The sequence below is a fragment of the Wolbachia endosymbiont of Muscidifurax uniraptor genome, from assembly GCF_054149795.1.
This window is the reverse complement of the sequence record NZ_CP083727.1, coordinates 461371-519041: the sequence shown is the minus strand read 5'-3', so window position 1 is coordinate 519041 and position 57671 is coordinate 461371. Positions and strand designations below refer to the sequence as shown.

The 57671-nt window shown below is 35.2% G+C and carries 60 protein-coding genes and 1 pseudogene (2 of these 61 only partly in view); 31 read left to right on the top strand and 30 right to left on the bottom strand.

Annotated elements, in window-relative coordinates; genetic code table 11:
- Positions 1–647, top strand: partial view of a WO male-killing family protein Wmk gene (gene wmk, locus LA754_RS02725; protein WP_457923708.1) — the 3' portion only. 310 nt of this gene lie to the left of the window's left edge; the window shows 647 of its 957 coding nt (coding positions 311–957); the start codon falls outside the window, past its left edge; its stop codon occupies positions 645–647.
- A 46-nt stretch (positions 648–693) separates the two neighbouring features.
- Here the strand turns inward: wmk and LA754_RS02720 are convergent, their stop codons facing one another.
- The 18 genes from LA754_RS02720 to LA754_RS02635 all read right to left on the bottom strand — a co-directional run bounded on the left by LA754_RS02720 (position 694) and on the right by LA754_RS02635 (position 16105).
- Complete coding sequence (locus tag LA754_RS02720) at positions 694–1311, bottom strand: hypothetical protein (RefSeq protein WP_457923707.1); 618 nt, start codon at positions 1309–1311, stop codon at positions 694–696.
- Positions 1312–1322: 11 nt separating this feature from the next.
- Entirely contained in the window at positions 1323–2237 is a 915-nt protein-coding gene (locus LA754_RS02715) for a patatin-like phospholipase family protein (protein ID WP_457923706.1), read from the bottom strand.
- A gap of 8 nt (positions 2238–2245) precedes the next feature.
- Entirely contained in the window at positions 2246–2461 is a 216-nt protein-coding gene (locus LA754_RS02710) for a hypothetical protein (RefSeq protein ID WP_006015629.1), read from the bottom strand.
- Between the two features lie 67 nt (positions 2462–2528).
- A complete protein-coding gene (locus tag LA754_RS02705; RefSeq protein WP_214303457.1) occupies positions 2529–3074 on the bottom strand; it encodes an ankyrin repeat domain-containing protein in 546 nt (181 codons plus the stop codon).
- Between the two features lie 58 nt (positions 3075–3132).
- Complete coding sequence (locus LA754_RS02700) at positions 3133–4098, bottom strand: phage late control D family protein (RefSeq protein WP_457923705.1); 966 nt, start codon at positions 4096–4098, stop codon at positions 3133–3135.
- Complete coding sequence (locus LA754_RS02695; protein ID WP_407075197.1) at positions 4095–4304, bottom strand: tail protein X; 210 nt, start codon at positions 4302–4304, stop codon at positions 4095–4097. The genes LA754_RS02700 and LA754_RS02695 overlap by 4 nt, the downstream gene beginning before the upstream one ends.
- Positions 4301–4648: a phage tail protein gene (locus LA754_RS02690; protein ID WP_265030267.1), complete on the bottom strand. Its 348-nt coding sequence runs from the start codon at positions 4646–4648 to the stop codon at positions 4301–4303. Before LA754_RS02690 ends, LA754_RS02695 begins: the two co-directional genes overlap by 4 nt.
- Entirely contained in the window at positions 4648–6939 is a 2292-nt protein-coding gene (locus tag LA754_RS02685; protein WP_457923704.1) for a phage tail tape measure protein, read from the bottom strand. Before LA754_RS02685 ends, LA754_RS02690 begins: the two co-directional genes overlap by 1 nt.
- Before the next feature lie 109 nt (positions 6940–7048).
- On the bottom strand, positions 7049–7306 hold the full coding sequence (locus LA754_RS02680) for a phage tail assembly protein (RefSeq protein ID WP_264731856.1): 258 nt from the start codon (positions 7304–7306) through the stop codon (positions 7049–7051).
- A gap of 131 nt (positions 7307–7437) precedes the next feature.
- The gene (locus tag LA754_RS02675) at positions 7438–8325 is read right to left on the bottom strand and encodes an Rpn family recombination-promoting nuclease/putative transposase (protein ID WP_457923703.1); all 888 of its coding nucleotides are present in this window, start codon (positions 8323–8325) and stop codon (positions 7438–7440) included.
- A gap of 95 nt (positions 8326–8420) precedes the next feature.
- Positions 8421–8927, bottom strand: a complete 507-nt coding sequence (locus LA754_RS02670) for a phage major tail tube protein (protein ID WP_457923702.1) — start codon at positions 8925–8927, stop codon at positions 8421–8423.
- A gap of 11 nt (positions 8928–8938) precedes the next feature.
- Entirely contained in the window at positions 8939–10105 is a 1167-nt protein-coding gene (locus LA754_RS02665) for a phage tail sheath subtilisin-like domain-containing protein (RefSeq protein ID WP_457923734.1), read from the bottom strand.
- Positions 10098–10649, bottom strand: a complete 552-nt coding sequence (locus LA754_RS02660; RefSeq protein ID WP_077190411.1) for a hypothetical protein — start codon at positions 10647–10649, stop codon at positions 10098–10100. Before LA754_RS02660 ends, LA754_RS02665 begins: the two co-directional genes overlap by 8 nt.
- Before the next feature lie 10 nt (positions 10650–10659).
- Positions 10660–12099, bottom strand: coding sequence for a hypothetical protein (locus tag LA754_RS02655; protein ID WP_077190413.1), 1440 nt, complete (start codon positions 12097–12099; stop codon positions 10660–10662).
- Positions 12096–12296, bottom strand: a complete 201-nt coding sequence (locus LA754_RS02650) for a hypothetical protein (RefSeq protein WP_077190416.1) — start codon at positions 12294–12296, stop codon at positions 12096–12098. The genes LA754_RS02655 and LA754_RS02650 overlap by 4 nt, the downstream gene beginning before the upstream one ends.
- Before the next feature lie 4 nt (positions 12297–12300).
- A complete protein-coding gene (locus LA754_RS02645) occupies positions 12301–13485 on the bottom strand; it encodes a hypothetical protein (RefSeq protein WP_077190418.1) in 1185 nt (394 codons plus the stop codon).
- Positions 13486–13497: 12 nt separating this feature from the next.
- Positions 13498–15429, bottom strand: a complete 1932-nt coding sequence (locus LA754_RS02640) for a DUF4815 domain-containing protein (protein WP_077190420.1) — start codon at positions 15427–15429, stop codon at positions 13498–13500.
- A gap of 1 nt (position 15430) precedes the next feature.
- Positions 15431–16105 (bottom strand): hypothetical protein, encoded by a 675-nt coding sequence (locus LA754_RS02635; RefSeq protein WP_077190422.1) that lies wholly within the window; start codon positions 16103–16105, stop codon positions 15431–15433.
- A 147-nt stretch (positions 16106–16252) separates the two neighbouring features.
- Here LA754_RS02635 and LA754_RS02630 point away from each other — a divergent pair, with 147 nt between their 5' ends.
- The gene (locus tag LA754_RS02630) at positions 16253–17488 is read left to right on the top strand and encodes a hypothetical protein (RefSeq protein WP_077190424.1); all 1236 of its coding nucleotides are present in this window, start codon (positions 16253–16255) and stop codon (positions 17486–17488) included.
- A complete protein-coding gene (locus tag LA754_RS02625; RefSeq protein WP_077190426.1) occupies positions 17448–18518 on the top strand; it encodes a hypothetical protein in 1071 nt (356 codons plus the stop codon). The genes LA754_RS02630 and LA754_RS02625 overlap by 41 nt, the downstream gene beginning before the upstream one ends.
- 44 nt (positions 18519–18562) lie before the next feature.
- Here LA754_RS02625 and LA754_RS02620 read toward each other — a convergent pair whose 3' ends face one another.
- From LA754_RS02620 to LA754_RS02600, 5 genes are all read right to left on the bottom strand, one after another.
- Positions 18563–18811, bottom strand: a complete 249-nt coding sequence (locus tag LA754_RS02620) for a hypothetical protein (protein ID WP_077190428.1) — start codon at positions 18809–18811, stop codon at positions 18563–18565.
- A gap of 51 nt (positions 18812–18862) precedes the next feature.
- Entirely contained in the window at positions 18863–19363 is a 501-nt protein-coding gene (locus tag LA754_RS02615; protein ID WP_077190430.1) for a hypothetical protein, read from the bottom strand.
- 37 nt (positions 19364–19400) lie between these two features.
- Entirely contained in the window at positions 19401–20195 is a 795-nt protein-coding gene (locus tag LA754_RS02610; RefSeq protein ID WP_077190432.1) for an AAA family ATPase, read from the bottom strand.
- A gap of 11 nt (positions 20196–20206) precedes the next feature.
- A complete protein-coding gene (locus LA754_RS02605) occupies positions 20207–21028 on the bottom strand; it encodes an ATP-binding protein (RefSeq protein WP_077190434.1) in 822 nt (273 codons plus the stop codon).
- Positions 21029–21122: 94 nt separating this feature from the next.
- Positions 21123–21617, bottom strand: coding sequence for a sigma-70 family RNA polymerase sigma factor (locus LA754_RS02600; protein ID WP_019236463.1), 495 nt, complete (start codon positions 21615–21617; stop codon positions 21123–21125).
- 582 nt (positions 21618–22199) lie between these two features.
- Here LA754_RS02600 and LA754_RS02595 point away from each other — a divergent pair.
- The 24 genes from LA754_RS02595 (at position 22200) to LA754_RS02480 (ending at position 42046) form a co-directional block, all read left to right on the top strand.
- Positions 22200–22661, top strand: coding sequence for a Holliday junction resolvase (locus LA754_RS02595; RefSeq protein WP_077190435.1), 462 nt, complete (start codon positions 22200–22202; stop codon positions 22659–22661).
- 113 nt (positions 22662–22774) lie between these two features.
- A complete protein-coding gene (locus LA754_RS02590) occupies positions 22775–23995 on the top strand; it encodes a DNA modification methylase (protein ID WP_077190437.1) in 1221 nt (406 codons plus the stop codon).
- Positions 23996–24225: 230 nt separating this feature from the next.
- Positions 24226–25197, top strand: a complete 972-nt coding sequence (locus tag LA754_RS02585) for an IS110 family RNA-guided transposase (protein WP_077190439.1) — start codon at positions 24226–24228, stop codon at positions 25195–25197.
- 175 nt (positions 25198–25372) lie between these two features.
- The gene (locus LA754_RS02580) at positions 25373–25852 is read left to right on the top strand and encodes a hypothetical protein (RefSeq protein WP_457923701.1); all 480 of its coding nucleotides are present in this window, start codon (positions 25373–25375) and stop codon (positions 25850–25852) included.
- A 2-nt stretch (positions 25853–25854) separates the two neighbouring features.
- Positions 25855–27339, top strand: a complete 1485-nt coding sequence (locus LA754_RS02575; protein ID WP_457923700.1) for an ankyrin repeat domain-containing protein — start codon at positions 25855–25857, stop codon at positions 27337–27339.
- Positions 27336–29162: a phage terminase large subunit family protein gene (locus LA754_RS02570; RefSeq protein ID WP_457923733.1), complete on the top strand. Its 1827-nt coding sequence runs from the start codon at positions 27336–27338 to the stop codon at positions 29160–29162. The genes LA754_RS02575 and LA754_RS02570 overlap by 4 nt, the downstream gene beginning before the upstream one ends.
- Positions 29155–29379: a gpW family protein gene (locus tag LA754_RS02565; RefSeq protein ID WP_265042084.1), complete on the top strand. Its 225-nt coding sequence runs from the start codon at positions 29155–29157 to the stop codon at positions 29377–29379. The genes LA754_RS02570 and LA754_RS02565 overlap by 8 nt, the downstream gene beginning before the upstream one ends.
- Positions 29380–30786, top strand: a complete 1407-nt coding sequence (locus LA754_RS02560; RefSeq protein ID WP_457923699.1) for a phage portal protein — start codon at positions 29380–29382, stop codon at positions 30784–30786.
- Positions 30786–31820 (top strand): S49 family peptidase, encoded by a 1035-nt coding sequence (locus tag LA754_RS02555; protein ID WP_457923732.1) that lies wholly within the window; start codon positions 30786–30788, stop codon positions 31818–31820. Before LA754_RS02560 ends, LA754_RS02555 begins: the two co-directional genes overlap by 1 nt.
- A 77-nt stretch (positions 31821–31897) precedes the next feature.
- A complete protein-coding gene (locus LA754_RS02550) occupies positions 31898–32272 on the top strand; it encodes a head decoration protein (protein WP_457923698.1) in 375 nt (124 codons plus the stop codon).
- A 16-nt stretch (positions 32273–32288) separates the two neighbouring features.
- Positions 32289–33293, top strand: a complete 1005-nt coding sequence (locus tag LA754_RS02545) for a major capsid protein (RefSeq protein WP_457923697.1) — start codon at positions 32289–32291, stop codon at positions 33291–33293.
- 97 nt (positions 33294–33390) lie between these two features.
- Positions 33391–33708: a head-tail joining protein gene (locus LA754_RS02540; protein ID WP_457923696.1), complete on the top strand. Its 318-nt coding sequence runs from the start codon at positions 33391–33393 to the stop codon at positions 33706–33708.
- Complete coding sequence (locus tag LA754_RS02535) at positions 33701–34219, top strand: phage tail protein (RefSeq protein WP_457923695.1); 519 nt, start codon at positions 33701–33703, stop codon at positions 34217–34219. The genes LA754_RS02540 and LA754_RS02535 overlap by 8 nt, the downstream gene beginning before the upstream one ends.
- A complete protein-coding gene (locus LA754_RS02530; RefSeq protein WP_457923694.1) occupies positions 34216–34692 on the top strand; it encodes a hypothetical protein in 477 nt (158 codons plus the stop codon). The genes LA754_RS02535 and LA754_RS02530 overlap by 4 nt, the downstream gene beginning before the upstream one ends.
- Positions 34679–35143, top strand: a complete 465-nt coding sequence (locus LA754_RS02525) for a phage baseplate assembly protein V (RefSeq protein WP_457923693.1) — start codon at positions 34679–34681, stop codon at positions 35141–35143. The genes LA754_RS02530 and LA754_RS02525 overlap by 14 nt, the downstream gene beginning before the upstream one ends.
- Positions 35140–35397, top strand: coding sequence for a PAAR domain-containing protein (locus LA754_RS02520; protein WP_457923692.1), 258 nt, complete (start codon positions 35140–35142; stop codon positions 35395–35397). Before LA754_RS02525 ends, LA754_RS02520 begins: the two co-directional genes overlap by 4 nt.
- 2 nt (positions 35398–35399) lie before the next feature.
- On the top strand, positions 35400–35735 hold the full coding sequence (locus tag LA754_RS02515) for a GPW/gp25 family protein (protein WP_457923691.1): 336 nt from the start codon (positions 35400–35402) through the stop codon (positions 35733–35735).
- Positions 35736–35737: 2 nt separating this feature from the next.
- On the top strand, positions 35738–36538 hold the full coding sequence (locus LA754_RS02510; RefSeq protein WP_457923690.1) for a baseplate assembly protein: 801 nt from the start codon (positions 35738–35740) through the stop codon (positions 36536–36538).
- A gap of 159 nt (positions 36539–36697) precedes the next feature.
- A complete protein-coding gene (locus tag LA754_RS02505; protein ID WP_457923689.1) occupies positions 36698–37456 on the top strand; it encodes a hypothetical protein in 759 nt (252 codons plus the stop codon).
- Positions 37457–37560: 104 nt separating this feature from the next.
- Positions 37561–38727, top strand: a complete 1167-nt coding sequence (locus LA754_RS02500) for a phage tail protein (protein WP_457923688.1) — start codon at positions 37561–37563, stop codon at positions 38725–38727.
- A gap of 167 nt (positions 38728–38894) precedes the next feature.
- Entirely contained in the window at positions 38895–39614 is a 720-nt protein-coding gene (locus tag LA754_RS02495; protein WP_457923687.1) for an ankyrin repeat domain-containing protein, read from the top strand.
- Positions 39615–39652: 38 nt separating this feature from the next.
- Positions 39653–40126 (top strand): ankyrin repeat domain-containing protein, encoded by a 474-nt coding sequence (locus LA754_RS02490; protein ID WP_457923686.1) that lies wholly within the window; start codon positions 39653–39655, stop codon positions 40124–40126.
- Positions 40127–40130: 4 nt separating this feature from the next.
- The gene (locus LA754_RS02485) at positions 40131–40565 is read left to right on the top strand and encodes a DUF2924 domain-containing protein (RefSeq protein WP_457923685.1); all 435 of its coding nucleotides are present in this window, start codon (positions 40131–40133) and stop codon (positions 40563–40565) included.
- Positions 40559–42046, top strand: coding sequence for a recombinase family protein (locus tag LA754_RS02480; protein WP_457923684.1), 1488 nt, complete (start codon positions 40559–40561; stop codon positions 42044–42046). Before LA754_RS02485 ends, LA754_RS02480 begins: the two co-directional genes overlap by 7 nt.
- Positions 42047–42364: 318 nt before the next feature.
- Here LA754_RS02480 and LA754_RS02475 read toward each other — a convergent pair whose 3' ends face one another.
- Positions 42365–44311, bottom strand: coding sequence for an ankyrin repeat domain-containing protein (locus tag LA754_RS02475; RefSeq protein WP_457923683.1), 1947 nt, complete (start codon positions 44309–44311; stop codon positions 42365–42367).
- Between the two features lie 498 nt (positions 44312–44809).
- On the opposite strand from LA754_RS02475, the gene tnpA reads away from it, so the two are divergent.
- Together tnpA and LA754_RS02465 are read left to right on the top strand one after the other, a co-directional pair.
- Positions 44810–45247: an IS200/IS605 family transposase gene (gene tnpA / locus LA754_RS02470; protein ID WP_006279602.1), complete on the top strand. Its 438-nt coding sequence runs from the start codon at positions 44810–44812 to the stop codon at positions 45245–45247.
- A gap of 536 nt (positions 45248–45783) precedes the next feature.
- The gene (locus tag LA754_RS02465) at positions 45784–46752 is read left to right on the top strand and encodes an IS110 family RNA-guided transposase (protein ID WP_077190114.1); all 969 of its coding nucleotides are present in this window, start codon (positions 45784–45786) and stop codon (positions 46750–46752) included.
- 858 nt (positions 46753–47610) lie between these two features.
- On the opposite strand, the pseudogene LA754_RS02460 reads toward LA754_RS02465, so the two are convergent.
- The 6 genes and pseudogenes from LA754_RS02460 to LA754_RS02435 form a co-directional block, all read right to left on the bottom strand.
- Positions 47611–47856: pseudogene (locus LA754_RS02460) on the bottom strand (PD-(D/E)XK nuclease family transposase); the annotation flags it as partial.
- Positions 47857–47918: 62 nt separating this feature from the next.
- Entirely contained in the window at positions 47919–49748 is a 1830-nt protein-coding gene (gene typA, locus LA754_RS02455; protein ID WP_065094924.1) for a translational GTPase TypA, read from the bottom strand.
- 105 nt (positions 49749–49853) lie between these two features.
- Positions 49854–50450 carry an orotate phosphoribosyltransferase gene (gene pyrE / locus LA754_RS02450; RefSeq protein WP_006279657.1) on the bottom strand — a complete coding sequence of 199 codons (597 nt, stop codon included), beginning with the start codon at positions 50448–50450 and terminating at the stop codon, positions 49854–49856.
- A 3-nt stretch (positions 50451–50453) separates the two neighbouring features.
- Positions 50454–51638 carry a dicarboxylate/amino acid:cation symporter gene (locus tag LA754_RS02445; protein WP_006279656.1) on the bottom strand — a complete coding sequence of 395 codons (1185 nt, stop codon included), beginning with the start codon at positions 51636–51638 and terminating at the stop codon, positions 50454–50456.
- A gap of 198 nt (positions 51639–51836) precedes the next feature.
- Positions 51837–53162: a dihydroorotase gene (locus LA754_RS02440; protein WP_006279655.1), complete on the bottom strand. Its 1326-nt coding sequence runs from the start codon at positions 53160–53162 to the stop codon at positions 51837–51839.
- Between the two features lie 122 nt (positions 53163–53284).
- The gene (locus LA754_RS02435; RefSeq protein ID WP_006279654.1) at positions 53285–54526 is read right to left on the bottom strand and encodes a hypothetical protein; all 1242 of its coding nucleotides are present in this window, start codon (positions 54524–54526) and stop codon (positions 53285–53287) included.
- Between the two features lie 168 nt (positions 54527–54694).
- Here LA754_RS02435 and LA754_RS02430 point away from each other — a divergent pair, with 168 nt between their 5' ends.
- Positions 54695–56656 carry a heme lyase CcmF/NrfE family subunit gene (locus LA754_RS02430; RefSeq protein WP_006279652.1) on the top strand — a complete coding sequence of 654 codons (1962 nt, stop codon included), beginning with the start codon at positions 54695–54697 and terminating at the stop codon, positions 56654–56656.
- Positions 56657–56829: 173 nt separating this feature from the next.
- Positions 56830–57671: the beginning of a hypothetical protein gene (locus LA754_RS02425; RefSeq protein ID WP_006279650.1), read on the top strand. Its footprint extends 1141 nt past the window's final position; 842 of the gene's 1983 nt are visible here — the first part of the coding sequence; it begins with the start codon at positions 56830–56832; its stop codon lies off the right edge, out of view.

Here is a 57671-nt window from a genome sequence, read left to right as displayed (position 1 = left end):
CCAAATCTATCCGAGCTGAGGAAGAAAGTGCTATAAAAGTAGCAAGAATAAGAATGGCAAGGAATATGCTAAAGGCAGGATTTGCTAATGATGTAATCTACCGAGCAACAGGCTTATCAGTTGATGAATATGAAAATAAAGAAGAAAAAAGTTCTAAGCGTTCCAACAAAAGGGATGGAATGAAAAAGTGGAGGATAATACGTGGATATACTCAAGAGGAATTAGCAAAAGAGCTTGGTATAGGAGGCCCACAGATACATTACTATGAACAAGGAAGCACCATGTTTGGTGAGAGGTTATGGGAAATAGCAAGAAAATTATCAGTGAATGCTGAAGATCTGGTAACGGAAGAAAACTGTTGTGAAGACGAAGATACAGATAGTGAAGGAGAAAAAGAGCTATTAAGCTGGGCGAGAGAGTTAAAAAAAATTAACACTCAAGAATCACAAGATGAACTGGATATATGGGTAGAATTTTTATTGCAAAGAAAGCGAATTTACAAAGAAAAGATTGATAAAATAGAGGAAATCAAAGTAGCAAATAATCTACTTATACTAGGTGTTTCTGCTGATGCTATTTCTTCAATAACTAGCTTGACTGTTGAGGAAATTGCGCAACTTACGCTCCCAACGGAATTAAAACTATGATAATTTATATAATATATTATGATATAGATGAAGATAGTTAATCTATTTAAGATTTCTCTGAAGTTTTGCTTGCGGCTTTTTCTTTTACCGGTTCAACCGATACATCTTGAATTTCTTCTTTCGGACCTTCTAATTCAGCTACAGTTGACTCTTCTTTAGATTCTGCTGCTAATTTGCGTTGTTTGATAAATTTCTTCAGCGTCTTTACAGCTATAAAATTGATACTGAAAACACATGCAGAAGTTATGGCTAATGCTGGAAAAGGGGCCAAATTAAACATCGGCAAAATTGCCACAATCGTGCCAGAAGTCAGTAAAAATGCTAACTTCTTGCTCCCGATTGTCTTGTTTTTCTTAACCTTTATCGGGTTTAATTTTTTTATTTTCCCTTTTAGCTTTTTGAAGCCTTTTTTGAACGTATTGCCCTTTTTTAGCTCTTTTTCTACGGGTTTTATTTTAAAGCTTTTTATTTTTTCTTTTATTCCTTTCTTGACATTTTCTGCTTTAGAGGTTTTCTCCATCATCTTTAGAGGTTGCTCATGTAGCGGTTTTGGCTTATCGTTTGAAATTTTAACTTCTTGATTTTTAGTATGTTTTTTGCACGAAACTATATTTTTTAAACCTTTCTTTGCTTTGTGGTATAATCTTTTTAGTTTGCTTGGCATTTTTATGTAAATTAAGATACGATACCGCAAAATTTATCAATTACTTTTTGATTTTCCTCTATCATTGCATTTGCCTCTTGCTGAAGAGATTTAATATTTTTGAGTGTAATATTGTCCATCTCAGTCGATGCTACTTTCAATTGCGATTGTATTCTTATATATTTATCGTCTATTACTTGTTCTAGTTGATAATCAACGCAATCCAATCCAGAGGCAAACATCACATTCAGTAGTGGCTTGATCCACCCTATTTTGCCAAATTTCCTTGAGTTAGCATACTTTATACTTCTATCTGTTCCACCAGTGCCTATTGATAGCAGTATAATCTCATCATTTGGAAATAACCTCTTACCACTTGCATATGCACAAGCCGCTGGATTATTTGCAAACACTCCACCATCTATCAATACTCTCTCTGTTTGGCTAATTTTCAGACGTTTTGGTGTGAAGTACGTTGGAGCAGCTGTTGTAGCTCTGAGTGCATCTTTCAACTTAATGTTTTTTTCTTTCCAACTTTTGAAGAAAAATTCACAACTATTGTGAATGTCATAACTGGCAAGTAGTAGATTACTCGCAACATCGGCCATAGTACTTTCACCAAAGTATTTGTTGAGAATAAATTCCATATTTCTATATGAGTACTGAGAACCACTCAGCCAAGAAGCAATTGATTTTCTCCAAAATGATGATTGAAAGATATATGCTCCATACTCTTGATAAAGTTCAACCAAATCATTGGCAGAGTATTGAAGTTTATTGCTTTTACAAAGTCCAGCAACAATAATCCCACCGGTTGAGGTTCCTGCCATTAAATCAAAAATCTGGGAAATTGGCTTTTTTGTCCTAGATTCAATTTCTGCTAGAATAATGGCAGGTATTATCCCTCTAATGCCACCTCCATCAACGGATAAAATGTATTTTACCACTGTGAAATTTATTTGTGTTTTTGCTCAAGCTCATTAACTTCTTCAATGAGGTTTTTTACCCGCTCCTCAAGGCGATAAACTGTTTCCATTAGTTCGTGATTTCGTTCTATAAATTGATCATGAATTTGTACTTTTAAATCAAGCTTAGCGAGCCACCAAATTGTTGCTATGGTCTGTATTACTATCGTTACTATTACTGTGATTGGGATTTTTTGCTTTTTCATGTGAAGATATTAACTTGTTATGGATAGTTTTAGAAGTTTATATACAGATTATAGAAAACTTACAGCTTTAGTGATTTCTTTCTATTGATTTGTATCGATCCTCTGCTTCTGCAAGTAGCTTTATTATTTCTCTGTAAGGTTTATCTTTGTTGTGCCTTGATGCCATTACAGCTATTCTTCTAGGGCTTTTTCCATTGCTATCCTTTATGTTAGGATTCGCTCCTTTTTCTAATAGAAACTCAACGATTTCTAAATAGCCTTGATCTGCAGCAGAATGTAGCGCTGTCCATTTAAATTTATTAGTAGCATTAATATCAATACCATCTTCTACTAAAAACCTTACGATTTCTAAACATCCTTCTCCTGCAACATAACGTAATGATTTTTCACCAATACTTATATTATCTTTTATCAAGGATTTCACAGTTTCTAAGTCACAGTTCTTAGCTGCGATTTCTAATGTGGCGCTGTAACTCTCATCTCCTTTTTTAAACAAGGAAAAATATATAACCACAATACACACCGTTAGCACTATAAGAAAAATTAATCCATCAAATTCTCCTTGACGTATAATTGAATTTTTATGAAAAAGCCTTCTTACATTTCTGCTCATGTAGTACTGCAATAATTATACCCATCTAGAATTAAATAATCATTTGCTTAAGTTTCACTTAAACAGCTTTGCTCACTGTTGCCTCTACTATAGTTTGATATCCCCTATTATTGAGAATATGTTCTGCCTTGCTAATTATCCATTCACCTTCAATTTCCTGACAAAATCCTGAAAGGCTGATCTTAGCTTCTGCAAATAATTCTGGATTACCAGGAACAGTTACATTTAAGTTTGATGTACTACGTTTTAATTGTCTTAACTTAGCTGCTGCTGCACTAATTGCTGATTCTGCAGTAGAGTAAAGCGTTTGCAGAGTATAACTTGGACCCTCATTTCCCACTTTCTCTTCTATAGTTTCTCCCTTTTCATAACTGTGCCATTTTGCAATAACAGATCCATATTTGTTACGCACATTAAAATTTACCTCCCAATTTATAATATCTTTAGGTGTTAATACTGTTGTACCTAACATCTTTCCAGTTGCTGATCTTGCTTCTCCCTTTGGAATAAAAATTATATATCCTCCTGCTGGTTTTACTAGTGCATCATATTTTTTGCCTAACCCTTCCAAAAAACTCATGTCGCTTTCATCTGCTTGAATGATATGTGGTATAAATATATTTTCAAATCTTTCAGCGACTTTACTTTCATACCCATGCTTTTGTGCTATTTCTTTAATTAAATCTCCTAAGGTAATGTCCTTCCGTTCCTTTGATTTTCTTTCCTTTAATGATCCTCTTAAACTTGCAGCATCACATTTTATTCTTAAAGTTTGTGGTGGACTTTGTATTGTAATTTGATTTGCCTTATATACCCCCATAGGTAATAAACCTGTTTCTTTATATCCGAGAAAAATTTGTAAATTACCCTTAAGTTCTAAAGCGCTAGAGCTATAACTAATATGTATCTCAGCTTCGTCACTTGTAGTACCGGATCCATCAGTAACACGTAATAATATTAAACTCTTTTTTAAAACCTCTGTTACTGGGTTATTTTTTGCTACTATATTAAAGTCTGGTGTCATTCATCTAAAATATTTATAATAGATTCTTTCGGTATTTTTTGAATTTTAGGAAGCTTAATTCTTAATCCAGCGGGCAAAAAGCTTGCGTATTCTGCAAGTCCTGGATTTTCAAGCAATACTTCCTCCACTGCTCCACTACTGTATCCATAATGTTTCCAGCAAATGTAATCCAACATTTCGTTTTCTTTAGTGTAATAATAAATCACTTGCTGTAACTTTTTAACTTCAAAATAAACTCAACTTTTCTTGGTTTTCCATCAGGAAAAAATAATATCTGTTTTTCTTCTACATTAGTAATGACAAAATTCCCAAGTACATTTCCTGAATTATCAACCAGAACGTGTGGTTCTTTAGTATCACGTATATTTTTTAGCTGTTCTAAGCCATTACTCTGATAACGTGGATAAATTACTCCTGTCAAATCAATACATTCAATTCCTGAGCCAATGTTTTGTAGCGACGTTTTTTCAATACATTCAATTGTATACCACCTTTCTTCTTTAATGTATCTTAGGCTTGTTAGTTCAAGCTTACATTTCCCAAGCAACATTAATGCAACTCTTCAACTATATCAAAAAGTGCTCCACGTGCTTGTTCTCTAAACCTTTCTATTACTGCATCAGCAACACTGCGCACATCTTCAGACTTAATGTTGATATTAAACGTTTGATAGAATGCTTGGTTATATACTTTCGATTCCCTATTTTCATATCTACTTTTCTTGAATGCTTTCTCAACTTCTTCTTGTTCTATAGCTCTTTTTTCTTCTATAACACTTTTAATTTTAAAATTCTCAAAATTGCTTTTGCTATTTTCTGAAAATTGTTTAATAGCACTATTATTTGTCAATGAGGTTCCGTTACTGAAAATGCTATTTTTAGAAAGCTCATTAACAACATTTCCATTATTTTCAAATTTTCTAATCGGACTATTCTCAGCAAATATACTACTTACTGTATTTCCCATCCATGAAAAAGCTTCTCCTATAGGTTTAATGAGTGATTTCCAAAAGCTAGAGAAAAAGTCTTTCACTTTTTGCCAATTAGTGATAACAAGAGCTGCACCAGTGACAAGACTTGCTATTAAAAGTCCAATTGGGTTACTCATTACAGCAAGTGTTATTGCTCTTAGCCCTGTTATTACTGCAGGAAAAACTGTAGCTGATAAAAATGAAAATACTCCAAGTAGGTTTGCTTTCAGACCAAAAATCGTACTTCCTAGCAATGTAAATCCGTATCCTAGTCCTACTGCTGCAATTTTTAAACTTATCAAAGCTGCTAAAGTACTCATGATTGCCGTAGTTAAAGTTGGATGTTTTTCTGCAAAAGAAGCTATACGCTCTGTTATTGTTTTCAAACTTCCAGCTACATAATTTAAAGTAGGTAACATTACTGACCCTAGATTCATTCCAGCTTCAAATACTGCATTTTTAAGTAATTGTAATTTATTAGCTGTAGTATTTGCCCGATTGTTAAATTCGTCCTGCATTGAAGCGTTATATTTTTCTTTATCAGCTAAATGTTCAATAGCTTTCTTGTAAATGTCTAAGCTTCCTACTAAAAGAGCAATGTCATCTTGAAACCCAGCACCAAATAGATTCATAAGAATACCGGCACGCTCTTGATCATCTATTTCTTTTAAAGTTTCAAGGAATTGTAATATTGCCTCTTGAGGATTTTTTTTAATGGTTTGTTCAAGCTCTTCTATACTTGTTCCCATCTCATCTAATGCATCATGAAATTCAGGACTTTGCTCTCTTGCAGTCTGTAGTTTACTAAGAAAGTTATTTATAGCAGTTGCTGCTTTTTCAGGTTGTTTACCTAAGCTTATGAACGCACTTGCTAAGCTACTTGCTTGATCAATTTCTAAACCAAACTGTTTAGCATTACCACCAATTCTATTTAATGTAAGAACCATTTCTTGTGCTTTAGCAGCGGTATTATCTGAGAGATGGTTTATTATGTTACCTACATTTTCCATACCATCAACTTTAATTCCATAGACGTTGGATATTTTCGCAATAGCATTACCAGCTTCTTCTGCCGACATATCAAACGCTGTGGTCATTTTAGCAACTACTGTTGTAAACTTCATAAGATCATTTTTGTCAATACCAAGCTGACCACCACTTGCAGCTATTTGTGCTAATTCTGCAGCTGACAAGGGTATCTCCCGAGATAATTTCTTTAACTCTTTAGCAAACTTTAATGCTTCATCTTTAGTGTCATTTTGCACAAATTTTACTACTTTTTTTACATCAGCCATGGCCGATTCAAAATCAATTGCAACTTTAACTGGAGCTGCAAGCATTAGCCCTAGTCCAATAGTCTCTATAATTTGTGACTTAAAATGTGCTTTACTTGCTAAAAAACTTTGGTGACTACGTATTGCAGACCCAAGCTTACCATACTTACCTTTTAGCGCTTCAATAGATGAGCCAAGTTTATATTGATCACTTACTAAAGACTTAATGTTTCTTCCACTTTTCCTTACTTCTTCATTGAGTGAATGCAAAGCATCTCTCTTTTTTAAGTATGCTTCTTTTGCTTTTGTTGCGGAGGTTTTGGCCTTGTCAAACTCTGCTTTTAAAGTTTTGCTCGGTTTCTCTATTGCCTTCATTTGTTTAGCTAAAGATTTTACTTGATCTTCAAAGCCTTTCCATGACCTCTTGCTAGTCAAAACATCATGACCTAACTGCTTAAACTTTGATACTGATTTTAAAGATGAGTCAAGCTTTCTTATATTCTCACCAAGATGAGTAAGTTGACTGCTACTTCCTTTTATTACAGTACTGAAACTGCCATCTAGGACTGCTCCAATTTTTATAGATAACGTTGACATTGTACCTTCCTCGCTGCTTCATTCCATAGGATAAATTCATTAATTTCCATTTCAAGTATTTGCTCAACCCCGCCCCCTACAACAGAGCTGAACATTAATACTTCTGACCTCAAGTCCTTTGAATAACTGGTGAAAAAAAATCCTTTAATACCTCTTGCACTTTCACATAATCAGCAATATCTAATTCTTCAATCGCTTCTTTTGCAACTGATGTCAGATTGGCAGTCAAAGTTACTTCTTTACTAAGGTCACTACCATTTAAGCGTTCAATTGCAAGATAATCTCTAACTTTTGGACGTCTAACGGTAAGTTCTGAGACAGAAATTCCATCAACTGTTATTGGGTTATTAAGTGTTATAGCTTGCATACTTCTCCTGAAAAAGTTAATTAAATAAAAGTCTATATTGGCTTTTACATAACTAATTTTTTACTATAGTTTTTGTGTTTGATTAACGATCCTTTATACTAAATTTCTCAATATAAAGATGATAGTAGGGGTTATTTTTCCTCAACTTGAATTAATTCTTGAACTTCATCGACAGAAAGACCTGTACACTTGACAATAGTGCTAATATCAACATTATTAGTCAACATCGCCCTTGCAACTTCAATCTTTCCTTCAATCTTTCCTTCAATCTTTCCTTCTTTTTTGGCATCATCAAGTTTTTGAGCAAGAACAGCTTGTTCATCACGAATACGCTTGACCTCTTGTTCGTAGGCTATAAATTCTTTTTCTGACCAGTTGAACCTATTTAGCTCTTCATAAGCTTTTTTGATTATTACGTCATTTCCTATTATCCTTTCCAGCTCTTCTTCACCTGTTTCGTCAGCGTGCTTAAAAAAATATACCCACTTCTCAACTATATTTGAAAGCTGATCTTCTTTAGTTTTGGAAAATTTAGGCAATTCAATAAATACAAAGTAAAAATCTTTTAGATCATGTTCATTAGTATCTTCATCGCGAATAGTGTGCTTTGATTTATACTCAGACTTATCAGGAAACAGTATACAATCTGCTATAGCAATAAAAATAATTTCCCTAAGATCATGGTATTGATCACCCTTGTCAGCTTGTCTTGAATAGGCTTTAGCAGCATAGTACTGAGCTCGTTTTTCAAAGCCTTTGGTTTTAGCGACCTGCATCTCAATTATCCATTGTACTCCTGTTGAATCTCTACATAGCACATCAACAATACTTTGTTTTTTAGATGCAATATCAGGATCTTGAATAGTACTTAAAAACTCTATATCCTGTATTGCATTTTTGCCAGTAAAGCTCAAAATATCATTTAGAAAGTGAATGAGGATATCTTTATTCTTTTCAGTACCAAAGATACGGCGAAATGCTATATCATTTTTAGGGTCGAGAAATTTAGATAAAGCCATAGCAAAAATTCCTAAAAACCGTTAATAATTGTACAGTATTATTAGTAATTTTTCAATAAAAAAGTGGTTGTATGAAAAAGCATCCATCTATTCCATTAAATCCCTAGAATCGTTTGCAGCAAGGCCATTTGATCAACACCATTTATCTTTCTAATCATATTTTCAGCATCGATTTCTATCAATTCATTGCCACCTATAGTAAGTTTGTAGTAATGGGCAGCTACAGTGCATTTAAGAGTGGCTTTTTCAGCAGGTTTCCAGCTACCAAAATCAAATTCTTTGAATATTCCCCTGAGATTGATTACTACAGCTTCAATATCGTTACTACCACTCCCTTGCATTCCACCTCTGAGTGTCAAAGCTACTGAATTCCCATCTATCAAACCGAAAAGCCTAAATAGTTCTGAATCATACTCTGCAAAAGTAAAATCAGCTTCAAGCTTTTCCATGCCCATATCAATGCTAATTGGTATGTCCATACCCCCTGCACGGTATTCTTCTGTTTTGATAGTGAGCTTCGGCAAGGTTATTTCATCTATTTTTCCTGCATAACCACGACCATCAACGAATACGTTAAAATTTCTCAGTATTTTCGGTAACACTTTGCTTTCTCCTAACTTATATTTACAAGATGAGACCTGAATATTATTTGCTCAGCCGGATATGGCGGTGTAAACTCAAAATCAAAAAACACTTTTCCACTTGCAATGTTTGCAGGTGTGTTGAGTTCTGGGGTTGCATAACATTTTCCGCTAATAATCGCTCCTTGCGCTTTTAAATTGGCCAAATAAGAATTTACCCCCTCAATTACATCATCTATGTAAGTTTTGGTGATATTTCGATCAACTGCCCATAAATGAGCTCGAAGTAAACTATCATTAATTAAATCTGCAGTCCTTCTCACTGATAAAAAAGCCCATTTTGAGTCATTTGAACATGTTCTATTGCCCCAAAGCCTATAGCCATTTTGATGAATTATCGTTGTTACTTCATTTTCATTTAAGTGGTTTGCTCTGCAATTTGCATAACCTAAGCTAAAATCAATAGGCCTGCTTGTGCCAACAATACCGTTTATCTCTTTATTTGAAGGTGAGTGCCAGAATCCTTGTTCGCTATCTACTTTCGCTATTAAACCAGCTACAAATGGGCTTGCTGGCAAAATTTCTTCTTTTCCTTCAATAAATACCTTAACCCAAGGATCAATAATATAAACTCTTGAGCTACCTACACTTTTTCTCCACTTGATTGCTTCTTCATCATTAGTATTTGGTCCATCTGCAACAATAATTGCTCTTAATTTTTCTGCTATAGGAATTAATGCTGAAACCACTGAATTTTTGCCATCTTCTGGTAGTTGGTGAGTAAATTGAGGTGCAATTAATATTTTTGGAGCAACATGAACTATACTTTCACTACTGAGGAATGCCTCTATCCCTTGATACTCTCCAGTCTCTTTATCAACACCGCCAATTATATTCTTCAGCGTCTCTTCTTCTTTTAATTTTGGATCACTTTCTTTAACTCGAATAACTACTACTGTTGCACCAATCTGGGAAAATATTCCATTTACTGCAGAAGGTAAACTGCCACTCTTTCCAAGCTTTGCTGCTTCCTTTAAGCTTCCTGCAACTAACACTGGTTTATTTAGCGGAAATTTTTGCTCATCTGCTTCAGGTGCAGTACCAATTACACCTATCACTGATGATTTAGCTGTACGTACTGTCTTTGCTCCTGAGGTTACCTCAATAACATTTACGCCATGTAAAAATTCTTCAGCCATTTCTTTGTATTTTTTTCCTGAAATCATCTAGCAAAGTCTGTAGCTCATTTTCACTTTTGGCTTCTTCAATCTTTCTTTTGGCTAAATCTTCAAGCTCTTCACATTTAATTATTGCTTTTACTGCTTTTTTCACTTTTTCCTCAATTATTCTTGCCATTTCAATAACCGTAATACCACGGACTTTTGCTAAAGGTTCTATAATTTCTTTATCCTTTTCATCCTGGTCTGCTAGAATGCTTTTTGCTGCTTTTTCTTGTATTTGATACGATTTAGCTTTTTGGTGAGAATTTCCAGCGTATTCGTTAGTATAGTTATTAAAATAAAAACGCACACTATCAAGTGCAGAAAGTTTCGCATTTTCCAATAATTCCAGCTCAATATCTTCCTTATTCCTTTCAACAATTTTCTCTCCTTCTGTTAAACAATAACTTTTTTGCCAGTCAAAATTCTTTGGTGCTTCATACCAATCATTTCCAGTTGGCTTGTTTTCAAGTGTTGTTGTTTCAATCTGCTTGTGGTTTTCAAAACGTATATAAATAGTCACAAATTCCTCCTCATTGCCATATTTGATCAGTTCGTTCTAACCCTGGACATTGCCAACCCCTGAGCGTCCTTTCCACATCTACCTCAAGCCCTGTGGTGAGAAAATTGCTACGTATGTTATAAATCCCCCACTGAATAAATTGACCATAGTTGTGTACATAATTTGATGCAAGCATACCTTGACTAACTTGTGTTCTGGAATACAGATAAGATGATGTGTAAAGTAATATTGCAACTGTTTTTCCTGCTGGAATCTCCACATTACCAGATCCGGCTAACTTGCTATCAGAACTCGTGTATTGGTAAACATTTTTCCATACTATTTTTGAAATACTTGATTTATTAGAATTAGTATTATCTGGTGTTCCCACAAATAATCCTGCTCCCCCATACTCCGTACTCGAATACGATGATCCAACAAATTCCATTGTCTTATTTATGTTCACATTGGTTGTATTTTTTACAAATACTACTCCAAGTGCAGCATACGGGTAGTAGTATATCTCATCATAACTACCCGAAAAACTTTTTGTGCATAACTCTCCGTAAATAAATGTTCCTTTACTTCCCTCTATAAAACTTAGTTGTCTTGGCCGATAAAAACTAACGTAATCTGTATTGTACGTATGGCTACCTGCTAGTAGTTGTAACATATAGTCAGTTTTTGTTATATCACTACTCCACTTTCCAAGCTCTGTCGTAAAAGTTCCGTGGCCAAAATAATTATTTTTTCTGCCAAGTACACCAAATAAGAAAGGTAATGACCCTGGTTCAACCATGTTGCGCTTTCTTATTTCATTTATAAGAGACGCTTTTAACTGTTCATCCCGAGTTTTTACCTCATTCAGGATGTTTTCAATTCGAGTTTCTATTTCCCTAATAATTGATGAGCCACTTGGCACATCATTAACAGTACGGAAGTTATTCACTAAACCTTTAAGACCATCTTTATGACTGTTACTAATGCTATTTATTGCTGCAATATTGGCATTCTTTCTCGTATCAAGTAGCGATAAATTTGTTGTTCCTTTTTCATCAATTCTCTTTAATAACTGCTTCTCTGATTCAGAGATCACTGCTAAAGAACTAGCTTTTTTATTATCCAGATCAGTTAAGTGTTTTTTTGCACTATCAAGAAGTTCTTTTAGCTTACCATCTGTCATCTGTACAATTTCAGAAACTGCACTTTTGTCGACTATTGATTCCAATGCTTTAGCAAGATATGCTAATTGATCTGGTGTACTGTTTTCTGCTAAATCCTTAAGCCTCTTTTGTAGTGCATCAATTATCTCTTTTACCTCAGTCATCTGCACAATGTCAGCAATAGCTTTTTTATCTGCTATCAATTCCAGCGATTTTGCAAGATATGCCAGTTGATCAGGTGCACTGTTTGCTGCTAAATCCTTTATCCTTTGGTGCAATGCATCTGTTACTTCTGTGGTAATACTCATTTGCTGCTCCACAAATTTAAAAAAGCTTCAAAGCTAAATCGTTCAAATTTATTTTTAAGTTGATTGTGTTTATCTTCTCTTTCGGTAATATCTTCATCTATTTTTTCTATAGATCTGCGAATGCGTACTACATCTTCCACTGCAATATTTTCTGGGTGTGGTAGTGTATATCCTCGTTTGCTTTGGTCATTTGGCATTGATTCAAGTAATAATCACTCGCAAATTTTTTACTTTAGGACGATAAACAACCGTTCCACTTAAAACTAATTTTATCCTTGTCTCATTGCCATTAAAGTTTGTCAGTATGTGGACTCTCTCTACCCAATTTTCTCCAATTGGTTTTCCTGATGTTAAATTTACTAATTGCCAATCCACATTTTTTTGCACATATGCTTTAACATCTGCAGTGCCAGGTATTAGCGCATCATATGTTATGGTAATCTTAGTGTTAGCTCCTGCTGTAATGCTTCTTGTAACATAATCTCCAGACTCTGAAAGATTACCCATAACTAACTGTAACCCAGGATAAAGAACTGGACTTTTTTCTTGCCCTCCTTTTAGGCTTGCTTTTACCGTTAATTCCCCATTTATTCTTTCACGCAGTGCAAGTGGCAAATTATCAGACAAAAAGTTCTCTTTTCCCTCTTCATCTGTCAGAATAAATTCTACATTGGTATCAAATGCTACTTTTTCGACGTTCGTCAAAACAATTAAATCTGAAGTATTGTTTGCAGTAACTTTACCAAGATCAATAACGTGAGAATTTTCAGTGAACTTCGCTGCTAAAAGCCTAAAAGTTAGATCTAAATTTTGATGTGGTGTCCAAGTACTTGCGTTGCTAGATGAAAGTAATACTCCTACTTGATATGGCTGACTTGTTACCCAACGGCTATTTACTGCATCATATTTGCCAAGTTCTGCTATCTTTACTGCAGTACCAGGATCATCAGTAAGCAGTACTATTGCATACTCCTCTCCTGCATGGCAAAACACTGGTGACCACTCCATACGTGTTGCTGTGCCATCTATCTTTATATCTTTTGGCTCAATATAACTTTCAGCAATGACAGTTTGTGAGGGCATTCCTACTGCAGTTTCTCTAATCTGCACAACAACACGTTTTTTGCCTTTATTGACAAACCATAGCTCCACGCCTCCTATATGCCTACTTTCATTTAGTGTAAATGTCTGGGCTAAAGGATCAACTCGTCTTGCTGCGATAACTCTTCTTCTTTCTTCTATGGTAATAGTTTTTTTTCCAGTATACGTTGCTTCTCCATAGCTTCCTTTATCTCCATAAAATTGCACCAATTTAGTACCTGCTGGAATATTTGCCGGCACTTTCACCTTTCCCTTTAATGTTCCCTGGTTGTTAGCTGTGAGCATATTTTTTACCTCTTACACAGTAGGCTGAATAAAGATACCATCGAACTTTATCTCCTTGAGCTTTTCATTTGGCTCAAAACCTTCAATTTCAAAATTCTGTACTGTTTCTCTCATAAATTCAGTTTCATATGAAGTACTTGACAGCAGTTCTGTTGTTTCTTTAACATTAAATACTCTGGTTACTGGACTTTTCCAATTCGTGGTAACCTCTGTCCAGTGATCAATGTTTTTATTTATGGTAACTTTTGCGGTTACTTTATCAAAAGCTTGATATGGATTAATTTTTTCTCCTTTGGTCTGTAAAAGCTGCTCCAGTACCGGTTCAAGTTTATAAGGTAAAAGATAAGGTTCTTTACCTCTTTCAACATCAATAATTTCCACGTCTATCGGCAATATCAGTTCCTTGTTTACTATCGCTGCAGACTGCGAAATTCCTTGATCACGCATATCATCATCGAAGAACGAATCAACAAATACTCCTTTTTTGGTGGTAGGTTCTCTTGAATTTGCATCACTGCGTAAACGTTCCTGTGCAACTAGCGCATAAAGATCATTTATTCCTTTTTTCATTGCTTCAAGCTCATTCATCGGTACAGTATGAATAGCATTATTCACTATTTTTACCCCTTCTCCGTTTTTCCATGTTTGGTGAATGTAGCAGAGCAAAAGTTGTCCAGAAGGTGCTTTAGGCATTGATGGTCTCCAAGGGTGAGCTATGCCTTTTATCCTTCTTATTGCGCCTTTTGCATCTATCGTAATTAAATCAAAGCGAGGCATTTTCCAGGTATAATCTATCAGAACCAAGCTGTTATCAACTGCTCCTTTTACTTTACATCCCTCTTCACTTATATCTTCAGGACTTACATGAGTGCGGCAGCGGTAAGTTATTTGATAACTACTTCCAGGAGCTGGTTCTTTTCCTGGTAATGACCAATCAACGTTTCCTGCGTTTAATTTGTAATCTATACTATTTTCATAAATAACATTCCCTTGCTTTATTTGAATAATCTCAAGTACTGCAGAGTCAGATATTGGATCAACAGCTCCTGAGTATGAACCGTGAGTAATGGTAATAGTTTTTTGAACAGTTATATCTACTTTTTTAATTTCACTTATTGGGAAATCATTAACTTTAAGCTCCATTACTCTTTGGCTATTTGGCTGAAAAGTATGTGGTTCTGATTCAACTGATTTTATATCTGGATTTTCATCAAAAGAAATGCGAATACTGTGAGGTAACTCAATTTCATAACCATCAACATGAGCTTTGCCCTCATTAATCACAAATATTTTTTTCCCCTTTTCGTCCCCTTCTTCTCTCTGCAAATACATTACTTCAAGACCATTTACGACATAGGAACCATTGGCTTCTTTGTCATAACGAGCAAGAGCGGTAGTTACTATATTTGCTTGTGGTGGAGGTGAATGTTCTATCAATACTCCATTTTCAATATTGTAAATTGGGTAAAATTCGCCATTTGTAGAGTTAACAGTAACACTTTCTACTTGGTATCCCCAAATGGTGGAAACTTTAAGCCTTGCTGCCCCTACTTCTTGATAATTACGTGTACCAACAGCAGGATCACGAAGATTTTCATCCTCAAGTTCTGTAATCGTAGATTCTAGGTAATAAACACCGATACGAACTATAGTATTAAGAGGAACAACAAACTCTTCTTTTTCGACTTTTCTAACTGCTCCACGAAGATAGATTTTTCCTGATTCAAGCGTAACTTTACCAGTTTCTCTATCTATAATACAATTGCTTCCCGTTATAACATCACCATCACGAAATATTGCATCACCTATGCCTTTAAGCTTAGAAAGAGCATACTCCTGAGTCTCATTTAATTCTGCAGACTGTAGACCTCTTCCTGCAAGGAACAAACTTTTTTCGTACTCTTTGTCAGGATTAAAGCGGTTATAATAGTTATTCAGTGTCATTTTAAAAAGTCACGACAAATGAAAAAGTTTCCCGAGTTGCAGATGTTCTGATAAGTGGTACAGTGTGTTCTAAAACTAACAAGATTCCATGGTCTTCTATATCTTTTGGTTCAAAATACCTCTGTCCTATAGGTAATTCTTCTTTTACTTTAGTACCAACCATAACCCCTAATTCCCGTATAACTTGATTTGCTGCGTCCGTGAAATCGAAAGTGAATTTGAGAAAAAGATTATTGGTTGGTACATTTGAGGGCCTAAATCTTCCAGAAGGAGTAATAAGCTCTCCATTCTCATCGCCTGTGCAGAATAAAGCTTCATCAGCGGTACGTCTACCAAGCTCATTGAGCAGTTTTTCTGACATTATCGGCTCTGGTGGTGTATCTTCAGTATACTCTATGGTAACTGTACTATTTGCTGGGATAGCTGTGCCCTGGATAACACCAGTACTACTATCAACTATATAGTCAGTACCTAATTGATACACTGTTTGTCCTGTAAGAACCTTAACATCTTTAATAGTGTGGTGATCTAGAGCTATTTCACCCTTAACAAAAACTTTTTCGATCTGATGGCTACTTTCCCAGCTCGTATCACCTGTTCCCCAAGCAAGGTGGATAGACTGCTCTTTTATACTTGCTGCTATTGCTGCTCTTCCTGATTGTGTAAGAATTGACACTTGAAAGTTTGACCCCTGTATTATATATTCACCAAAATTATAAAAACTGTTCAGTTTTTTTAGGAAAATTCTTCTTTTATTTCATAATAAATTTTTGTTGACTAATCTTTAATCTATTTTAGACATAATATATTTACTTTTAGATATATGATAGCTAGTGAGGAATTTTGGGAAAATAATTTAGAAATGCCAGTATCCTTTTTGCTTAAGGACTTTCAAAATCCAAGTTTACGTGAAAGTTGGCTTAATTCTCTTTCTGGTAGACAATTAAGTGTGATTTTTAACCACTATTTTCAGAATAAGCAAAATAGGCAATTATTTAAAGACTACGAAAAATCCGATGATATTTCAACTCAGCAAAAACGCAAGATGCTTATTAAAATTTCTGAATCTCTGTTTGATTATTACTTAGTCAATCGTTTTAGTCGTGCAAAATCAGAAACAACTATAGCTGAAGTAGCACAGTCTGTATTAAGTCAAGATCTTCTGAAATCATTTCTGTTGCAAAATAACAAATATGACAAAAAGTCCTTGTTGTTTACTCTCTTTATAGTTAATCATAACTTACTGAAACAAATTTTCTGCTTTAATCAAGTGCAGAAAAAAGGTTTTTTACCTTTCGTATTAAAAAATCCTCCAAGACAAAAGTCCACTTCATTTAAGGATTTTTTATCAAAAAGTACGATACAGGAAATATTAAAACAGCATGATCTATCTGAAAATGATAGTTTTGAAAGTCAGTTTCAAGAACTCTTTTACTACCAAAATAGTATTTACTTATTTATACGACGTGCTAGTAAAGATGAAGATTTGGTAATGAGTTCAAATAAGGTAATACACGGTTATAAACCTAGTAGAATTATTATTGACTTTGCTTTAAACGCTAACCAAGTAAACCTATCTATTCAAAGTTTTGATCAAGGATTAAAAATAGCAAATAGAATAGCAAGCTGTTATTTTCAACGAGAATGTTCATTTACTAACATGCGCCACCAAAATACAACAGCACAAGTGAGTACTTTTTTGAATGACTGTGTAAAACAACATGTACCTGATATTCGCCTATTTGAATTGAAATTTGGTCCATCTCAATCTAAAACTAATCTTACGTTAAACACGGATAATATTGAAGAGTGGTTGCAGAAGATAGAGCCTTCGGTTGGTAGTGTACTGCATGATGTTTCGCTTGTTCAGCATATGAAAGTATTGTTCAAAGGTAAAAAAGTTACTTTATCCTTTCAGACAGACACGCAATACGCAAATTATATAGAAATTGATTACTCAGAATATGTTCTCAATAGAAAAGAACGAGATGATTTTAAGTCTTTAATTAGAGATAGCTATGGAATTACCGTTTTGTCGAAAACACTCTCAAGATATTGATACTATGTTAGTAAATAGGTCCTGGGTAGATCCTGATGAGAACTATATAGATGCTGCAGAGTATCTCAACCAGATTGATTTTGTTAAACTTGAGAAGCATTACTTCGTTATTTGCGCTAATGATTTAGATCTTGATTTTCCAAATATACAAAATCCTTATTGCAAAAACGAGGTTATCATTTCTCATGATTTTGATGAAGAGTGTGATGATCTAGCTTGCGAGGATTGTGGTCGTGATATTTTTCCTAATACTTATAAAAAACAGCGTTATCTTGTGCTTTCAATTAAACTTAATACGGAAAAAATTATAAATTGGTTTGAAAAATTATTGACAGGGCTCATATGGGAAAAGGCAGCAAATGGGATATATCATATAAGCTTTAAAAGTAAAATAGTAAGCATTATCATACCAACTTTATGTACTGATAAGTCATATTTAACTGTAGATAGGTTAAGAACTAATGTTGCCGTTCTTATAACTTTTGGAAAGGAAGACTTAAAAATATTGTTAAGCCTATACACTGTTTCCATGGCTGATTTAATTTGTAAACATCAAACTCTAAATCAAATACTAAGCGAAGCAGTTGAAAAAGGAGTACCAGAGCTATTACCTAATGTTTCTTTTCAAGCATTCCCTTATGTTCCACTGCAAGAAACAACTCTTCCAGAAAAAAAGATACTGCGATTAAAAGTTGAAGATAATACTATTTATGTTAATGACATTGAAATTATAGGCAAACAAGCAATTTCGAGCATCCGCATCTTTAGAGTATTACTTAAACAATTTTTGCGTGACTTGGAAGCAGTTAAAGAATATAAATTTCTTAGTATCATTCAAATAGCAGATAGTTTAGGTATTGAAGACCCAGAACAGCAAGTACGCAGACCTCTTAACAGAATGCAAAAAACAATAGCAGAAAAGCTAGCTAGCACCTTGGGACTAAATATAAAACGCGATGATGTGATACAAGCGTGTAACTGGTCAGGCTACCGGCTTAATCCATCTACCATTAACTTAAGTGCTAGCTAAGCTCCTTAGTCAATATTGGACAGAAAACGCAGAAGGATACTTCTTTACAATATAACGATACAATTCTTCAGCGCTTTTTTGTCACCTGCAACGAAAGTAAAAAATTCAATTACGTCTCCTTTAATTTTGGCTAGTTTATACCAATCTCCGGCTCTTTCTCCTGTTGTCTCAACTATTATTTTATCTCCACGTAAATCTCCAATGTAAAACTCACCACCAGGTAGTAAATAGAGTAGGTATTCTTCAATTCTATCAATTACTAACGCTTTTATTTCTTCTAGAGATCTATTCATAAGAGGTGCCCTCCAATAATTTATGATAAAAAAAATGATTCTTTTATTTGCTTAGAAAGGTATCCAATCAAGCTCAGTATTTTGATGTTGCTCTTGAGTAATAACCGTAGCAATCTTGTTTTTCTCTCCATATCGATCAGCTTCAATACCAACTTTTGCAGTAAACTCTAACCCGTTAAAATCAGCTATAGAGTTGACTTTTCTAGCAATAACTGCTTTTTCTGAAGTGTCATGTGCATGAATATTCCGTGCTGACTCCAAAATGCTTCTAAGCATGGAACGACCAGATTCTGCCCAAACATCTTCTCCTTCAACGCTTGCTTTGCCACTTTTTATACCAATTACTTGAAAAATCTTGCGTTTTGCATATGGGCCTTCAGTGACGGTAAATTCTGCATTTAAATAGATACTGCCAGTAGTGTAGTTTTTAGTGAACCAATTTTCATAACCTCCAGGTTTTATTGCCATTTTTACCTTGACTATTGTACCTTTCGGTATTAAACTGCTCTGCAGTTTTGCGTTATTAAAATCAGTTAAAAAATCTTGTAGCATACGCTCTCCTATAAGTTGATTTTAAAGTGAAAATTATCTATTCCATTAGCTGCCAATGACCATTTATCTTATCGACAAGTTTGTTTGCTACACGTTCACCATTACGCAGCTCAAACACTATTTGACGGGTAGTGCTTTCTTCATCATGAGCAAACATTACCATGCCAGTACTGTAAAATCCCCTCAAAGACCCAGCTCCGCTCAAACCCTGAAATGGATCTTCTTCCAGCATCTTTTTTGATAATTTTTTTGTATGATGAGTAAGTACAATACAAGCATCTGGATTGACAGCACTGCGTAGCTTTTCAAGAGTCTTTTGCAGAAAGAACAACATAGCACTATTGTCATTTTCATTTCCATATTCACTGCTAAAGATGTTACGCAATGGATCTATAGCCAAAACATCAGGTTTAAAGCGTTCATTCACAATTTCCTTAATTTCACTTATTTCATCATGATTAAATGATAAGTGCACCTTTGGCGTAATGATTAAGTTGTTAGCAGCTACATCCAAAAGTTCGTTATCAAGTTGAAGTTGTTGCAAACGTTCTTTCATATATTCATATTCAATTTCAGTTTGCATGTAGAAAATTTTCAAAGGTCTATTTGGTGTCATACCAAGAAATGATCTACCAGCAGCCATGTGGACGAGCCAAGAAATCAAAAAGTCGCTTTTGCCGATTTTAGGTGGGCCACCCAGTACCAATAAGCCTCTTTTTGTTAAAATTCTTGGTGAGATTATATCCTCTGGTATTGGCGATCGATCGTCCAAGTATTCTTTCACACTTAAAAAAGGAATTTTTTGACCAATAGTTAAAAAGTTTTGTAGCATATAATAACCTCCTATATGTTGGGCGTGACAGGTTGAATTGCAAAAGCTTTAGTTTTAATTTTTGTAAGAAGTTTTCCTAGATGCGGTTCTTCAACCATATTAAGGCAACCACTTCGATCTTTAGCAGGATATCCCCAAGAATTAATCGTCTGACAGACAAATGAACGAATTTCTGTACCATTATCTTTCTTGATTCCAACCATGCTAATTACTTCATCAACAATGCCAGGAATTTCACTTGCGGTTTTAGCACCTTCACATTGAGGTAGCCAAGTCGAGCGATTGAAATCATCAAGGTATTGCCCAAGAGTTCCAACTGTAATGATGTCTTTATTTGGAATATGTTGAAACTGATTGAGCCAAGCCATCATCTCTTGAGCAAGTAACCCGTAAGCAGCTCTCATATCTTGTTTTCCTGATCTTTCAGAAAAAGCTTCAGTTTGCATTTTTGCCCATAATAGACATAAACGAGAGGCTACTGTAATACTATCGATAAAAACACATCGATACTTGAGAAACTCTGAAGAAAGCTCTTTGTATTTACTCGATGCATGCTCATAGTGTCTTTGGCTATATGCTGAGTCAGATTTTAATGCAGGATTAGGACCACCTATGAGACATGCAATATCTCTTGCCTCATTCCAAGTACGAATACTTATAGAATCTCCCTGCCAATCTTGAACAGCAAGTAAACCTGCCTCAAAATCAAGACAAAGTGTTGGTTCATTTATGGTCTTTAAGAGACTAGTTTTACCTATACCATAAGGACCAAAGATGACCATTTTTATACCTGTTTGAACTTTTAGCCGTTCATTGCTGTTCATTATTTTCATTTTTCTCCCAGTACCTAAATATATATGTACGATGACCTAGACAATTCGTCCGCAATTTGCAAAAAAAAAATTTTGAGCAAATATAATCGAGAGCTTATAATTTCTCTAAAACTGAGAATTTATCGCGTATTCGTTCTAGTGTGCGATAGATAGTTGTCTTTGGTATTTTGGTTATTACAGAAACTTCAGTAATAGTAAATACCTTAAGTAATTGACATAAATTACTATCTTTTTCAGACAAAGTTGAAATTATATTATTTATATCAGTGCGAATTATCGCTTCGATTTCCGAGTTCCTATGATCTGGAATATCGTCGTTTATATCATCAAAAGTTATATTACGTTTTAGACACAACTGATTGCGTAACATATTGCGAGCACAATAATTAGCTAATCTAGCAACGAAAGTACTAAAACTACTTCTTTTCTCATCGTGCTGGTTCAGATATTGCCAAACCTGACAAAAAAGCTCTTGTTCTATATCTTCGAGACTTTCGTTAATAAAACAGCTTTTGGATTTAAGGCGCGAAGCTTGAAATCTCACATGTTTAACAATTGTAGAATCGATTCCTTGATAAGAATTCTTCATAAAAACCCCAAAAGTTTCATGAATAGAGATTTTTACCAAGACTTTGTATGACTAATTTATTATAAAAAAGTAGTAATAATTTTTTTATCTAAAAGAATAAAATCTTTAAAAATTAAAATAAGATTTAAACGTTTTGATACACTACTGAAGCTACTTTTTCATAGGTAAAAAACTACCAATTTCGTACCTAATTTCTGAATTACTAATTAGTATTTCAGAAAGCAGTAATCGTTAAGTTATTGATAATATTGTCTTTTTTATGTTCTATTCCTAAAAGCCGTTTCTAAAGTTAAGTGGCTAAAATCGGCCAGTGAAGAAGATTTACGGATTACTGAAGTCTTATATATATTATATATATATTTAAATACAGGTAAAATATAATATATGATAATATAATAATATAAATATTGGCGTAATATAAGTTATGTAAAATAGTTATTAAGATAAGTAAAAACTCAAATGGCAGGATATGAAATTTTTTTTAATTTTTTTTCAAAATTGCGGACGAATTTGCGAGTCATCGTACATATATATTATACAGGGCATTGAACTTTAATTACACAAAGGAGTTTTTATACGTCAATCTTAACACTAGATCTCGGCAAACAAACGGGCTGGGCAATTCTAACAGATGGAGTAATTGAAAGTGGCAGCAAAAGCTTTCATGGTAGCCGTTTCAGTGGAGGTGGAATGTGTTTCTTAAACTTTCGTAATTGGCTTAATTCTTTGAAACATGAGTTCACTGCAGTGTATTTTGAGGAAGTAAGAAGACATCTAGGAACTGATGCAGCTCATTGCTATGGTGGTTTTCTTGCAGTGTTGTCTGCTTGGTGTGAAGAGAACAATATTCCCTACCAAGGTGTTAATGTTAAAACTATAAAACGCTTTATAGCAGGCAAAGGCAATGCAAGTAAGAGTGAAGTTATTGAAGCGATACGTGAAAAAGGTTTTTCACCTAGAGATGATAATGAGGCCGATGCTTTGGCATTAGTGTTCTACGTTATGAATTTTAGTAAAGATTTTAATAGTCTAAAAATGCCATAAAAAGTGGGTCCTTTCAGCCATACTGGCGGATTTGGTGGGTCAGACCTCAGGCCTTTTCTAGTGTTAGACATATTTTGAATATTAACTTTTTAATTATTAAGAATTTAAATTATATGAATTTAGCAATACACTATTATCCTACTCGAGATCTCGTCGAATATAAGCGTAATCCTCGTAAAAATGACGATGTGGTCAACAGAATGTGTGCTTCTATTCGAGAATTCGGCTTTCGTATACCAATAGTTGCAAAAAGCGATGGAACTGTGGTTGATGGCCATTTAAGACTCAAAGCAGCAAGAAAACTTGGTATGGAAAGTATTCCAGTTGTTTTAAGTGATAATTTAAATGAGCCACAAACTAAAGCTTTTCGATTACTCGCAAATCAATCAGCTAATTGGGCAAAGTGGGACGATGATCTTTTAAAGGTGGAAATTCAAGAATTAGAAGATTTGCAGTTTGACCTCAAAATGACAGGATTTGAATTGGAAAAAGTTCAACATTTCCTTGATGACTTAGATGGTGAAAAAGAAGATTTTTCTGACTTGGTTGGTGATGAAAAAAGGGTAGAAATAACAAAGCCAGGTGATCTTTGGATTTTAGGTGATCATAGAATCTATTGTGGTGATAGCTCTGTAGTTGAATCATTTAAAGTAGTACTGGGCGATAAAATGGCAGACATTACTATTTGTGATCCTCCATATAACGTTGACTATGGTAGTAGCCAAGAGAGAGAAGATAAAAAAATATTAAACGATAATCAAGGTGAAAAGTATGAGCTTTTTCTCTATGACATCTGTTCCAATATTTTAGCATATACGAAAGGTGCAATTTACATCTGCATATCATCATCAGAATTTTCAACGTTGCAAAAAGCATTTGAAGAGGCAGGAGGAAAATGGTCAACATTTATCATTTGGGCAAAGAATCATTTTACGCTAGGTAGATCTGATTATCAAAGACAATACGAAGCAATGCTCTATGGATGGAAAAGCGGCAATAAACGTGAGTGGCATGGAGGAAGAAATCAAAGTGATCTATGGTTTTATGATAAGCCAACGCACAATACACTACACCCAACGATGAAGCCAGTAGAGCTAATGGAGAGAACAATAGTTAATAGCAGTAGACCAGGAGACATAGTACTTGATCCATTTAGCGGTTCTGGAAGTACACTGATTGCATGTGAGAGAACAGGAAGAATTTGCAGAACAATAGAGCTAGATTCAAAATTTGTAGATGTAACGATAAAACGTTGGCAAGTGTACACAGGTAGGGAAGCAATTCTTTCTGGTACTGGTAAAACTTTTTCAAAGATTCAAGAAGAAAAACAGTAAGAAAAAAGTTGTAAGTTAAAAATGTGATATAAAAGAGATAAGAGGGAAAGATAGCCCTACTCACTATAGGAATAGAGCTATCACGGGCGTGTGCGACCGAAAAAAAGTTGGTATTACAACCGTTTCCATCAAGGTACACTAGCCCATCTCTCGATACGTTTGAATAGTTGTGTGGGACATATATATGCACCCGTTTACAATCTTAAATTAATAAAACTATCGAGGTTATCATGGTTAGATCTTATCAAAATTTTATTGGTATTGACATCGGAAAATTCAAGAATGTTGTTGCATTTCACAAGCAGAAGAATGCTGTTGAATTTGACAATAATACTTCTGGTTGGCAACAATTGTGTCAAAAGTTCTCAGATATCTTACCTAATTCTTTAGTGACTTTAGAAAATACAGGAAAATATGAGCTTGGTTTGTCACATTTTCTTATTGACAAGAATATCACCGTACATCGAGCTAATACCCGTAAAGTAAAAAGTTTTATTTTATCTCACGGAACTTTAGCAAAATCCGATAAATCAGATGCAAGAGCTCTTGCTCAATATGGATTTGAACGCCATAGAACTCTCTCTCTATTTGTACCTACTTCTGAAAAACAATCAACCTTGGTTGCACTTTGTCAACGTCGTGATGACATCACGCAAATGAGAACTCAGGAAAAATGTAGACTGGAAGCACCTGAAAACGACCATATAAGAGAAAGTTGTCAAAAAACTATTGAATTTTTTAATGGCCAAATAGATGAACTAAATAATACTATACAAAGAATCATTGATGAAAGTCATGAGTTACAAGAACATCAAAAAATCCTTAAAACAGTTCCTGGAATAGGTAAAAAGTTATCACAAGATTTTCTGTGTTTAATACCGGAGCTTGGTTACTTAAACAGAAGGGAAGTAGCAAGTCTTGCTGGAGTTGCACCTCATCCTAGGGAAAGTGGTAAAGCTGTTGGTTATCGAAGGATTATAGGTGGTAGAAGTAATGTCCGTAAAAAGCTTTTTACAGCTGCCATGTCTGCTGCAAGGTCCAAATCTGTACTTGGTGCCTTTTATTCTAAGCTTGTTGAAAGTGGTAAGAAGAAAATGGTAGCTATAACAGCTCTAATGCGGAAAATCATAGTAATTGCTAATGCAAGACTTAAAGAAGCAATTAATTTGCATACTCTCACAACGGTGACTGAAATTGGCTAATGAATATGTGCGTCTACACAGACTTAAAGCACATATTCATTAGCTAAACAGAAATTATTATCGCAGCTGTTTGATATAAAATTTTATTTCTATGACACGCGGGTTTTTATTGTCCACATGATTGAACAAAGTTACAGAATTACACAAATAAAAAATTTTTTAAAAAACATAGTTGATGGAAAAAATAACACAAACAGAATGGGCAAGAGAGATAGGAGTATCAAAGCAATATGTCTGTTATTTAGTAAAAAAAGGAATAGTTGAGTTGGAGGATGGTTTGATCAATAGAGAACAAGCAAATGAAGCAGTAGCGGCAATAAGAGATCCAAGTCAGCCACTGAGGAGGAAAAATCCAGAAAATGAAAATACAAGTAACCTTTCCACGATGTTGCTAAAAACTAGAATAAAAAATGAAATGGAACGAGGTAAACTTCTTGAGGCAAAAGCTAGGGCTGAGATAGGAGAACTTGTGTCAGTAGAGGAGGTAAAAACCGAAGCATTTAATGTAGCAAGAGTTGTCCGTAATAATTTGCTTAATATTCCAAATAGAGTTTCAGCGCTGCTTGCATCACTGAGTGAGACTGAAAAGATTCATATGGCGCTAACTGAAGAGATTACAAACTCACTTGAAGAATTATCTAACGCTAAATTTTAATAATGTCTGCTAAGTTAAGTTTAGAATTAATAAAGTGCCTCATTAATCAACCTGGATTAGATGTTAATGTCAGAGGATTAAATGGAAAGACACCACTACATTGTGCTATAGAATTTGATGAATTAAGCATGGTGGATTTGTTACTCACGAAGAAGAATATTAATCCTTTTGTTGAGGACAATGAAGGCAAAACCTCCTTAGATTACGCCAAAGAAGGGAAAAAAGCAGAAATATTACAAGCGTTAATTAGTAATAAATACGGATCAGAACAAGATAGCTTACTTCACTTAGCTGTAATGATAGGTGAAATTAATGCAGTTAGATATTTGATAAGAAAAGGTATTGACGTTAATGTACGAAATGCTCTGCATCATACGCCATTACATCTAGCAGCAGGCATAGGACATGAAAATGTTGTCAAAGTTTTAGTGGAAGAAGGAAGCGCTGAAATAGATGTCTTTGATGCACGAAATCAGACACCAATGCACTATGCAGTTAATAATAAAAAGTTGGAGATAGTAAAGTTACTGCTAAAGCTTGGAGCAGATGTAAATAGTGCGCGCATGGGACAAAACTCAATGAAATTGTCACCTGTGCATATAGCTGTAAGTAATACTAATTACGATGAAAGAGATTTGTGTTTGGATATCCTCAAATGCTTAATAAGGGAGCCTAATGCTCAAGTCAATTTGCAAGACTACGAAAATAAAACGCCACTACATTATGCTGAAAGACTTAAAACAATAGAAGTTTTACTAACGCGAGAAGATATAGATCCTCTGGTAAAAGACGATAGCGGTAAAACACCATTTGACTACGCTAAACCTGAGATAAAGAAGGCTTTGATGAGCAACAAATATGGATCTGAAAAAAATAGTTTATTACATTTAGCTGCACAAAGAGGAGAAATTGAGATTGTAGATGCAATTTTAAAAGAAGAAATCAATATTGATATTGTAAATAATAAAGGTCTATCACCGATTTATCTTGCTGCAGAAAAAGGGCATTTACATGTAGTAAAGTTATTGCTGAAAAAAGGAGCAAATTATACACCTGTTTTGCACTTAGCAATCAAATCAAACAATTTAGAGTTACTTAAAGTTTTGTTTACTGAAAAAAATGGGGCATTGCTCTGCAGAGATACCGTTGTTAATTTTCCAACCCTTCATAATAAATATATAGCACAGAGAGAAATAGCAGATAAAAGGACGAAAAAACATAATAATATTATCTGCATCTATACTACAGTCAGCGCAATAGCAGTAGCAGTATATATAGGGTTGATAACAACAACAATAAGCAGTGCAATCATTTTTGCAACAATAACAGGGATATTTGCGCTTGTTATAGCAATAATGATAAGTGAGGTGAGCAAAAGATATATAGAAAACGAATTTCAGAAAAAGATGTTTATGGAACTGGAGGAGTGTAGTTCTACTGTTAATGATATTGAGATAGAACCAATGATGAGTAGATGCAGACAATGATATATGCTACAGCTTTTTCTGAAGGTTTAAGACCAGATCCAGAGCTTAAAGTATCAGAGTGGGCGAATGAGTATCGAGTTTTAGCAGCAACTGCAGCATCAGAGCCAGGTAAATGGAGAACAGAGAGAACGCCATACCTTAAAGAAATCATGGATTCACTTTCTCCGTCCTCACCAGCAGAAAAAGTAGTATTCATGAAAGGAGCACAGATTGGGGGAACAGAAGCTGGTAACAATTGGATTGGCTATATCATCGATCAAACACCAGGACCAATGTTAGTTGTGCAGCCAACAGTTGAAATGGGAAAGCGTTGGTCAAAGGGAAGATTTGCACCACTAATTGAGAGTACACCATGTTTAAAAAGTAAAGTAAAAGACCCAAGGTCAAGAGATTCAGGCAATACTGTACAAAGTAAGGAATTTCCAGGTGGAATAGTAGTAATAACTGGAGCAAACAGCAGTGTAGGCCTCCGATCTATGCCAGTAAAATATCTCTTTCTTGATGAGATAGATGCGTATCCAGGAGATTCAGGAGGAGAAGGAGATCCAGTACTGCTCAGTATTGCTCGAACTAATACATTTGCACGGCGAAAGATTTTTTTAGTGTCAACACCAACAATTCATGGAATAAGCAGAATTGAAAAGGAATTTGAAGCAACAGATAAGAGATATTTTTTTGTTCCATGTACGCATTGTAATTACTATCAAGTTTTAAAATGGTCACAAATAAAATGGGAAGATAAAAATCCAAATACAGCACACTATATATGTATAGAATGCGGTAAAAAGATAGAAAATCATCAAAAGACAGAGATGCTTGAACGTGGAGAATGGAGGCCTACTAATAGAGTAAAAGGTGAGAAAAAAGGATTTCATCTTTCAAGTCTTTATAGTCCAGTAGGCTGGTATAGTTGGCAACAAGCAGTAGAGGATTTTCTCCATGCAAAGGAAAGTGAACAATTACTGAAAGTTTGGATAAATACCACTTTAGGAGAAACTTGGGTAGATAAAGGAGAAGTACCAGACTGGAAGCAATTATTTAACAGAAGAGAATTTTTCCCCATAGGCACAGTACCAAAAGGAGAAGTGGTACTTACTGCAGGTGTTGATGTCCAAAAAGATCGGTTAGAAGTAGAAGTTGTCGCATGGGGAAAAAGTCGTGAAAACTGGTCAATAGATTATCGAGTATTTGAAGGAGATACAGGAGGTGGAGAAGTATGGAAAAGGCTTTCGGAGCTCCTCAATCATCATTTTATTGGTAAAAATGGGCTTGAATACATGATAAGCATGATGGCAGTTGATGCTGGATATGCAACGCAAGAAGTATACAATTGGGTAAGAGGTCATCAGGGCTCTGGAAGAGTAATGGCAGTGAAAGGTGTAAATAAAGCACTAGTGCCGCTGAGTAGCCCAAGTAGAGTTGATATAACAGTTGGCGGGCAAAAGCTGAAAAGAGGAATAAAGCTATGGCCAGTAGGAGTATCGATATTAAAATCAGAGCTTTTTCAATTACTTAATATTTTAAAAGAAGAAGGAAAAGCTCTACCTGGATACTGTCATTTTCCTGAGTACGCACCTGAATATTTTAAGCAGCTAACAGCAGAGCAATTAGTCAGCAAGGTAGTGAAAGGATATACTAAACAAGAGTGGCAAAAGGTAAGAGAAAGAAATGAAGTACTAGATTGCCGAATTTACGCGAGAGCAGCATCTATTGCTTTAGGAATTGATCGTTGGCCAGAGAGTAAATGGAATAGTTTAAGTGAAAAATCAGAAAGTAAAAAGCCTAAAAAAGTAAGACAGAGTAAGTGGTTGGAAAATGTATAACGAAGAGTATTTGTTTCAAATTGAAGAAGCGATAAAGAAACTACAAAATGGAGAGCGAGTAGTATCAATTGCATATGGTGATCATGTTGTTCGGTACGGGGAAGTTCAGATAAATGATTTATTGAATTTAAGACAACGAATTAAGGCTGAGTTAAAAGTTGCAGGTATGAAGCCAAAGAGAAAGATTATTTTTTCAACGAGTAAAGGAATTTTATAAATGCTGCTAAAAACCTTCAAGCAATTGTTTAACAAACCAAAAATCAAAAGTTCTGCTTGGGATGCAGCAGGCTCAGGAAGAAGATTTTTTCACTTTCAACCAGAGTTAGGAAGTATAAACAATTTGCTGTCTCAAAACCTTGAAACTTTACGTAGTAGATCACGTGACATGGTGAGAAAAAATCCTTACGCTGCAAATATAATTGATACGATAGTAAGTAACTCTATTGGAACAGGAATAAAACCGCAATCAAAAGCAAGAGATGGGGAATTTCGAAAGAAAGTACAAGAATTATGGCTAAAATGGACAGATGAAGCAGATAGTAGCGGAATAAGTGATTTTTATGGATTACAAGCTCTGGTATGTAGGAGCATGATAGAGGGAGGAGAATGTTTTGTACGACTCCGAACAAGAAAGCTAGAGGATGGATTTTCTATACCATTACAACTGCAAGTACTTGAGTCTGAACATTTAGACAATAAAACAAATCAAACTTTAGGAAATGGTAATGTAATAAGAAATGGGATTGAGTTTAACAGGCTTGGTCAAAGAGAAGCTTATTACTTATTTAAAGAACACCCTGGTGAAGGCTCGTTTGGTGAATCAGTGAGAGTGCCAGCAAATGATGTTTTACATATTTATAGACCATTAAGACCTGGGCAAATCAGAGGGGAGCCTTGGCTTTCTAATATACTGCTAAAGCTTTATGAGCTTGATCAATACGATGATGCAGAATTAGTGAGAAAAAAGACAGCAGCGATGTTTGCAGGGTTTATTACAAGACTTGATCCAGAAGCAAATATTTTAGGAGAAGGTGAAAGTAATGAGCAAGGAGTAGCACTATCTGGACTGGAACCTGGAACAATGCAGCTTTTAGACCCAGGAGAAGACATAAAATTTTCAGAGCCGTCTGATGTTGGGGGAAGTTATGAAGCATTTATGAGACAGCAACTGAGGGGAATAGCGATTGGTACAGGGATAACATATGAACAGCTAACAGGAGATTTAACCGGTGTTAATTATTCATCAATCAGAGCAGGATTAATAGAGTTTCGTCGTAGATGTGCTATGCTGCAACACAACATTATGGTATTTCAATTTTGCAGACCAGTATGGAGTAGATGGCTAGAGTTAGCAGTACTTTCTGGAGAACTGAGTACAGATGAAAAAGTAGTAAAAGCAGCGAAAGAAGAAGTAAAATGGATATCACAGGGATTTGATTGGGTGGATCCACTGAAAGATCAGCAAGCACAGCAAATGGCAGTAAGAAATGGATTTAAGAGTAGGTCAGAAGTAGTGTCAGAGATGGGTTATGATGCTGAGGAAATTGACCAGGAAATTGCTGAAGATCAAAAGCGTGCAAATAGTCTTAACTTAATGTTTGACTCTGATTGTAAAGGATTATGATGCTCTTAGGAAAACCATTAATGCTTGAACCAAGGAGTTTTGAGCTATTGTCATTGAACAATCAAAAACATCCCACGTTTAAAAACATAAAGCACTCTATCAAAAGTAATGTAGAAAGAACTGCAATAATACCAATTTATGGAATCTTGACGAAAAAACCAGGTGCGTTTGATAAAATGCTTGGAATGACATCATATGAGCAAATAGAAGAACAAATTACACAATCATTAGCAGATAGCGGTATAGAAACAATCCTTTTGGATATAGACAGTCCAGGAGGGGAAGTAAACGGTATTTTCGACTTGGCTGATTTTATCTATAGTGCAAGAGGAAAAAAGAGGATAATAGCGATAGCAAATGATGATGCATACTCTGCTGCATATGCAATAGCTTCAAGCGCTGAGAAGGTATTTGTGAGCAGAACTTCTGGTGTTGGCAGTATTGGAGTAATAGCAAGTCATATAGATCAAAGTAGATTTGATGAAAAGCAAGGTATTAAGTACACCACAATCTTTGCTGGTAGTCGAAAGAATGATTTAAATCCACATGAGCCAATGACGTCTGAAAGTCTGGGAAGCTTACAAAAAGAAGTAGACCGACTATATGAAATGTTCGTCCAGCTAATAGCACGTAATCGCAATCTTTCTATACAAGCAATCAAATCAACGGAAGCAGGGCTATATTTTGGCGAGAAAGCAGTAGAAATAGGTCTTGCAGATGGAGTTACAACATTTTTTGAATTTATCAACAATCATAAAAGTAGGAGTGTTAGTATGACAACTGATGAGTTAATTGAGGAAAGCTACGAGAACTATCGTAGAGAAATTTTAGAGATAATAAGATTATGTAATATATCAAAGATGCCAGAAAAGATAGGAGAATTTATTGAGCAGGGCGTCAGTGTTGAGCAAGCCAGGGAAGTTTTAATGGAACTGCTAGCAGAGCGAACGAAGAAGACAGAGATACTGAGTGCAATACCACAGAATTCAGGAGAAGATTTAATGATACAGGTAGCAAGAAGTCGTAGGAGTTAAAGTATTTTTATAACCGCCGCGTACAATAACTACAAACATGGCGGTAAAACTAAAGGAAAAAAAGGAGAAAAGAAAATATGACATGTATAACCGAACAAAATAATCTAGGTGACTTATTAAAGTATGAGGCATCAAGTCTATATTCAAGAGACCAAATAACTGTAGCGAAAGGTCAAAATATTAAACTTGGTACAGTAGTTGCCAAGAAGACAGATGATGGTTTTATTAGAGTGCTGAACCCCACTGGAACAGACGGCACACAAACAGCAGTAGGAGTAATTACAACCGATATACATAGCAAAGATTCTGACATGAAAGGAGTAATTATTACTCGCAGTGCAATGCTAGCAGATCATGCAGTGGTGTGGCCAGCAAATATAACTGAAGAGCAAAAAACAGCAGCGATAAAACAACTAGAAACACGTGGAATTATCATTCGCAAAACAGTCTAATTTAAGGAGAAATTCAATGCAAAATCCATTTACAAATACAGCATTTAGCATGACGGCACTAACAAATGCGATGAATATATTGCCGATAAATTATGGACGAATTGAAAATTTAAATTTATTTCCAAGTAGGTCAGTGAGATTTAGACATATTACCATAGAAGAGCAAAATGGAGTATTAAGTTTACTACCAACGCAAGTTCCAGGAGCACCAGCAACAGTGGGAAAGCGTGGCAAAAGAAAGGTAAGAACATTTACGATTCCACATATCCCACATGATGATGTAGTGTTACCAGAAGAAGTGCAAGGAATAAGAGCATTTGGATCAGAAAGTGAACTGAAAGCGCTGGCGGATGTAATAACTGATCATTTGCAGCTAATGAGAAACAAACACGCAATAACATTAGAGCATTTGCGAATGGGAGCGCTGAAGGGAATTATTCTTGATGCTGACGGGTCAGAATTATTAAATCTGTACAACGAATTTGAAATTACACCAAAAGTAGTAAATTTTGCACTGGGAACAGCGACAACTGATGTAAAACGTAAGTGTCTGGAAGTACTCCGGCATATAGAAGATAATCTAAGTGGTGAATATATGACTGGAATTCATGCACTGGTAAGCCCTGAGTTTTTTGATGCATTAACTTCGCATAGTAAAGTGAAAGAAGCATATGAAAGATGGCAAGAAGGTGCAGCACTTCGAAATGATATGAGGTCAGGATTTACGTTTTGTGGAATAACATTTGAGGAATATAGAGGACAAGCAACTGATCCTGAAGGAACCGTGAGAAGATTTATTGACAAAGATACAGGGCACTGTTTTCCACTAGGAACAGCAAGCACATTTACAACATATTTTGCACCAGCAGACTTTAATGAGACAGTAAATACTCTTGGACAGCCACTTTATGCAAAACAAGAGCCAAGAAGATTTGATAGAGGAACTGATTTGCATACGCAGTCAAATCCTCTGCCAATGTGCCATAGACCAGGAATACTAGCAAAAATTGTTGCAGCATAACAATACTGGTAGAGTAACTACAAGGTGGTGAGGCACAGAACGACTCTACCGGTATGCGCTTTCTTAGCATGTAAAGGTTAGTATATCAAAAAGAAATATGCAAGAGAATATTAAGCAATTATTGGAGGATTGTTTTAAGCATCTAGGAGTGGAAGCCATATATTGTAATCGAAATAAGGAGGGTATTCGCAGAATAAAAGTGCTAATTAAACGTCCTGAGACTACTTACTCTCTAGGTGCAGATGGAGCATTAACTCAGCAAATTGCTTCTATAGAAATACGTGATCAGGACGTTACTTCCTTTAGCATAGGTGATTATATCAAGATTGAAAAAAGGTTCTACAAGATTTTTGAACCACCGTTAAAAGATTCTTCAGGTAAAATATGGAAAATTGAGGCAATAGAAAGTGTTTGATATAAAAACTAATAACAATATTAATGAAATAATCTCCAATATTGAAAGAAAAGAGCAGAAAATAAGACTGGCAGCTATAAAAGCGCTGAACAAAACAGCAATATGGCTAAAATCACAAGCAGCTAAGGAAATCAGTGAGGAAAAGAGAATAAAATTAAGTTTGATAAGAAAGAGATTAAGAATTTTTAAGGTGAAAACTAGCAGATTAGAAGTGTTAATTAGAGCAAATCTCTATGACATTAGAGCATCGACAATTGGCAAAATACAAAAAATAAGAAGAGGATCGAAAGTAGGAAAGCATGAGTTTATAGGAGGATTTGCAGCAGTTATGCCAAAAGGAAATAGCGGTATTTTTAAGCGTGAAGGAAGAGCAGCATTGCCAATAAAGGAAGTTAAGTTGCCACTAGAACCTGAGGCTTCAAGGATAATAGGGAATCTTGTTAATTATGAAGTTGAAAAGGTATTTGAAAAATTCTTCCACCGCGAATTAAGTGACATTACACCTATATGAATTGGCAAGATTTACATCAAGCAATTTGCAGCACACTGAAGGAAGAAATACCGGCTATACAGACATGTGAAATTTATCCAGCAATAAGGAAAGAATTATTAGCACCAGCGGTATTTGTGGAACTTAGCAGCTTTGAAAAAGGAAGTGATCCAGGAACAGAAGAATTAGCTCTGAAAGCAAGGTTTGAAGCGAGGATTGTAGTTGATGGAACAGTCGAGAATTCCTCGTTAGTTGTAAGGTCATTAGCAGCAGAAGTAGCAAGAGTAGTAAATAAAAATACTTGGAACGTGAAAAATGTTTTGCCAGGAGAATTTATCTCTGCGGAAATTGACGGATTTAGACCCGAATTAGATGCATATTTGGTGTGGATGGTTGATTGGAGTCATCAGCTTCATTTAGGTAAATCAGTATGGGAAGAGGGGAAAATTAAGCCACATAAAATAGCAGTGGGAGAAATGCATGTTGGAAAATAATTTTGCCATTGCAGAGTTACAGAGAAAAGTAGCGAATATCATTCGTATAGGAGTTGTAAAAGAAGTAGATTATGAAAAAGCAAAAGTAAGAGTGAAAATAGGAGAATTTTTAACAGATTATTTACCGTGGATAACGAGTAAAGCAGGAAAAGATAGAGATTGGTCTCCGCCAGATATCGATGAACAGGTATTAGTATTGTCACCATTGGGAGAGTTATCATTAGGAATAGTATTACCAGGAATATATCAGGAAAAGTACCCTGCACTAGAAAATAAAAAAGAAATAAATAGTGTGAAGTTTCAAGATGGAACAAAGTTTACATATGATAAAGAGAAGCATCATTTAGAGATTGAAGTAGCAGACAAAATAACACTGAAGGCTGGAGGATCGAGTATAGAAATGACAAAAAGTGAAATAAAACTGAAAGCAGAAAGGATCGACTTAAATTGAACAAAGGAATAGTGAGATTAGGGGACTACTGTGGAGAAGCTATACCGCATTTCTGCATTAGCGGCAGTAACAATGTTTTTGTAAATGGTAAGCCAGTTTGCCGTAAAGGAGATAATTTTACAGAAGGAAGAGTATTAATTGAAGGATCAAAAACAGTTTTTGCCAATGGGCTTGGAGTGGGAAGAGTTGGTGATATGGTTTCATGTGGGTTTAAAGTAATAAAAGGCAGTGAAAGCGTCTTTTTTGCAAAATAGAAATGAAGGGTATTGATGCTAAAACAGGAAAAGCGTTAGAAGAAATAGACCATCTTAAACAATCAATTATTGATATATTAACCACTCCAGTAAACAGTAGAATAATGAGGAGAAGTTATGGTTCCAGGCTATTTGAATTAGTTGATAAACCGATAAATAGAGATTTAACACTTGAGATATATGCATCAACAGCAGAAGCACTGGGGAAATTTGAGAGGAGATTTAAGTTAGAAAAAGTAAAAATGACAGAGGTGAAAGAAGGAAAAGTAACGCTTGACCTAGAAGGATTATATGTACCAAGTGGGAAAAACATTCGCTTTGATGGAATGGTTATATAAGTATGCAGCAGCCAAATATTATCGAACCACTGAACTTTGAAGAGATTTTTTCTCGGATGAAGGAAGAGTTAGTGAAGAGAGATGAAAGTTTTACAGCATTAGTAGAAAGTGACCCAGCGATGAAGGTTTTGGAAGTTGCAGCATGGAGGGAATTGTTACTAAGACAAAGAATAAACGAAGCTGTAAAAAGTAATTTACTTAAGTTTGCAATGGGAGAAGATCTTGATAATTTGGCTGAGTTTTACGGAGTAGAGAGGGAAAAAGAAGAAGATGATGAAAGATTTAGAAAGAGGGTAAAAGCAAAAATAAAAGGCTGGAGTACAGGAGGAAGTAAAGAGTATTATCGTTATCATGCACTGTCAGCAGATAGCAGAGTTCAAGATGCGTTAGTAGAATCGCCTACACCAGGTAAAGTGCAGATTTCAATCTTATCAACACAATTATCCACAACTGGCATGGTGTCAGAAGAGCTACTAGAAATTGTAAAAAAGCAGGTTATTAGAGATGATATAAGGGTTTTAACAGATACAGTAACAGTAATTGGTTGCAATATTACGGAAATAGATATTCACAGCAGAGTGAGCGTAAGTCCTGTAATATCAGAGGAAGAAATTAAGAAGCAGTTTATTCAGAAGTTTGAATTAGCAAAAAGATTAGGGTGGAGTGTGACAAGATCTTGGATAATAGCGAATCTATTTGTAGATGGTGTAGAAAATGTGGAATTAATCGAGCCAAAAGAGGATGTTGTGGTTCTAGGTAATGAATGTGCAGTTCTTGGTCATGTTAAATTAGAGGAAATATAGGATTTGAAATGTGTTCTTTTACTAGTAAGCACTTTTAAGAAGTTCATAATATTTTTGAACATATTACATTAGCAGTAAATCAATTGACACGATATTCCCCAGATTATATTGTATATGTGGAATACAAAACTTAGATAGGTAACATTAGGGGGTATTTTAATGGCACAGGAACAACAATCAAATGCAAACTTTTGCGGGGCTGTAGGCAGAGCACTACTTTTGCCATTACATGCAATAGTTTATGTATTTAATCCATGTAATTGGTGTAATTCATCAAATAAGGTTAAAAGAGATGCAAGAGTTGCATTAAAAGAAGTGGTGGATGGTTATCCAAGGGTTTGTTTACATGCAGAAATGTTAAGAAGCAGTACAGAGTTGGGCATGAAGATCTTGAAAGTTGAATCTGGATTTGTTGCATTTTCAATACCCAGGTGCTTTTCAAGTAAAGTGAACAAACTAAAGCAGAAAGAAATTGACGATCTGCAAAGAGAACATCCCAACATCAAACTTAGTAAGGAAGACAAAACAGCTATTATTGAGATTGATATTGTGGAAATTCAAAGAGGGTTGCATGGTAGAAAAGCTATTATTAACCAAATTGCAGGCAGGATATGTTCAGACCTAAAAGCATTGACACGAGCTGGCATTGAAAAAGTATCATATGGTGATATGAAGCTCATTTACAGTATTGCAAAAGCGTTGCATGATAGCCATAACTATACTAGAAGCGAGGAGAAAGAGATATTCACAAAATCTGATGGTGCTATGGTAATTTGCATTGCCAACAAAGGTATTGTATCTCTTGGTGGTAGAAATCATAGAATAGAAGATAATAAAAAAAACAGAGTATCTCTAAATGAGCCTGGAAGTAGTATGTCTAATGTAACGGCAAGCAGTTTTTACGTTAAGCACATTTAGTAACAGATGCACTTTTAATGAGGAAATTTCTGTACCAAGGTTAGAATTATCTCTTGTTCACTTATGTATCATATAAGCAAAAGAGTTAGAGCAAGAAAAAGCAAATGAAAAGTTTATTACCGCCAAACGCAACAAAGCAAGAGCAAGCGCTGGTTGATGCAATCGATTATAAAGTTAATCCAAGTTTCATCAGAGGGTTTAAGTTCAGCCTGAAAGAAGAAATATCACCATGGATAATAGAAGAATATGGTTTAGAAGAGATACTGCGTTGGGCAAAAGAGAAAAGAAGAGCGATAAAAGAAGGGGTAGAATTTCAGCGTTTAAGAGGAACACCTGCATCACTAAAAATAGCGCTAAAATGGGCAAATATAGAAGATATTACAATTATCGAAGAGCCACCTGGAAAGCATTTCTTTGAGTTACAGATAGGGATAAGGGATGTTCCAAATAACTTCTTTGTAGATGCGGTTGTAGAGCTTGCAAAACTATCGTTACCCGTAAGATCGCGGCTAATGAGGATTTTTAACGATTATTACAACGTTGACAGGTTTATTTTAGATGAGAGTGTATTTGGCAGCTTATTATCAGATTACTCAGGTACAAAGGTTGAAAAAGATGGACCAGTACTATCGTTTGGAAGAATAAATTTTTTCAGTTCCAGAGGTCCGTTAGTAGAGATTGTAGACAACTATTTAAGAGAGCATTATGAACAAGCATTTAGTAATGACATATATCGGTTGAATGTAGCAGTTCTTGGGGAAACAGAGCCTCACACAAAGGATTACAAAGGCATTTATGAAAGAAGTCATCAGTGGTATAACTTAAAAGCCCTGTATCCTCTGACTCAAAGCTTATTACCATCGATTAAATTTGCTAAAGCGCAGATAGTATTATCGGACAGTTGGAACTTAGGAGAAACAAATGCGTGCTTTCCGGTTGGTAGCATAGAAGAAGAAGGAAATAAATTTGTATTGGGAAACGATAAACTTTCAGGGCAACGTTGGAATTTAAAACACAAACCAATTTTAGAAAGATTTAGCGTTATTCATTTTTATCAAACAAAGAACTTCATTGACCAAAAAATAGTAGGATATGTTATAGCAGAACACAATATTAGGTATGAAAACGATTTAAATTCAGAGCAAAAAGATTCAATACACGAATTAGAAAATCATATTTTAGTATTTTACCCAGGAGTACTGAAATGGCACGAACATCAACATTTGCACAGAAGTTGGAAAAATAGTCAAGTAATATGTGTAATAAGTTAAGTACTTATATTTAGATCCTCATATATTATATTAACAATAGTTTAAAGTGTATGAAATAAAAAGAAAAGGACTTGCTTTCTCATGCTAAAAAGGACATGACTTGAATAGCAGCAGGTAAATATAAGAAATTTATCTGACGCTAGAAAAGCTAGTTTTGTGAGGTAAGTATGAAGTTTAGCAAAGAATCTTTTAGTAAGTTTTTTAAAGAAGTATCAAGTAAAAACATTAATAAAAGAAATGAAGAAGGAGAGACGATCTTGCATCAAGCAGTAGAAATCTCTGATTACAAAACAGTGAGATTATTAATAAAAAAAGGGGCTGAGGTTAATGCAAGGGATAAAAATGGTTATACACCACTACACTGTGCAGTATTTGCGAAAAGCTTAGAAAATGTAAAAGTGCTGCTAAGGGAAGGAGCAGAAGTAAATGCCACTCAATATGTCACTGGATGTACGCCACTGCACTCTGCGTGCAAAATAGGAGGAGCAGGAGTTGAAATAATAAAAGAGCTGGTAAAAGCAGGAGCTGAAGTTAATCAACTGAATAAATATGGTGCAACACCAATGTACTATATCTGGGAAAGTGAAAAGTATTCTTTGTGTGATAGAGAAGAGAGTGAAAAGGCAAGTAAATTTTTAAGAGAAAAAGGAGGAATAACAAAAAGTAGAGAACTGACGTGCTATGGAATAGAGGGGCTAGTAGGAGAAATAGCAGACATGTTGAATGGAAGCTACATGCCGGAGCTAAAAATAATAGAAATAGGAGAAATAAGGAAGAGAGACAAATCGCTAATAAAGAAAGAATGTCGAAATTTAGCAAGCAAAATAATGAACCAAGTGAACGAAATGATAGATGAGGCAGAAAATGTAGTAGGAAGAAAGGCTTAAAAAGGGGACTTGATTTTAAAGAAAAGGTGAGGTGGATTATGTTAAAGCTTGGCAAATTTAATAAATCAGCAAAAGAATTATTAGAGAACTCATTTAAAAGTATTTATGCAAGAGACAAAAAGGGAAGAACAGTTCTACATTACGCAGTAGACGCAAAAACAGTGAGATTATTAGTTGAAAAAGGAGCGAATGTAAATGCAGCAGATGTAGGAGGATATACAGCACTGCATCTAGCGGTAACGGAGAAACGCATAGAAACCGTGAGAGAATTGATAAAATCAGGAGCGAATGTAAATGCTGAGGAATATGGAAATAAATGCATACCTCTACACCTTGCGTGCATGGTAGGTGAAAAAGAAATAGTGGAAGAGCTAGTAAAAGCTGGAGGAGAAATAGAACAAGCGGATAAATTTGGAATGACAGCAATGGATTATGCGAAAAACAGCAAAGAGATCACTGAAATATTGAAGAAAGAAACGGACAGAATTGAAAAGTTATTTATGAGAGGCTGAAAACATGGAGGAAGAAATAGAAAAGAAAGTAATGAATTTAGAGAGAAAACCTTTGAATGAGCTGAGAAAAATGTGGAAGAAGGTATATGGGGAAGAAGCGCCTAGATACTCAAAGAAATATCTGATACCGAGATTAGCTTATAGAATGCAGGAAAAAGCGTATGGAGAAATGTCAAGAAAGGGGACAAAAAGACTAGAGTATCTGGCAGATCGGCTAGAGAAGGGAAAAAGAATAAGTAGCGATAAATTACCAGTAGAAGGGACAGAATTAATACTAGAGAGAGGAGAAGAGATGCATGCAGTAATGGTAACAGATAAGGGTTTAATCTACCGAGAAGAATTTTTCACGTCATTGTCAGCAGTAGCCGGAAAAATAATGGGAATGAGCTACAATGGGCCGCTTCTATTTGGAATGAGAGATAAGGAGAAAGAATGCTAAAAGAGGTAAGATGTGCGATATATACGAGAAAATCAAATGAGGATGGACTAGAGCAGAAGTTTAACAGTTTAGATGCGCAACGAGTAGCATGTGAGAAGTACGTAAAGAGCAAAGAAGGCTGGGTAGCATTGGCCAAAAGGTACGATGATGGTGGCTATTCAGGGAAAAATTTAGAAAGACCAGCAATAAAGGAATTATTTGAAGATGTTAAAGGAGGAGAAGTAGATTGTGTAGTAGTGTACACACTAGACAGACTATCAAGGGAAACAAAAGACAGCATCGAAGTAACGTCATTTTTTAGAAGGCATAGAGTAAATTTTATAGCAGTAACACAAATATTTGATAATAATACGCCAATGGGAAAGTTTGTACAAACAGTGTTATCAGGTGCAGCACAACTAGAAAGAGAGATGATAGTCGAGAGAGTAAAAAATAAAATAGCAACATCAAAGGAGCAGGGATTGTGGATGGGGGGAACTGTGCCACTTGGGTATGATGTGAAAGATAAAGAATTAATAATAAATGAAAAAGAAGCGAAAATAGTAAAACATATATTTGAGAGGTATATGGAGCTAAAATCAATGGCAGAATTGGCAAGGGAGCTAAATAGTCAAGGTTACAGAACGAAAGCAGATATCTTTAAAAAAGCGACGGTGAGAAGAATAATAACAAATCCGATATATGTGGGAAGGATAAGACATTATGACAAACAGTATGAGGGAAAGCACGATGCAATAATAGAGGAAGGAAAATGGCAAAAAGCGCAGGAATTGATAAAGAACCAACCATATAGAAAAGCAAAATATGAGGAAGCGCTACTTAGGGGAATAATTAAGTGCAAAAGCTGTGATGTAAACATGACGCTAACGTACTCAAAAAAAGAGAATAAAAGGTATCGATACTACATATGTAATAATCACTTAAGGGGGAAGAATTGTGAATCAGTAAACCGAACAGTAGTAGCCGGAGAAGTAGAAAAAGAAGTAATGAGGAAGACAGAGCAGCTATATGAAAATGGGAAAGAAAAGAGGGAAGAAAAATGGAAAAATTTAAGTTTTGGAAAGCAGAAAGAAGTAGTGAAAAAATTAATAAAGGGAGTAACGGTGAGAGAGGACGGAATAGAGGTGAGCTCAGAGGATAAGGTAGAATTTATACCAATAAAAAAGAAAGGGAACAAATGCACGGTGGTAGAACCAGAAGGAAAAACAAATAATGCGCTACTGAAAGCAGTGGTGAGAGCCCATTCGTGGAAACGGCAACTGGAGGAAGGAAAATACGAAAGTGTGAAAGAGCTGAGTGCCAAAATTAGTATAGGTACAAGACGTATACAGCAAATTTTAAGGTTGAATTATTTAGCTCCGAAGATTAAAGAAGATATAGTAAATGGGAGGCAACCGAGAGGTTTAAGGTTAATTGATTTGAGAGAAATACCGATGCTATGGAGTGAACAATTAGAGAAGTTTTACGGTTTTAATTTATAGATGTTGAGATTGATATAGAAAAGTAAGTCAATGTTACAGAATCAATTATGCGAAAATATCAACATAAATGATGAAGATTTTAGCATATCGGACACAATAGTGATGGAAAATGTATCCAATTTTAGCTGCATATTTTAATAGTAAACCTGGAGTATAAAAGGCAGCTCAGCCAATTGTATGTTCCATATCCTCATTTTGTAGCCAGCTTAAAAACAATATAAAAGAGTATTCTTAGAAGACATTGGTACGAACTCCTTAATCTATAAATTATAATAGTTTATATTTAAATAATAATCTTCAGCTTTTTAGCAAATTAATCTACCTAGAAACTTCTCTCCTAGGATCAGAAGTCCTTCTTAACTCTTCACGTTCTGTCCATTTGTTGTTAGACTCGCTTATTACTTCAGGACGCATTAATCCACCAGATCTTTCAAAATATCCCTGTTCAATAGCATAGTGGACCCAGTAGTCACCTAGCGCGCAATCATTGCCTAACTCTTCTTCGCGACCTTTGAATTTTTCTAATATTTCCTCTCTATTACTCACTTCTACTATAATTTTGTTTTTATTCTGTATGTCAGGATACAGCCTAACGTCTACATTTCCCAAACTAGTATAGAAAGTTAATACTACATCGCTGCCTTCTGTAAGATCTGTGTAATTCCTTATGCCATCTTCAGTTTTAATTTCTACTTCACTTTTACCGATCTTTACTATATTTCTTCCACACTTTACATCCCCATCTGTTAGACCTAAATCCCTTGCCCCATCTATTATCTTTACAATGTCTATTTTACTATCTTTAGAATATTCTAAGTAAAAAACGGAGTTGTCTATTCTTGCATCTTTTAGCTCGCTATTGGTTGCACTTTTTGCGATTTCAATAAACTTATGAGAACTGCTAACATAATCTATATAAGCTTTTTTTAGGTTAGTTTTATGCTCTTTAAATTCTGATGTCAGTGTGTTAGCATCAACTGTATTACCAAACACTGCCCCTTTTGATACTAATTGACATATTATACTACTAGAAACTTTAGGATTTTTTTCCAACTCACTGATTTTTTTCATCACATAATCGGTAAAAGTGTACTCATTACCTGAAAAGAAATCTTGTGAAAGAGAATAGTTTAATCGTACACCAGACTTTATAGCATCGTTTACAATCTTTTCAAGTTCAGCCATGTTTTGAGCTCGAAATACCTTATCAGAAAACTTATTTAACTTCTCCTTTTGATTTGAAGTTAAATTAACGAGTAATTTACTGGCCTGTCCTTCCTTTTGCTGACGATAAATATTTATAGCATAATCTAATGCTCCTGCTTCTAAAAATATCTTTCTTAACTCTTGAATAAGACCTTCATTGTCCCAAGAAAAACGATCAACATAAGAAAATACTTTTGATTCACCCATTCCTTGCCGAATATTTAGCACCACTTTTAGGTCTGAGTCTCTTTTATGCTTACTTAAAAACTCCTTTAAATTTTTAGTGCAGTCTGAATCGAGTACAAGTAAGTCATACAATTCTGCATTTAACTTTTTCTGTTTATCAGTTAGAAATAATTCTTCTATATTATAGCAGAGTTTATTAGTTGCTATTTGTTGTGGAGTTTTGCCCTTTCTAGTTGTTATATTAGGGTTAGCTCCTTTTAAGAGAAGAGAGTTTACATTATCGTAATGACCTTTGGCAGCAGCAAGGTATAATGGCGTTTTTCCTTTACTATCTTGTGTGTTAGGATCTGCACCTGCACCTAAAAGTAAATCTATAGCCTGATCTCCTGGGGGACGAAATCCACCAATATTTGCTCCTGCAACTCCATGCAACACTGTTGACTGAGATTCTCCTCTTTTGAGGTTAAGAATCATCTTTAAATCTCTATTGTTTTTATTCTCATCTAAAAATTCTTCAAGGGGCTCAGTATTATCAAATGAACCACAGTTAGAAGTTAAACATTTTAGAGCACTAAGTAACCTTTTATTTAATTTTTGTTGACTTGGTGTAAGGTCATGATCTAGAGCAAACCACACACAAATCTGTTCACTTAATCCAAGTTTGCTATCTATCAAAGATAATGGTTCATTATAGTTTCTAACTGATGGTAAATCTCCTGAGTACCACATATCATTCATCAGTTCATCTAATAAATGTTCTTTAGATGATAGATGTTCTATAATGGATTCATATTCAAAATCAGATGGTTCTGGTTTGGATTTTGGTTTTAGTAGATTGATGATAGATTTTACTATCCCAGTAGACTCACCCATACTTACCTCTCTAAACATAATATATTGTATGCAATATATAACATTAAATCAATAACCATAATCTTTTTACTACTCATATCGTTAAGCTCTTGTTAAGTTTTTATGGTGAGTAACAATGGAGTATGTAGATAGGTTAAAAGTTGCTTATGACTCCAAATTTGAGCTAATTTTACTGTAAATTAACATGGTTAAGACCTATATTTGATATCACTACTATAAGAGCATTATGCTTTAGAGGAGTACGGAAACTGCTGAAGTTTTTACAGTAAACCTACGTGGAGCAACTTCAGCAGAATAAACAAACACATGCCAGTATTAGTAGATAATTATTTATAAGTCAACTAACTTTTTCAAAGAATACTTTAGTAAAAGTACATGCTAGTTAGTGTTATAAAGAATTCAATTATTTACTTTCCATAAGATGGTACAAGCCTCCACCTTCTAGGTGGAGAAACTTTAGTTTGTCAATGTCATAACTGTACTTTATAAAGTATAGTTATGACGGAATATGACAAAGGAAAACACACTGTATTTTATCATAGGTACCATATAGTCTGGATTACAAAATATCGGTACAGAGTATTAACTAAGGCTATGAAGGAGAGAGTACGAACAATCATAGCAGAAGTATCTGAAGAAATGGGGATTAAGATAGAAAACGGAGTAATATCATCAGATCATTTACATTTATTCGTAGTAATACCTCCTCATATAGCTGTGAGTGATTTTGTTCAAAGAGCCAAAGGCAGGTCTTCACGCAAAGTTCAACAAGAATTTCCAGAGCTAAATAAAATGTACTGGGGAAAGCGTTTTTGGGGAAGAGGATACTTTAGTGCTACCAGCGGACATATCACAGATGAAGTCATTAATGAGTACATCAATAAACATACAGATGCACATCAGCCTCATTCTATATCTAGTATAAGATTGGAGTAGCTTTAGCTTCTCATCGCGCTTCCAGCGCTATATCCAACCTTTCGGCTCTCAGCCGATAGTGGTTGAGTCCTTCAAAAAAGGTCGTACATTTTTGAGAACAAGCAGCGTAAAAATAGGATTGTAAAAATAGAAGATTTAAATAATTTCCATAAGCTTGAGCAAAACAGTTCATATGTAAATTTAGCGAAAATGAGCCAATATAGCTGATTTTAGCGCACAGTGAAATCATTATAAAGAAAAGTTCGTATGTATCATTTGGTAGACTACTTGGATCCAAGAAAAAGAATGATGTCATGCAAGCCCCTATGATGTCATTTCAGTGCTTGACACTTGTATCTTTATGATGTGAGGCATTAGAGCTAAAATACCTCACAGGGAGGGTGAAGCTGATGCGACACTAATGCCATTAAGGCCGAGTCCCAGATTTTGCTTCCCTCCCATAGAGTTAAAGACTGAACAGTATCTTTTGGAATTATATCCCGTATTACAAGGTTAGTCTAAACTCTCAGTTTATTTATAGTCTTGGAGGCAATTTTATGCAAGTAAATGCTATTTTGGGTGTGGATATTTCAAAAAAGAAATTTGATGTTTGTTTGTTAGTGGACAGTAAAAAACGACACAAAGTCTTTCAAAATAATCAAGATGGTTTTGCAAAACTTGTAGTTTGGTGCAATGGCCATGGAGCAAATCTTACTCATTTATGTCTTGAAGCAACTAGTTGGTATGGAGAAGATTTGGCTACTTTTATGCACGATTTAGGACATAATGTCAGTATAGTAAACCCAGCCCAAATCAAAGCTTTTGGCAAAAGTGAGCTGCTCAGAAATAAGACAGATAAATCAGATGCAGCTATGATAGCTAGATTTTGTATCGCCAACAAACCTGCTCTTTGGAAGCCCATTACACCTGAAATGAGGCATTTGAGGGAGCTTTACCGTTGCATGCAATCGCTAAAAGATGATAAGGTGCAACAGACAAATCGCTTGGAAAACAAAAATATGCATTCCAGTTGCAAAGAAGCTATATCTAAAGTAATTTTGGCAATAGAGGAGCAAATTATTGTTCTCGAAAAAGAAATTAATGAGCATATAAATAACTATCCACATCTAAAAAATATGGTGGAAAACCTTAAGACTATAAAAGGTATAGGATATCTTACTGCTGTTGCTGTTGTCGCAGAAATGCCATCAGTTGATAACTTTGACAATGCTAAACAATTTACAGCTTTTGCTGGTCTAAATCCAGGACATTATCAATCGGGATCGTCAGTAAGTAAGAGAAGTTGCATATGCAAAATAGGATCTGAGCGTATTCGAAAAGCTCTTTATATGCCAGCTATAGTAGTCAAAAACCATAATAATCATTTTCAAAAGTTTTGTCAGCGTCTAGCAAGTAAAGGCAAATGTCCAAAAGTCATAGTTCTTGCGTTAATGCGAAAATTAATGCATGTCTTTTTTGGTATTCTTAAAAATAATCAACCATTTAATTGTAATTTTGTTGGATAATTTGTTTGACAGCAGAGACAGTATCTTGTATCTCAAGACCTTTGGTTTTTGTTGCTGAAAATGGTTGTATTATTTAAGTTATTAACAATATACAATACTAAGTTAATGTAATTTATTTGGAGATGACAGGAAAATTTATTGTAACTTTATATTCTAAATAGAATAAAGTTCTTTTGTTAGTATTGTCCTTTTTGTAAAAAATATTCCTAATTTCTTCATCATTTCTGTGGGTAAGGTCATCTGCTTCTCTACCTCAAGTGGTTAACAAAGTTTCTTGTCACGAGGGACCAAATGGAAATCTGCTCGTTTTCACGCGAATTAATGTTACAAATTCTATACATTTCGTTACAAAATGGCATTCGCTTTCTCCATTATCCTTTACCTGCATTTTCATCAGCGTTCCTTGCGGTTTGCTTGCCATATAGGCGGAAATACAGGCTTACCCTGTTCCTTCTGTCATACAACAGTGGGTTAGGTGACTTCTCTATACCGGTGATTTGCGTACATCCAGAAATGAAAAATGTCACATTACCTTTTGGTCGGAGCTTATCAGCATCTTTAGCTCTTTAATCGTTACGATACTTATGAAGCTTCACTTACGTTCACCATACCACTAAGCCTAGCTCTCCAACCACATGATGCTTGTAGTTTATGCTCCTTTCACGATTGAGCATCTTCTTTTTCAAGAGGAGGTTCATTGTCCGCATCGCTTGGCACCAACCGGTTACCCGATTCGCATTGATGCGTAGACTCAGATGGCAAAACATCTGATTTAATAAGTTTTAGAACTCTTTTAGTTTCTTTCTGAAGGAATTCCTCTCCTTTTAAACAATATGACCGAAGACTTTCAGGTCGCACCATTTCAATAATTAGCTGGGTTCCAGCAGAATCAGTACAGAAAACATCAACAATACTTTGTTTTTTAGAGGCAATCTCAGCATCCATGATAGTGCTGAGAAATTCTATTTCTTCTATTTCATCTTTGCCAGCGAAGCCCAATATATCATTGAGAAAGTGAATGAGAATATCTTTATTTTTCTCAGTGCCAAATATTCTCTTGAACGCGAAATTGTTTTTTGGATCGAGAAATTTCGAAAAGGCCATAATTAAATACAATTAGGAGACGAATAATTATACACTATTTTTCGCAAATGTTCAACCTCTGATTACTCCTTATTCTTTGCCCTTCCTGCACGCTTACGTTCATTTGGATCAAGGAATTTCTTGCGTAAACGTATAGATTTTGGAGTTACCTCCACCAATTCATCATCATCTATATACGCTATCATATCCTCCAGTGTCATTATCTTTGGTGGAGTGAGCTTTATAGCTTCATCACTACCTGAAGCTCTTACGTTTGTTAATTGCTTACCCTTTAACACATTTATCTCCAAATCATTGTCACGGCTATGCTGGCCGACAACCATGCCACAATATACCTTATCCTGTGGCTTAATAAACATAATTCCCCTGTCTTGCAAATTGAAAATTGCATATGCCACAGCCTCACCCTTATCTGTAGAAATTAAAACTCCATTGCGCCTTCCAGAAATTGGACCTCTATGTGGAGCATAACTGTGAAATAAACGGTTAATTATGCCTGTGCCACGAGAATCAGTTAAAAACTCTCCTTGATAACCGATTAATCCTCTTGATGGCACTAAAAACGTTAATCTTGTCCTGCCATTACCAGAAGGTCTCATGTCAGTTACTTCACCTTTACGGAAGCTGAGTTTTTCCATGATGATTCCACTATATTCATCATCTACATCAATTACTACTTCCTCTATAGGTTCAAGTTTTTTGCCATCTTCTTCCTTAAATAGCACTCGAGGGCGTGATACCGAAAGCTCAAAACCTTCTCTCCTCATATTTTCAATTAACACCCCAAGCTGTAGCTCACCACGTCCACCTACTTCAAACGCTTCACCGCTTGGTGCTAAAGTCACAGTAATTGCAACATTTGTTTCTGCCTCCGCGTATAAGCGATCCTTTATAGCAGTTGAGGTAAGCTTTGTACCTTCTTGCCCAGCAAAAGGTGAATCATTAACACTCAGAGTAATCGCCATTGTTGGCGGATCAACTGGAGTTGAGCTTACTGCAGTTGTAACCTCTGGTGCTGCTATAGTGTCTGAAACTGAAGCTTCCTCAAGCCCTGCAATTGCAATTATGTCTCCTGCCACAGCTTGTTCTACTGGAATGCGTTTCAAGCCAGAAAATGAGAGCAACTTAGTTAATCTTCCTCGTTCAATTACTTTGCCATCGAGGTCAAGCACCTTAAGATCTGAATTGACTTTTGCAATGCCCTGATAAACCTTTCCTGTTAATATTCTGCCAAGAAACTTATCAGACTCAAGTAGAGTGACCAACATAGCAAAAGGTGCATTTTGATTATAAACAGAAGGTTTTATATAATCTATAACCGTTGAAAATAATGGGCTTAAATCTTTTCTTTCATCAGAAAGCTCCTTAGCACACCAGCCATTTCTACCTGAAGCATACAACACTGGAAAATCTAGCTGCTCGTTGGTTGCATCAAGGTTAAAAAATAACTCATATATTTCATTTAATACTTCATCAATTCTGCTGTCTGGTCGATCGACCTTATTGATTATCACAATTGGCTTCAAATTTGCTTTTAGTGCTTTTGAGAGCACAAATTTTGTTTGTGGCATGGGACCTTCTGCAGCATCAACCAGCAGCAACACGCCGTCTGCCATGCACAATACCCTTTCTACTTCTCCACCAAAGTCTGCGTGCCCTGGCGTATCAATAATATTGATTTTTTCATCACCCCACATTATTGATGTGCATTTTGCAAGTATTGTAATCCCGCGCTCACGTTCTTGGTCGCCACTATCCATCACTCGTTCTTGAACTTCTTGATTCTCGCGGAATGTGCCACTTTGTTTTAACATGTTATCAAGTAAAGTAGTTTTACCGTGGTCAACGTGTGCGATTATTGCTATATTTCGGATCGATTTAAATTCGTTCATTTTCTATCATTTCAAAATTAATTTAGTAATAAGTATACATAAAATACACTTGGAGTAAATAACTAAAGCTGTGTATAAATGCTGTGTTTCCAAGATATTATAGGATTACTTTGTTAAATATTCCCTACTCCCAGGTTTTGTTATGGGTAGTTGTTTTAATTCACTTGGAAGTTCTTCCTCGCTGTAGTTTTTGATGTTCAGTTCAATCAAAGATATGACAGGAAAAGGCAGTTTCGTTTCACTATTTCTCTTTATCAAAGAAGCTTCAGCAACAACTTTACCTCCTTCCCCTTCTGCACATTCCACTGCTTCAAGTGAAGATTTACCTGTGGTTATTACATCTTCAATGAGCAATATTTTCTCACCCTTTTTGATCTTAAATCCACGGCGTAATTCAAACTTACCATTAACGCGCTCGCAAAACATTGTCTTTATTCCAAGCTGCCTGCCAATCTCATAACCCACAATTATTCCACCAATTGCAGGAGATAATATTAAATCTATGGAGCTATTTAATTCTTTTTTTATTTTATCTGCTAATAATGCGCAAACTTTCATGGCTCTGCTTGGATTTTCAAAAATCTTCGCACACTGTATGTATGTGTCACTATGCAGCCCGGATGATAAAACAAAATGCCCATGCAAAATTGCTTCTGCTTCTTTAAATTCTTTTATTATTAGGTTATTTTCGTCTAATATCATTTTTTAAGTTTCACTATTACATTCTTTATTAATTATCTGAGTGATACAAACATCAGACCACACATTTATTGCAGTTTCAAACATATCGATGATTGTATAAATAGGCAAAATCAGTCCCATAATATGCAGAGGAACATTCATCGACATGAGATAACTGGTTGCCATAAAATAGCACCCCATCGGCACTCCAGCGTTACCAATTGCAGCCCCTGTAGCTAAAAAAATCCATATCAACATTTCGCTTAAGGAAAATACGTATCCGTTCATTTCTGCAACAAACATTACAGTGATTAGTATAAATGCAGCACATGCATTCATGTTAATTGTTGTGCATATTGGTAAAATAAAAGACGATAATTTCTTTGGCACCTTTAGCTTGTTCTGCACACATTCTATAGTTGTTGGCAATGTTGCACTGGATGATTTAGAAAAAAACGCAAGTGTGAGTGCTGGCATAACCCCTTTCAGCGTTTGAATTGGTGATATGCCTTTATACCACATAAATAGCGGTAAAATCAGAAATGCCTGCACAAAATTTGCAGACATTATGCAAACAAAATACCATAAAAGATTGTAGAACTCACTACCGCCTTTTAATTCATGCAAAAAACAAGTAATAAAAGACCAAACAGCAAGCGGAATAAATTTTAATAACCCTTGAGCAATTTTAAGTAGCGTATCAAAAAGTGCAGAGAATACTTGATATAATATATCCTGCTTTTCTTTTGAAAGTGAAACAATAGCTCCACCCATCAAAAAAGCGATTAATATGCTACCGATCATATTATTTTCAAGAAAAACTTGCACAAAATTAGAAGGAATGAGTGATTTTAAATATGAAAAATAACTGTGGTTATTGCTGTTAATACTCCCCATTGTATTACTTATGAAATTTTTTCTTGCTGGATCTATTAACAAATAAAACGATAATGCAACAAACGCAGCTATAATAGTTGTAAGCAGAGTATAAAATAGTGTTTTCTTAACTAAGACTTTGATTTCAATTGAGTCTTTGAGCCCGGAAATTGTGGAAACTATGGATAAAAAAACCAGAGGTAAGCTTATTAATTTGAGCAAGCTGATAAAGATATCACTAAATAGCTTTGCTATTTCAAATATGATTTCATTGTTTAGGTAGTAAGCAACTATTGCAAGCAGTATAGAAAAAAGTATTGCAAACTTGTGCATTGAAAATAAAACTTCAAAGTAACATTATACAATAATTTTGCTGTTTTGGAATCAGATTGATAGACAAAATAACTTTACAGATTAGGGAAAGATAAGAGGATGTGTTTATTCGGAGACAGTGTAAGATTTCTTAATTTAAATTTAGGTGCACTTAGCCCATTCTGGTGATAACAAATTGGAATAGATAAGATATGATAACTAACTCTTCTGCGAGTATATAGTTTTGCCGGACACAACAGTACGTACTACGTGTCCTTTTACTTTGCGACCATCGAAAGGAGAATTCTTTGATTTACTAGCAAAGTTGTCAGTTTTAATTTCCCATTCATGATTGAGGTCAACTAAAATTAAGTCTGCAGCAAGGTTTTTTTGTATACGACCACGTGGTATGTGTGTTATATCTGCAGGCTTATATGTCAATTTTGCAAGCACATCAAGTAGACTCATTTGCCCACTGTGATAGAGTTCAAGTGAAAGGGGCAGCATTGTTTCAAGACCAACAATACCAAATGCAGCATTTTCAAGTGGTAGATCTTTAGAACTACGATCATGCGGAGCGTGATCAGTTGCAATGCAATCAATCACACCTGTCTTTAAACCTTCAACCATAGCTAAACGATCTTCTTCAGTGCGAAGCGGCGGATTCATTTTTGCAATTGCCCCATGTTGTTTTACTATATCTTCAGTCAAAGTGAAGTGATGAGGGGTTACTTCGCACGTAACATTTAATCCCAAATCTTTTGCACGTTTAATAGCATCAAGTGAATCTTTTGAAGAGACATGTAGAATATGGTAGTGCACATTTTCCATATCCTTCATTAGCAGTATATCACGATTTACCATAACCGATTCTGACGCACTCAAGATCCCCTTTACTCCCAATTCTTCAGAAATTTTACCTTCGTTGATTGCGCCACCAGCAGATAAATTTAAATCTTCTGCATGTTGAGCAATAGGGACATTCAGCATACTTGAATAAAGCAGTGCCTGTCTCATAATCATTGGGTTCATAACTGGCATGCCATCATCAGTGAACCCAACCGCACCTGCTTCCTTTAAAAGTGCCATTTCAGTCAACTTTTCTTCCGAAGTGGTGATTTTAGCGTAAAATTCAACGTTTACATGTGAAGTTTCAAGTGCTCTATATTTCAAATATTTAGCCAAAATAACGCTATCAATTGCTGGAACAGTGTTTGGCTGACAAACTACAGTTGTAACTCCCCCCGCAGCTGCAGATTTGCTGCCTGTATATATAGTTTCTTTATGTTCCTGGCCTGGTTCACGAAAATGTACGTGAATGTCAATAAGGCCTGGCATTAGAACAAGCCCTTTACAGTCTATTGTTTCATCAACTCCACTTGTTGAAAATAATGATTCACCAAAGTCAACAATTTTATCCCCTTCAGTCAATAATGAACCTTTTATATCAAGTTTAGTTTCCGGGTCGATAATACGAGCATTAGTATACGCAGTTTTATAGCCTTCCTTTTGCCCTGTTTGCAACAAATCCCAAGTTTGAGTCATTATATTTGAGTATCGATTATAAAATAAATCTAAAGTTTTTTTAATAAAACACAACCAAATTAAAACACAGACTAAGAGCTGTCTTGAATTAAAGTGCTTTCATTATCCTAAAGATTTGGTTCTTATAACCTAGTTAGCTCAGTTTTAACGTTAATGTGTGAAGCTCTGAGTTCTGTTGAAGGATTTTCCAGCTGAATATCTAGCTCATTCTGTATGTTCGATAAACAAATTAAAGCTGAATCAAAAATTTCATCACACTGCTTTGCTTCATGTATATCATCAATTATTTCCTCGAATTCTTCCACATCATCCATTTCTTGCGGCGCACTTTTTAATATCGCTTTTATTTGGTTTAAGTTTTGACGAATTTTCTCCTGATATCCAACAATTCTCTCTTGATATATATCAATCATTTTTTGACATGCGTTGCCTCTAAATGGATGTTCTTTTTTCTCTTTTATGTAAGAATTTTGAAAGTCTTTACAGTTAAGGATTGCTTCTCTATGTTTTTTTATGTCATTAATTGCGCTGATTATCGACTTATCTATTTTCTTTAAATTTTCTTCCCGTTCTTCTCTTTTAATTATACTTTTGGATTCATTTTTTATCTGGTTCATTTTGTCATACAGGTTTCTGCATCCTTTGTAAGATGCCATTGGTTGTAACATTCCTTCTTTTACACCTTTATTGTAAAAATTCTTCAACTCATCACTTGATAGTATTGTTATAGCATCTTCCCTTTTACCTTGTGATTTAGGATACTTTTTATTCAATAAACTAACATGATTTAACAAGAAATCTCTAACTAGCCCTTCTTTTTTTACTTCGGATAATCTTTCTAGTGTTTCTATATATTTCAGAGTTTCCGCAAAGAGCTGTCCACCAGAGGGAGCAAATCCTTGAAGTGATTTACTCTGTGCTTTACAAAAATCGGTTTGTAAAAAATCTTCAGCTTGTTTTTTTATTACTGAAAGTTCATTAAAGGCTTTTTCTGGATTGATTTTTCTCAAAATACTAATAGCTTTTCTAATCGCTTTTTCTCTCTTTTTATTATCTTGCTTTTCATTTAATATGAGATGTTCAGTTTTGGTAAAAGCATTACCTTGATCACTCTTTGCAATGTTACAAACGATGTTTTTTACAACTTCTTCGGTTGCTGCATAATCTATTTCTTTTGCAAAGCAGTCAACAAATGATTGCCAAACTTTTTTATTAACAAGTTTACTTGTCTTATTTTCAAAATCTTCTATATCTTTGAATCCTAAAATAGTATAGAGATTTTTTTCGATTATTGGTTCGGCATGTTGTTTTGCCACTTTACCTTTTATATTGAATGGAAATTTACTAATCTTAGTTGTACCCACAATGTTACCTCAATATTAACGCTATCTATAAAAGTATAAAGATTTAATATTTAATTTTTAATTAATACTAGCACAGCTAACTACGGGAGCATTATGCTAGCATCAATTAACACTTTAACTTCTTACTTGTCATCAGTAATATTGTTTATATAAAAACTATAATTTTTTATGCCTGAACTTGGGAATATATTGCTATTGCTAGCCTGCTTATTGTCTTTGACATATTTGTTTTTACCGCTTAGTTCTTGTCGGTTTATTACCACTGCCATATTTTTTTGTGTATCAGCGTCAATGGCTATTTTGATCTACTGCCACATTACAAATGATTTTTCACTTGAAAACGTATACTACCACTCACACACAACAAAACCTTTGATCTACAAGATTTGTGGTGTTTGGGGAAATAAAGAAGGGTCCATGTTGCTTTGGGCATTAGTGCTTACCTTTTACCTATTTCTGATGGATATTTTTACTGATAACGACAGTAAATTGAAGAAAGTATCCTTGATCACCCAAGGCTTGATTTGCTTTTGTTTTTTACTGTTCACTTTACTTGAATCCAGCCCCTTCACTAAAATGCCAAGCGTTGAAAAAGATGGTCTTGGTTTTAATCCGATATTGCAAGATATAGGCCTTGCTATTCATCCACCGATATTATATTTGGGGTACCTTGGGTTTAGCGTTCCTTTTTCGCTCTCTATAGCTGGATTAATTGCAAAAGTTGAAGGAAATGTTTGGGCTAAAATTGTCAGGCCTTGGGTACTTATTTCTTGGTCGCTGCTCACTTTGGGCATCAGCTTGGGTAGCTGGTGGGCATATCGCGAACTTGGGTGGGGTGGATTTTGGTTTTGGGATCCAGTGGAAAACGTTTCTTTGATGCCGTGGCTAATTGCAGTAGCGCTGACACATTTGTTGCTCGTGGTACGGAATTTCAATGTTTTAAAGAACTTTGCTATTTTACTTACGCTTACAACTTTTATATTGAGTGTGACTGGAACATTTCTAGTCCGCTCAGGAATACTCACCTCAGTGCACACGTTTGCAGATGATCCAAGGTATGGACTGTATATATTAGCTCTACTTGGTGTAATTACAGTCAGTAGCTTAGTAATATTTGTAGTATTTACGAGAAAAAATCACACGTCTGCGATGTCATTCCAATGCTTGACACTGGAATCTGAAAAGAAACCTGCTACTCAAGTGACAGAGGGTAGAAGATTCTTTTCACGCCTTACGATGATGCTGATGAACAATTTATTATTCATCACTGCCTTTTTCATTGTGTTCGTTGGCACTTTATACCCTACAGTGCTCGAATATTTAACCGGTGAATTAATTTCAGTTGGAGCACCATATTACAATTCTTTATTTAATCCTATTGCACTGGCTATTCTAGCCCTCACGATAATTGGGCAATACTGCAGTTGGCAGGGAAATAGTCTATTGCCAATATTCCGTGAATATAGATTTTCATTTTGTAGTGCTGCAGCTATTTTGCCGTTTATTTTTCACATGGAGCTAATAATTGTGCTATCAATTACTATCTCCATAGCATTATTAATCTTTGTTTTAGAAGCATACAGTAAAAGAATTTGTTTATTTAAGGTAGCATTTGGTGAATCAATTTTATTAGCAAGAAAAGTTTCTAAATCCTACTATGCAATGATGGCAGCTCATGCTGGAGTGGCAATTCTAGTGCTTGGTATAGCATATTCGGTTGGTTGGCAGGAGAAAAAAGAAAATTACTTAAAAATAGGGGATAGCATAACAGTCAATAAATTTAAAGTTACTTTACGAAATATTGAGCTAATAAAAGAAAAAAATTTCCATGCAGTGAGAGGTACAATGTATATCAGGAATTTGCTGAATAATAAGATATTAGGTGAGATGACCCCTGAATATAGATTTTACCTTGCGGAAGGTCAAAAAAATGTTGAAAGCAGTATCTACCACAATTTGCTTTCTGATATTTATGTTGTAATTGGAGAGATTGATAAGAGTAAGAGCAAAATTGCAGCTAAAGTGCACTATAAACCTGGAATGTCTATAATCTGGCTTGGATCCTTTCTCATCGCTTTTGGTTCGCTCTTTGCTGCTTTTCCTTTTAGTAAACGGGCGAAGGTTGTCTAGCTGTCGTGGATTTATTAACAACGCTCCTAGGTCCAGAGTGCAATATATGAGAAATTACCGGGCTATAGATACTGATTTGCAAAGGTTAGAACCAAAGAAAGTTATATTTTTTTATTGACAGACCTATATATTACGATATTCACTAAGGGATTAGTGAGTAATGGTTATACAATATGAATGGTGGGGTATCAGGCAAGGAAAAAGTTATACGCACTGCTTTCGATTTTAAGGAGCCTTACAGCGATTGGCGTCAAATTCTTAAACGTCCTAATCAACAGTATAACCCTTCCAACTATGATTCGTCGAGCGAAATAAATGAACACGATATAGAAACTCAAAAGATTAAAGAAGGTGATGGCCATGATTCAGGTATTAGTTCCGATGATGAGGATGACCGGACAACTTATACAGCAGTACAATTAACTAATGATTCTCTTGATAGCCAAAGATATACAGGAATATATATTCCAACAACAACTGATGGTTGGGTAGGTGAAAATAATCATCAGACTGGTTTATCAGGTAATTTGCCAGACGGAAGTAATAATCCACAAATTTTTGAAAGTACTGATTCAGTAGAGCATAATTCTACCTGCAATGATCATGTAATTTGTGATTCAGGTCACAATTCTGACGATGAGGATCAGTTTAAACTGTTGTACGAAAAGGAGAAAATAGAAGCACAAAATAATCAAAAATATACAGAAAATGTATGTAATCCAACAAATGGTGGTTTGTTAGGTGAAAGTGATAATCAACAGATTTCTGAAGATACAGAAATAACTTCTGATTGTAATCCAGATGATTCAGATCCAAAAGGGAATGAGGGCTATGGTTCAGATGGTTCTTGTGAAAGTAAAGAAAATTTGACAAAGGGCGCTGGTGGTAGTAATCAGACTTTTGAAGGTGAACAGAAAAGCTCAGAATTTCCGAAAGTTGACAATTGGTTAGATAGTGATGGGAACTCAGAAGATAGTTCGGACTCAAAAAAGGGTTCGTACTATAGCTCAGGTAA

Coding starts and splice junctions, on each gene's coding strand:
- LA754_RS02720 (WP_457923707.1), bottom strand. CDS start 1,311: ATGCCAAGCAAACTAAAAAGATTATACCACAAAGCAAAGAAAGGTTTA.
- LA754_RS02710 (WP_006015629.1), bottom strand. CDS start 2,461: ATGAAAAAGCAAAAAATCCCAATCACAGTAATAGTAACGATAGTAATA.
- LA754_RS02705 (WP_214303457.1), bottom strand. CDS start 3,074: ATGAGCAGAAATGTAAGAAGGCTTTTTCATAAAAATTCAATTATACGT.
- LA754_RS02700 (WP_457923705.1), bottom strand. CDS start 4,098: ATGACACCAGACTTTAATATAGTAGCAAAAAATAACCCAGTAACAGAG.
- LA754_RS02690 (WP_265030267.1), bottom strand. CDS start 4,648: ATGTTGCTTGGGAAATGTAAGCTTGAACTAACAAGCCTAAGATACATT.
- LA754_RS02685 (WP_457923704.1), bottom strand. CDS start 6,939: ATGTCAACGTTATCTATAAAAATTGGAGCAGTCCTAGATGGCAGTTTC.
- LA754_RS02680 (WP_264731856.1), bottom strand. CDS start 7,306: ATGCAAGCTATAACACTTAATAACCCAATAACAGTTGATGGAATTTCT.
- LA754_RS02675 (WP_457923703.1), bottom strand. CDS start 8,325: ATGGCTTTATCTAAATTTCTCGACCCTAAAAATGATATAGCATTTCGC.
- LA754_RS02665 (WP_457923734.1), bottom strand. CDS start 10,105: ATGGCTGAAGAATTTTTACATGGCGTAAATGTTATTGAGGTAACCTCA.
- LA754_RS02655 (WP_077190413.1), bottom strand. CDS start 12,099: ATGAGTATTACCACAGAAGTAACAGATGCATTGCACCAAAGGATAAAG.
- LA754_RS02650 (WP_077190416.1), bottom strand. CDS start 12,296: ATGCCAAATGACCAAAGCAAACGAGGATATACACTACCACACCCAGAA.
- LA754_RS02645 (WP_077190418.1), bottom strand. CDS start 13,485: ATGCTCACAGCTAACAACCAGGGAACATTAAAGGGAAAGGTGAAAGTG.
- LA754_RS02640 (WP_077190420.1), bottom strand. CDS start 15,429: ATGACACTGAATAACTATTATAACCGCTTTAATCCTGACAAAGAGTAC.
- LA754_RS02630 (WP_077190424.1), top strand. CDS start 16,253: ATGATAGCTAGTGAGGAATTTTGGGAAAATAATTTAGAAATGCCAGTA.
- LA754_RS02625 (WP_077190426.1), top strand. CDS start 17,448: ATGGAATTACCGTTTTGTCGAAAACACTCTCAAGATATTGATACTATG.
- LA754_RS02620 (WP_077190428.1), bottom strand. CDS start 18,811: ATGAATAGATCTCTAGAAGAAATAAAAGCGTTAGTAATTGATAGAATT.
- LA754_RS02615 (WP_077190430.1), bottom strand. CDS start 19,363: ATGCTACAAGATTTTTTAACTGATTTTAATAACGCAAAACTGCAGAGC.
- LA754_RS02610 (WP_077190432.1), bottom strand. CDS start 20,195: ATGCTACAAAACTTTTTAACTATTGGTCAAAAAATTCCTTTTTTAAGT.
- LA754_RS02605 (WP_077190434.1), bottom strand. CDS start 21,028: ATGAAAATAATGAACAGCAATGAACGGCTAAAAGTTCAAACAGGTATA.
- LA754_RS02600 (WP_019236463.1), bottom strand. CDS start 21,617: ATGAAGAATTCTTATCAAGGAATCGATTCTACAATTGTTAAACATGTG.
- LA754_RS02590 (WP_077190437.1), top strand. CDS start 22,775: ATGAATTTAGCAATACACTATTATCCTACTCGAGATCTCGTCGAATAT.
- LA754_RS02585 (WP_077190439.1), top strand. CDS start 24,226: ATGGTTAGATCTTATCAAAATTTTATTGGTATTGACATCGGAAAATTC.
- LA754_RS02580 (WP_457923701.1), top strand. CDS start 25,373: ATGGAAAAAATAACACAAACAGAATGGGCAAGAGAGATAGGAGTATCA.
- LA754_RS02575 (WP_457923700.1), top strand. CDS start 25,855: ATGTCTGCTAAGTTAAGTTTAGAATTAATAAAGTGCCTCATTAATCAA.
- LA754_RS02570 (WP_457923733.1), top strand. CDS start 27,336: ATGATATATGCTACAGCTTTTTCTGAAGGTTTAAGACCAGATCCAGAG.
- LA754_RS02565 (WP_265042084.1), top strand. CDS start 29,155: ATGTATAACGAAGAGTATTTGTTTCAAATTGAAGAAGCGATAAAGAAA.
- LA754_RS02560 (WP_457923699.1), top strand. CDS start 29,380: ATGCTGCTAAAAACCTTCAAGCAATTGTTTAACAAACCAAAAATCAAA.
- LA754_RS02555 (WP_457923732.1), top strand. CDS start 30,786: ATGCTCTTAGGAAAACCATTAATGCTTGAACCAAGGAGTTTTGAGCTA.
- LA754_RS02550 (WP_457923698.1), top strand. CDS start 31,898: ATGACATGTATAACCGAACAAAATAATCTAGGTGACTTATTAAAGTAT.
- LA754_RS02545 (WP_457923697.1), top strand. CDS start 32,289: ATGCAAAATCCATTTACAAATACAGCATTTAGCATGACGGCACTAACA.
- LA754_RS02540 (WP_457923696.1), top strand. CDS start 33,391: ATGCAAGAGAATATTAAGCAATTATTGGAGGATTGTTTTAAGCATCTA.
- LA754_RS02530 (WP_457923694.1), top strand. CDS start 34,216: ATGAATTGGCAAGATTTACATCAAGCAATTTGCAGCACACTGAAGGAA.
- LA754_RS02525 (WP_457923693.1), top strand. CDS start 34,679: ATGTTGGAAAATAATTTTGCCATTGCAGAGTTACAGAGAAAAGTAGCG.
- LA754_RS02515 (WP_457923691.1), top strand. CDS start 35,400: ATGAAGGGTATTGATGCTAAAACAGGAAAAGCGTTAGAAGAAATAGAC.
- LA754_RS02510 (WP_457923690.1), top strand. CDS start 35,738: ATGCAGCAGCCAAATATTATCGAACCACTGAACTTTGAAGAGATTTTT.
- LA754_RS02505 (WP_457923689.1), top strand. CDS start 36,698: ATGGCACAGGAACAACAATCAAATGCAAACTTTTGCGGGGCTGTAGGC.
- LA754_RS02500 (WP_457923688.1), top strand. CDS start 37,561: ATGAAAAGTTTATTACCGCCAAACGCAACAAAGCAAGAGCAAGCGCTG.
- LA754_RS02495 (WP_457923687.1), top strand. CDS start 38,895: ATGAAGTTTAGCAAAGAATCTTTTAGTAAGTTTTTTAAAGAAGTATCA.
- LA754_RS02490 (WP_457923686.1), top strand. CDS start 39,653: ATGTTAAAGCTTGGCAAATTTAATAAATCAGCAAAAGAATTATTAGAG.
- LA754_RS02485 (WP_457923685.1), top strand. CDS start 40,131: ATGGAGGAAGAAATAGAAAAGAAAGTAATGAATTTAGAGAGAAAACCT.
- LA754_RS02480 (WP_457923684.1), top strand. CDS start 40,559: ATGCTAAAAGAGGTAAGATGTGCGATATATACGAGAAAATCAAATGAG.
- LA754_RS02475 (WP_457923683.1), bottom strand. CDS start 44,311: ATGGGTGAGTCTACTGGGATAGTAAAATCTATCATCAATCTACTAAAA.
- tnpA (WP_006279602.1), top strand. CDS start 44,810: ATGACGGAATATGACAAAGGAAAACACACTGTATTTTATCATAGGTAC.
- LA754_RS02465 (WP_077190114.1), top strand. CDS start 45,784: ATGCAAGTAAATGCTATTTTGGGTGTGGATATTTCAAAAAAGAAATTT.
- typA (WP_065094924.1), bottom strand. CDS start 49,748: ATGAACGAATTTAAATCGATCCGAAATATAGCAATAATCGCACACGTT.
- pyrE (WP_006279657.1), bottom strand. CDS start 50,450: ATGATATTAGACGAAAATAACCTAATAATAAAAGAATTTAAAGAAGCA.
- LA754_RS02445 (WP_006279656.1), bottom strand. CDS start 51,638: ATGCACAAGTTTGCAATACTTTTTTCTATACTGCTTGCAATAGTTGCT.
- LA754_RS02440 (WP_006279655.1), bottom strand. CDS start 53,162: ATGACTCAAACTTGGGATTTGTTGCAAACAGGGCAAAAGGAAGGCTAT.
- LA754_RS02430 (WP_006279652.1), top strand. CDS start 54,695: ATGCCTGAACTTGGGAATATATTGCTATTGCTAGCCTGCTTATTGTCT.